Source organism: Enterobacter sichuanensis (assembly GCF_009036245.1).
Classification (GTDB): Bacteria; Pseudomonadota; Gammaproteobacteria; order Enterobacterales; family Enterobacteriaceae; genus Enterobacter; species Enterobacter sichuanensis.
Window position 1 is genome coordinate 57672 of sequence record NZ_CP027986.1, and the last position, 56968, is coordinate 114639.

A 56968-nucleotide genomic window follows, 5' to 3' on the forward strand; every position below is an offset into this window, starting at 1 on the left:
ACGACAGTGACGCCGCGCTGCTGCGCAGCCAGGGGTTTAGCAACCTGACGGTGATGACCGATGCGACCCGTTTCGGCGATATTCAGATTGCGAAAACCCACGGCGGCCAGCACGGTACCGACCGCGCTTACGCCGTACCGGAGCTGGCGGCGCGGCTGGGCGAGGCCTGCGGCGTGGTGCTGCGTCATCCTGCTGAGAAGACGCTCTGTCTGGCAGGGGATACCGTCTGGCGTGAAGAGGTGGCAGCCGATCTGCAAAAGCACCAGCCGGATGTGGTGGTCCTTAACGCTGGCTATGCTCACGTTATTGGTTTTGGGCCGATTATTATGGGCCAGCAAGACGTGCTCAACGTCCATTTCCTGCTGCCGCAGGCCCACATTGTGGCGAGCCACATGGAGGCCATCAACCACTGCCTGTTGACCCGCAGCGCGCTGCGTGAGTACGTTGAAGCCAACCAGGTGAGTGACGCAGTGAGCATTCCCCAGGACGGTGAAACCGTTATATTCTGAGTGTTTTAAAGGGAAGGGAGAAACTGATGTCGCTCATCAACGTCGCCATTGTCGCGGTAGACGGGTTCAGCCCGTTCCACTACTCCGTTCCCTGCATTCTGTTTGGTGACTCGGTCTCCGGCGAAAAGCGCTTTAACGTGACGATTTGCGCCGAAACGCCCGGTTTCCTCACATCAAAAGACGGATTTGCCCTCAATGCTACGCAGGACTACTCCGCCATCGGACAGGCCGATATTGTCGTCGTTCCCTACTGGCAGCATGTCCTTGAACGCCCGCCTCAGACGCTGCTCGACAGCCTGATACGAGCAAGAGATCACGGCGCGGAGATCGTCGGGCTGTGTCTGGGGTCGTTTGTGCTGGCTTATGCGGGGATCCTCGACGGCAAACGTGCGGCCACCCACTGGGAGTTCGAACGCCAGTTTCAGTCGCTCTTCCCGAACGTCCGGCTGGATATCAATGCCCTCTACGTGGATGACGGCAATATCATCACTTCCGCAGGCACTGCCGCCGCGCTGGACTGCTGCCTGTATATCATTCGTCAGCGCTTTGGCAGCGTGGTTGCTAACCAGATCGCCCGCCGGATGATTGTTCCGCCCCACCGCGATGGCGGACAGGCGCAATTCATTGCCCAGCCGGTGCCGAAAGATACCCGGGACGGGCGGATTAACGGCCTGATCGACTATCTTCAGCAGCACATCACCGAACCGCATAGCCTGGATTCGCTGGCGGAAGTGGTCTCCATGAGCCGCCGCACGCTGACCCGTCATTTTGTTAAGGCCACGGGGATGAGCGTCGCCGACTGGCTTACCGCCGAGCGCCTGCGGCGCAGCCAGATCTTGCTTGAAGCGGGAAATATGCCGATTGAAAGCGTGGCCGAGCTGGTGGGGTTTAATTCCGCTGTCACCTGGCGACAACAGTTTAAAGCGCGTTTTGGGGTCAGTCCGGCGGAGTGGCGAAAGACCTTTCGTGTTCACTCGTCTTTATAATTCTGTCTCGATGGAATAAAAAGGCGTGGGCGGCATCTTCTGGCTGACGGTTACGAGCGATCCTAACGAGAGTGCTTTAAACACCGTAATCTATTGTTTTCTACTTTGGCGCCAGTGTCTTTTTAGCGTGATCCTGTTATTTGCTGTTTAATGCTGATGTATCCGACGGGCTTCAAGATTTATCATTGTTTCAGCCCATGCACGGGTGTTCTGGCCAGGGAAAAGTGCAATATCCATTTTAATTTTCTCATCTGATAACCAACGTTTACAGATTATCCTGCCAGCAGAAACTGGCGACAATAAATTGGATAATGTATCTCGAGCTCAGAATTCGCCAAAGGCATACCCGGCGGAAATCATCTTCGTCGTTGATGGCGACCTTGAAAGTGGTGACTGGAGAAAAGGAATGCAAGGAACAAAGCATTACCCCAGCCTCTCCACTCTCGTCTCTCCCTCCACCATCGACAGCTGATACAGCGAAAACGATCGATGTTTCTCAATCAAATGCGCCAGCTCCGGCGAGTGGCTGGTGAGCCAGATCTGCGAGTAGCGGCTGGCCTCGGCGATTAAGCTCGCCAGCGCGGGCAGCATCTGAGGATGCAGGCTGTTTTCCGGCTCGTTCAACGCGATAAATGCCGGTGGGCGCGGGCTTAACAGCGCCACCGCCAGGCACAGGAAGCGGAGCGTACCGTCAGAGAACTCTGCGGGCTCCAGCGGTCTGCTCAGCCCTTCGCGCTGCATCATCATCCGGAAGCGTCCGCCGGTGTTGTCGCTGTAAAACACGCAGCCGGGGAAGGCCTGGTCGAGAATGCGCATCAGCAGCAGTTCGTCGCCAATCTCGACAATGGTCTGAAACGCCGCTGCCAGGTTGGCGCCGTCGCTGGCCAGCACCGGGGAGCGGAAACCAACCTGCGGGGCACGCATCGCCGAGCCGGAGGAGACGGAAAACTCATGGTAAAAGCGCCAGTTACGCAGGGACTCGCGCATCTGCGACACTTCCGGGTAAAGATGCGGTTCACCGAGCTGGCCGAACACCGATTCATTCTCATAGAGCGTGCCGCTGTGAGTCACTTTCTCATGATGCACGTTATTCAGAAACACCGCCTGATTCCTGCGCTTCATCAGCTGCGACGAGGGGCGTCGGTGCTGGCCACTCAGCCAGAGAGATTCTGCTTTGATCACCGGATCGAGCTGAAACTGCGAGGGATAGGGCAGCTTCTCCACAAACCCGACCTGCAGCTCGTATTCATAGGTCTCTGTTTCTACCGCCAGATTCATCCGCCGCAGCTGATCGCTGCGGGTTTTGCCTGCCCAGAACACCTTCAGGATGCCGCCCTCGTTTGCCAGCGCCTGGGAAAACTGCCCCTGCGCGGCGCTGTGCATCAGATGTATCGCCTTGTAGATATTCGATTTCCCGGTGCCGTTCGGCCCAAAGACGATGTTGAGCTGCTCTAGCTCCAGCGACATATCGCGGATGGAGCGGTAGTTTTGGATGTGCAGGGTGTTAATCACAGGCAGGCCCCTTTTGCAGAATAAGCCTGTATATAATCACAGTCTTTGAGATGAAATGCAAAAAAGAGACGACAGTGAGGATGTCGTCTAAACGGGCTACTGCTGCGGGCCTCTACGGGTCAATGGGGCCTTCGCGTCTTTATTTACTTAACGGCCAGACGCAGACCCAAATCATCAGGATAGGGATCAAAGTAGTTTTGCGTCATCAGATACCGGTCAGGATATTCGGCAAGGTAGTGCTTCAGCAGCGTGATCGGCGCGAGGATAGGCAACTGTCCGTTGCGATAGTGCAGGATCACATCGCGCAGTTCGCCGCGCTGGCGGCTGTTCAGCTGGTTACGGAAATAGCCCTGAATATGCATCAGTACGTTAGTGTGATTCTTCCGCGAGGCGGGCTTTTTCAGGATGGTCATCAGTTTTTCCCGGTACGCCACAAAAAAGGCGTCCAGGTCTTCCCACTCGTGCAGCGAGGCGACGAACGGGCCGATTTCACGGTAACCCGCCTGATGGTGCGCCAGCAGCTGAAGCTTGTAGCGGCTGTGAAAATCCAGCAGCGCGCGGCGCGTCAGGCCATTTTTTCGCAGTGTGTTCAGCTCGTGCAGCGCAAAAACACGCTCGACGAAGTTTTCCCGCAGCACCGGGTCGTGCAGGCGTCCATCCTCCTCCACAGGCAGCCACGGCCAGGTTTCAAGGAGGGCAGCGGTGAACAGCCCGACCCCCTCCTTGCGGCCCCGGTTGCCGTTTTCATCATACAGCCGCACGCGTTCCATGCCGCAGCTGGGGGATTTCGCACAGACGATAAAGCCGGAGAGATCGCCAATTTTCGGCAAAAAGTCTGCTGTAAAGTCCGCCATTTTCTGCGTAACGTCTTCATGAGGCGCATGGCTGAAGCGCATCTGCGTTTCACCGTTCGTCGTTACGATCAGGCGCAGCGCCGGGCGAGGCGTCGGCAGGCCGATGGCCATTTCCGGGCAGACGGGTCTGAAATTCACCCACTGGGCCAGCTCATCCATGACGAAACCCATACGCTTATGTCCGCCGTCAAAGCGAACGGCGGATCCGGTCAAACATCCGCTAATACCGAGCACAGGTTTCGTTGTCATGGTGTGGTCCTCCCGTTCATATAACTAAAACTTACACAACATGACTAATTTGTCCAAGTATTCGCGGGACTATTTTTTTTATTCTTTTAAAATCAAGAGGGATTTGCTGCCCTTGCAGGACTGGCTCAGCAGCAGCGGGAAAATCGTCAGAGGATAATCACTTCAAGGGAAACCTGCTGCTGCCACTGTTCCACCTGTTTTTTCCGTGCCGCGGTGAGCTTACCGCTGGTGACCAGCAGCCATTTGCGCTCCGGGAAAATTTCCGGTGCCAGTGCGTCAGGAGGCGAGGGCAGAATGTCGATCCGGTGGCCCTGCCCGGTGCGCGTCAGGGCTTCGAGCCAGATCTCGCAGGCGTCGTTCAGGTGCCAGCCGCTGAGCAGAATATTATCCCCTGGCGCTTTCTTATCGCCCTCGAGGCAAAACGAGGTGTAGGCGATGATGATGCCGTCAAGGATCGCGCGCAGGGTCATGGCGGCGGCGACGTTAGCTGAGACCTGGCTGCGCAGCGGGCGCAGCACGTTCGTGACCAGCTCGGGTCTTGGGTACTCGCGTCCGGCGTCGTAGATCATCTGGCGCAGGGACTCGATTTTGCCGTCCTGCAGACGTTGCAGCATGTTCTGTTGCAGGGTTTGCCAGTTGTTGGTCCGCCCCGGCGTCGGGCGTTCCAGCAGCGGTTTGACCTGGCCAATCGGGACACCTTTTTTAACCCAGTCGAGGATTTTAAGCGCCTGCTGGACGTCCTCATCGCTGTACTGGCGGTGGCCGCCTTCCGTGCGCTGTGGCTTGAGTAAACCGTAGCGACGCTGCCACGCCCGCAGGGTAGTGGCGGTGATGCCGCTGAGTCTGGCGAATTCGCCGATGGAGTAAGCCATGTCCGTGTCCAGAGTGGAGGAATACTCTCAATATACTACGAATTTTCCCGAACGGGATGAAGCGCCGAAACGGTGCACTACACTTAACATCCAACCGTGCAAATGAAAGGAATTCTCATGAAGCTATGGCCTGTTGTGACCGGTGTTGCCATTGCCCTGACGCTGGTCGCCTGTAAATCCCCTACGCCACCGAAAGGCGTGCAGCCGATTTCCGGTTTTGACGCCAGCCGCTATCTCGGTAAATGGTACGAAGTCGCCCGCCTGGAAAACCGCTTTGAACGCGGGCTGGAGCAGGTGACCGCCACCTATGGCAAGCGCAGCGACGGCGGCATTAGCGTGCTTAACCGCGGTTACGACCCGGTGAAGAACAAGTGGAATGAGAGCGAAGGGAAGGCGTACTTTACCGGCGAACCGACCACGGCTGCGCTGAAGGTGTCGTTCTTCGGCCCGTTCTACGGCGGCTATAACGTGATCAAGCTGGACGACAAGTACCAGTACGCCCTGGTGAGCGGTCCGAATCGCGATTACCTGTGGATTTTGTCGCGCACGCCCACGATACCGGATGCGGTAAAACAAGATTATCTGAACACTGCCCGCAGCCTGGGCTTCCGGGTTGACCAGTTGGTGTGGGTGAAGCAGTAAAGATCGTGCTTTCTTCGTAGGGTATTACTGGCTCGCCTGGATAGACTTCCGTTAAAAGCCCTACGGAGGGAAGAGGACATGAACTGGCAGCCTTTTCGCGGCAATGCACCGGAAAACATGACCATTTTCAGTGCGTCATTTCCCGACGTCAGCGATCGGTGGCCGATGAAAGACGATGCTGTCCGTGAGATTGCCACCCTTGACCGGGCGCTGAAAGCTGAGCCTGCGCTACGTCCCCCTCGGGTTGAATACGAAGAGGGGGGAGAGGCGGTGCTTGTCCCGCAGAACCGCTATTCCGAACAGGCCTTTCGCAACCGCCCGGCGCTGACTGCGTGGCGCACCCGGCTGGTGCCCTCCGCGCTGGCGCTGTTTGTGGTGCAAAACCCGCTGGAAGACCGCCTGCCAGACGGAACCAAAATGGACAGCGACAGCCGCCAGTGGTTTATCCACGCTAACGATGCGGTAGGCGTGCGTTCCCGCGCCCGGGTGCTGGCCGCGCTGGTGGATAAATACATTCATAACGAGAGTGAGAACAACTGGGTCAGCCTGGCGAGCGGGGCTGCAATCCCGGTTCTGGAGGCGCTGCGCGAAGCAAAGCTCGACGGCCAGCAGGTGTATCTCACGCTGGTGGACAAAGACCCCGTGGCGCTCAGCTGGGCCGAAACCATGGCGGCCCAGGAGGGCATTGTGGTGGGCGAACAGCTGACCCTGCTTCGGCGTAACCTGCTTCATACGCTGGTGCGTAATGAGGACTTACTGCTGGAGCTGGGTGAGCATCAGGCTGAACTGGTCGATGCGCTGGGGATTTTCGAATACTTCAACGATACCGATGCGGTAATTTTCCTCCAGCGCGCGCTGCGGCTGGTCAAGCCCGGCGGGGCGGTGATTGTATCGAACATGCTGACCAGCAGCCCGCAGATTGACTTTGTGCTGCGCGGTATCGGCTGGGAGGATATTCACCCGCGGTCGTTACAGCAGCTGCAGGATATCCACATCGCGGCGGGCGTCCCGGTTGAAAACGTCACCGTGGTGGTGCCGAAGGATGGGGTATATGCGGTGATGGAGGTGAGGGTTTAGCGCGATCGGTACATCCGCTGAGTTGGCCAGAAACCGCACGGACAATCCCCTCTCCCTTGAGGGAGAGGGTTAGGGTGAGGGGGAACAGGCCGCACAGAGTGACTTGAATGAGTTTGGTTTTCCAGAAATGATCTCCCCATGAAAATAGAAACCGTACACCCCTCACACTTCGAACGACTGGTCGCCATCTGGGAATCCTCCGTTCGCGCCACTCACCACTTTTTGCAGGAAAGCGATATTGCGGCGCTGCGCCCGCTACTGCTCAACGCCTATCTGCCAAACCTCACCGTCGTGATCGCCCGCGATGATGCAGGCGCTATTCATGGCTTTATAGGCGTGGATGAAAATCGTATTGAAATGCTGTTTGTTGATGATGCGAGCCGGGGAAAAGGCGTCGGGAAATTACTGCTGAAATATGCCATCGCAGAGTTTGGCGTGAATGAAGTGGATGTCAATGAGCAAAACCCGCAGGGCGTTGAATTTTATCGCCATATGGGGTTTAAGCTGGTCGGACGCTCGGAAGTGGACGGGCAGGGGAATCCGTTTCCGCTGTTGCATATGCGGTTGGGTGAATAGTTTTTTACTCCCTCTTCCTGCGAAGAGGGAGCCTGCGAGCTAGTTACTGGTAATTTGCCCGATGATGACGCCACGTACTTTTTCGCCGTCAAAGTAATAAGAGACGGTATTACTCCTGATGAATCCATTCTTTACTGGTGTCTCCTGATAAAAAAGCATCGCGTTGTTTTTGGCGATCTCTTTCTTGCCGAGCAATTCGACTAAGTTCCCATGCGTCGCATTTAACAATGGAACATTAGCGACTGAGACGCTGACATGCTCCGTTGTTTTCGCACACTCTTTATGGATGCCATCCTGGGCTATAGCTAGCGCAGTTAGCAATCCTGCTCCCATTTCGTTATCCGAAATGAACCAGTAATTCGTTCCATCATCGTCATGAAGGCAGACCCAGCGTGCGGAACCGTCTTTGTTAACTGGAGTGCTGGAGATGTCTGCCAAATGAGTAACCTCCATCAGCACGGTTTTCTTGCCGATGGTAATGGTGGGGGAGAGGGGCAATGCTGTTGAAATTTCTGCCAGCGAGTCGTCTTCATTGTAATACTGGGTTGCAAAGCCGGTCATTTCAGTTGCGAAGACATGCGTACTGACTGCAACGAGTAATGGCAATAAATAAAATAAACGCTTCATTTGACAATCAGTACCGTATCGTTGCTTTTCCAGATACTCCTTCTGGCACTTAAAGGAGCAATGATGCAGCCTACAAATGCGTTTTGCTGTGGTTTCCTCAGTGAGTTTATCTATTGGTTGTTCTATAGAGTGCATAAATTCAATAGCCTCTATTGAACCTTCGCGATCTTGTATATCGACAGAGCCTTTAATTTTACGGTCTGAATCATCCTCGAGCCATAAGTAAACAGGTATAGCCATATCAGTCTCCTTTTATAGACTGAGGAAAACTACTCTTCATTGATATGTTAAATTGTGATTTAGATTTCAAAATAGGAATGCTGGAAAATTTTATCTGCTAAAAAAGAAAGTTATCGTTGCGAAATATGTGTGGCGTGAATTGATGTGAAAAAAACATAGAGTTTATTTATGATCACTATTCTATAGTAAGAGCTATAATAGCTTATAGAAAGTATCTAGTATTAAAATGGGGAATGTCATTAAGTAACGAACTTGTACCGGAATTATCGCTTAGCCTGCTTATCCCATTTTAATAAGCCGACAATATCTTTCTCACCTTCGGCTTCTTTCAGCAGGCGCTGCTTTTTTTCAAACTCAATATATTCCGAGCACGCTTTTTCATCAGCCGCTTTCTTGCTGATTTTGCCTGCGCCTTCTAAAACGTCCCGGTCGTTAAATTGCAGGAATTGATCGAGTTTGGTTTGCCAGTCTCGTAAAAATATCTGCTTGCGACGTTTGGCCTGATCTTCAGCAAAGTCGAGCCACATATTAGCGACACGATTAAGCTCACTGACCTCATCCTGAGACAGATAATTTTTTGCAGTGGTGACATCGATTTTACGGACTTCTTCGCCTTTATAGCTGGTCTGCCCCATATGCGGTTGAGTGGCGTCCGCACGTTGGTGAATCAACTCAGCAGCGGTAAGGCCCGTGCAGGCAAAATGCAGTTTGTTCTGGATGGTCTGAAAGAATTACGTGGTTTCTTTGAGTGATGGCTGATAATCAGCGGCCAATGCAAAAATCTCCCTCACGCGGAGATATACCCGACGTTCGCTGGCCCGTATATCGCGAATGCGCTCCAGCATTTCATCGAAATAGTCAGGGACAGCGGATGATCCGACAGGTGGATTTTTCAGGCGCTCGTCATCCATAACGAAGCCTTTTACCAGATATTCCTGTAGCGTTTGGGTGGCCCACTGGCGGAATTGAGTGCCTCGCGTGGAGCGGACGCGATAGCCGACAGCAAGTATTGCTTCAAGATTGTAGTGCTCTATCTCTCTGGAAACCTGACGTTTTCCTTCCTGACGAACTATCCGGAATTTCCGGATAGTTGAATGTTGATCAATTTCGCCATCAGAAAATATATTCATCAGATGCTCGTTGATAGTTCGAACATCTTTACCGTACAGATTGGCGATTGCTGCCTGGGATAACCAGATCGTGTCTGATTCGAAGCGACATTCGACACGCACTCTTCCGTCACCGCTGGCAAACATAATAAATTCGCCTGTTGGAGATTGGATTACGTCTTTATCTGCCATGTCGCCTCCACATCCTTAATGATTAACGCACCAGGCACGTAGTATGCCAGAAATAGCCGCTAAGCCAGATGGTTTGTATTTGCTTTTGCGAGGGGCTTTCCAGGAATCTGAGTCTGAATCGCGGCAAGGCCTTTCTCTATCTGCACAAGTTTGTCCTTCGTCCGTTTGTACTCGTCCTGCAATCTCTGCTCCTGCTCGTTATACGCCACCAGAACAATGCACCCTTTCATCACCTTTACGGTCACATGATGCCCGGTTTCGAACCCCGCTGCGCGCAGCCATTTTCCGGATAAAATGATATTGGGCGTGGATTTGTCGAAAACATTCGGGCGGTATCCCACAATTAACGAACGCTCGGTTCCGGATTGGTCGGTGTCTGGGGTAGAATGCGAATCAGCCATAATCAACTCCTTGATAGTTGGTGAGGTTAGACGCCCTTTAGTGCTCCAACACTGCTGGGCGTTGTTAGAATCCCTGACCCATGTGGTAGGTACCACATGCAGATAAACTAACCGAAATGGTACCTACCATGCAAGAGAAAAAGAAACCAAACTTTGACCGCACCAAGAGTACGATGAAGAACATTCGTTTTGAGGATGAGCTTTTAGAACAGATCGAGAAGGCTGCGGGGAAAGGGAATTTTAGTAAGTGGGTGAAGGAGGCATGTAAAGCACGATTGGAAAGATCTAAGCAGCTGAATTCTTGATAATTATTTTTGACTAAAACGATAGCTGTTTTTTTATACAGTATTTTATTGAAGTATAACTTCTGATCCGATATTGTCTTACATTGAAGGGGTTAGTGCTCTTGTAGGACTGATATCACATTAATTGATAAAAACCTGAGAAAAGTCAATTTTGCTATCAATCAACGAGGTACGTCATGGAAGCAAATGTTTTTATAAAAATAGACTATAAAAAGGATAGACCAAACCCCAGTCAACTCTTTGAAGCTATGAGTTTGTATATTGCTGCGTATGAGCAATTTGGACAAATTTTGGCTAAATCAATCGACGTAAAACAGGAATTTAAATTTCATCTCGAAGATATACAAATATCTTCCATCAAAGCCAAGTTGATTCAGTCTCCTGGCATAATAAATAATTTTTTTATTAATAGAGTGGCTTCTGCAGGTTCAAAATTATTTGAGCAGTTACTTGAAACTGATGAGACAAAGACTGAAGAACAAATTGATCAATTAGCAGCTAATATTGAAGAAACGTTAATTAATGATGGGCTAGGTAATGAAATTGATTCACATATTGATAGGAAAGCACTTTCCCATATGTTAGGAACAGTCTCAAAAGCTAATAATCTAATACTTAAAGATGAGATAGTCGAATTTGGCAGTCCTTCTTATTCGCAAAACATTAATACAAAGTGGCGATTCGCGGGTGATCTTTCAACGATGTTTTTAGGTTTGAAGGAAACGATTATCGCAAAAGATTATTTATATGTAAAAATCGCAATAAACGAAGGTAAACAATTATGGACTTTTAAAAGCTCCAGAATGAATAAAACTTTTACTGCACGAATTCTTGTCAAGGATTGGATAAAGAATTATCAATCCGGTTTAATACCTCCTATTGGACCAAAAGACACTTTATTAGCAGAGTTTAGTTATGATCTTTATAAACCTTATGATAAGCGAAAAACCGCGGAAGTAAGAAATGTAAAGATTATAAGCATCGAGGATATCGTTAGGGGGGGAAGTGATGAGCAATTCGAAATACCAGCTTAGTGCGTTACAGAAAAAGAGTTACGTATCAGATCTTAAAGCTGAGTATTTATATATTTGTGTGCCTTTTTTAATTCTTATTTTAGTTAAGGTATATTTTGGCCCTTTGCGTGATATAATATACTCTTCTGATTGGAGTCTTGCTGCTTCAATAATTCTTGGACAAAACGCAGCGAAAATTTCAAGATCTATTTCACAGATTAAACAAAAAATTAATGATAGTAACTTTAGCTGGTATAGCGCTAAAAGATTTATTTTTGTGATTGTAGCGTTGTTTTTTTATTTTGGAATGATCTTCAAACCAAACGTTTATATTGCTTGCTCTCAGATTTTGATGTTCTTACTTGCCAGTTGGTTACATTTTTCAGATGGATATACAATAAAGATGTTAGAGAGAAAAGTAAAAAATGAAGGGACAAAATAGAGTGATTTTGGCGGAAGATCACAGGAGTCGAACCTGCCCGGGAACGCTGGCGTCCCCAACTGGATTTGAAGTCCAGCCACCTCACCGGAGATGACGATCTTCCGCGCCTGCATTGCTACATGGAGGCGGGGCGCATTATAGCTACTTTCAGGCATTTACCACATACCCCGACACACTTTTTTCACCTCTCTTTTGACCTGAATACCCCCATTTCAGTTAATTCTTAAGAAAATCCTCATGTTAGCCCTGGGTGTCCCCAACATTTACCCCGATCACAAAAAACAAGAAACGTAATTTGCTAACCAGAAAACGCAATACTCCCCCCTGAAACAATGGTTTAAAACCTCTGTAACCGGTCTCAGTGCCCGTGTCGCCACACGGCTGGCGCCTGACGGCCAGCAAAGGATTACAGAACCAGGAGGACGAAAGTATGAAAATCAGTGATGGAAACTGGCTTATTCAACCGGGGCTGAACGTGACATATCCGGTGCAGGTGTTCGACGTGGAGCGGCAGGGCAATGACCTGGTGGTCTACGTGGCGCCGCGCGACGTGCGGGAACGCGCCTGGCAGCTTGATACGTTGATGTTCACCGTCCGGCTTTTCGCACCGCAGGAAGGGATTGTCGGGGTGCGCATAGAGCACTTCCAGGGGAGGCAGGATAAAGGCCCGCACTACCCGCTCAACGTGCTGAACGAAGTGAAGGTTGAGATTGAAAACAATGCCGAGTTTGCTGAGCTGAAGAGCGGCAACATCAGCGTGCGCGTCACCAAAGGCGAGTTCTGGGCGCTGGATTTCCTGCGCAACGGTCAGCGTATTACCGGCAGTCAGCTGAAAAACAACGGCTACGTGCAGGACACCCATACCGACCGCAATTACGTGTTTGAACGGCTGGATCTGGGCGTGGGGGAAACGGTCTACGGTCTCGGTGAGCGCTTTACCGCCCTGGTGCGCAACGGTCAGCGGGTCGATACCTGGAACTGCGACGGCGGCACCAGCACCGAGCAGTCCTACAAAAATATCCCGTTCTACCTGACCAATCGCGGCTACGGTGTGCTGGTCAACCATCCGGAAAACGTCTCTTTCGAAATTGGCTCGGAGAAAGTCTCCAAAGTGCAGTTCAGCGTTGAAGGGGAATACCTGGAGTATTTCGTGATCGACGGCCCGACGCCGAAAGAGGTGCTGAACCGCTATACCCGCTTCACCGGGCGTCCGGCGCTGCCGCCGGCGTGGTCGTTCGGCCTGTGGCTGACCACTTCGTTTACCACCAACTACGACGAAGCCACGGTAAATAGCTTTATCGACGGGATGGCCGAGCGCGACCTGCCGCTGCACGTCTTCCACTTCGACTGCTTCTGGATGAAGGCCTTCCAGTGGTGCGACTTCGAGTGGGACCCGGTAACCTTCCCGGATCCGCAAGGGATGATCCGCCGCCTGAAGGAGAAAGGACTGAAGGTCTGCCTGTGGATCAACCCGTATATCGGCCAGAAGTCACCGGTCTTTCAGGAGCTGAGAGAGAAAGGCTACCTGCTCAAGCGCCCGGACGGTAGCGTGTGGCAATGGGACAAATGGCAGCCAGGACTGGCGATTTATGACTTTACCAACCCGGACGCGTGTCGGTGGTATGCCGACAAGCTGAAAGGCCTGGTGGATATCGGCGTCGATTGCTTCAAGACCGACTTTGGCGAGCGTATCCCGACGGACGTGCAGTGGTTTGACGGATCCGATCCACAGAAAATGCACAACCACTACGCCTTCATCTATAACGAGCTGGTGTGGAACGTGCTGAAAGAGACGGTGGGCGAGGAAGAGGCGGTGCTTTTTGCCCGCTCCGCATCCGTCGGCGCGCAGCAGTTCCCGGTGCACTGGGGCGGAGACTGCTATGCCAACTACGAATCGATGGCGGAAAGCCTGCGCGGGGGGCTGTCGATCGGTCTCTCCGGTTTCGGGTTCTGGAGCCACGATATCGGCGGGTTCGAAAACACCGCTCCGGCGCACGTCTACAAGCGCTGGTGCGCGTTTGGTCTCTTCTCCAGCCACAGCCGCCTGCACGGCAGCAAATCCTACCGCGTGCCGTGGGCGTACGATGACGAGTCTTGCGACGTGGTACGCCACTTCACCGAGGTGAAATGCCAGCTTATGCCGTATCTGTATCGTCAGGCGGCGCTAGCCCGCGAGTTCGGCACGCCGATGCTGCGGGCGATGATGCTGGAATTCCCGGACGATCCGGCGTGTGATTACCTCGACCGTCAGTACATGCTGGGGGATGCGATGATGGTCGCGCCCGTCTTCTCTGAGGCGGGTGACGTGCAGTTCTACCTGCCGCAAGGACGGTGGACGCACCTGTGGCATAACGATGAAATCGAGGGCAGCCGCTGGCATAAACAGCAGCATGGCTTCATGAGCCTGCCGGTTTACGTGCGCGACAATACCCTGCTGGCGCTGGGCAACAATAAGCAGAAGCCGGACTATGCGTGGAATGAGGGGACAGCTTTCCAGCTGTTTAACCTGGGCGATGGCATCACGGCAGTGAGCGAGGTACCTGCGGTGGACGGTTCTGTGGCGTTTACGCTGAAGGCGTCACGTCAGGGCGACACCGTGACCTTTACCGGCACGGGTGACGCGCGAAACTGGTCGGTCTGCTTGCGCAACGTGCCGGAGGTGAGCGGCGTGAAAGGCGGTTCACCGGCGGGAAGCGAGTGGGGCGTGGTGGTGAAAGCCCAGGGGGATGAGGTGGTGGTTTACTTCTGAGCCGTAAAAATGCCCGGTGGTACTTCGCTTACCGGGCCTACGGGATCGAGTAGGCCGGGTAAGGCATAGCCGCCACCCGGCTTGTTTATTGCACCGGTGTTGAAACTACACCACCCGTCATGGTCTGCTGCACCTGCTGTTTATCCATATTCACCGCATTCAGCTTGCCGTTGACCGTCGGCTTTAAGGGCGCACTGGCCTGCACGCTGCCGCTGGCGGTGAGCTGAACATTGCCGTCGCCCGCAATCGGCAGCGCCGGCCAGCCCCACTGCTGCAGGATGTTGAGCGGCACGCCGCGTCCGTTCAGGCTCACGGTTGTCTGTCGCTGGGGAAGTTGTGAAACCGTCGCGGTCGCCTCAAGTATCCCTTTCTCGGTAAACGCGCTCAGGTCGGTAATATTCACCGTGGCGGCGTTAGCGTTTAGCGCCAGCGACGGACGACGCACGTCCACACGGTTAAAGGTGGCCGCCGCGCCGTTGAGAGTTGCGCTGCCGCCCCAGACGCCCCACTGGCGATCTTTTACCAGCTGCAGGTTTGCGCCATAGCCATCCAGAGAGGTGATCTGCCACGGGAAGGCAGGATCGATGTCGATTACCAGGTTGCGGCTCAGGCCGAATTTTTGCAGCGTGACGCTGTTCAGCCATTCCGGCAGTGGCGCCATCCACAGCGCTTTCCAGTTCTGCGGCAGGGTGTATTCCAGCCCGGCGATGGCGACGTCGTCCAGCACCAGCGCTTTGCCGTCGCGCAGCCAGTTACCGGAGGTACGCACCATGCCGCCTTCCCAGCGGGAGGTGAACTGGCGTAGCGCCACGCCCTGTGGGGAGAATTCCGCATTCAGGATCGGGTCGAAGAGATGCAGAGAGCCGTAAATGAACTCGCTGGCGTTCATGGACAGGCGGCCTTCCTGGCTCTGCCAGTCGCCTTTGCTCAGCGTCAGGTTGCGCAGGCTTAAATCCAGGTCCGTTACCGCCCAATCCGGGCCCTGCAGCCGGGCGTCAGTAACGTCCAGACGACCAATCTGCAGAGAAGGGATGGTCGTCAGCGGGGCGAAGAACGCCATCAGCGTTTTATCGCTCTGCAGGCGGATCTCGTTCAGACGCAGGGTGTCGATAATCCAGCTGCCGTCGGCGTTGCGCAGGGCGGAGCCGGTGAGTGAGCCGCGTGCCATATCGGCACCAATGGTGCTCAGCACCACCTCTTTGCCGTTAAGCTGGCCCTCGATCAACACGTTGGTGGCCGGCACTCCGTTCAGGGTCAGCGAGCCGGCGCTCATCTGGATCTGCGCGCTTTTACCCAGCACGTTGCCTGCTTCCGGCTGCCACGGGCTGACGCCCCCTGTCACCTTCTGCGCGCTCAGATCCCATTCGGTATTGGGGCTGTTAAACGCCATATTGTTCAGCTGCAGACGGTCCGCCTGCAAGGGCAACGGCGCGGTTTGCGGGGAGAGATTCAGCGTACCGTCGAACAGGGTGATGGTGTCCATATGCAACGGATCGGTGAGCTGGCGGCTGCTCAGGCCAATATCGACTTTTTTGGCAACCAGGGTGGCGGGTTTACCGTCCCGACCGAAGGTGACGTTTTCCAGAATGATGTGGGAAGGCGACGAAAAGCGGTGGTTCATTTTGTCGAAACTGAGTTCGTAGTCGGTATTCACCGTCACCCAGCTGCTGACCTGAGTCGCGCCCCAGCGGGTCTGGAGGAGAATATAGAGCGCCAGCAGCACAATGAGCAGGGCTACCAGAAGATAGACGAGCAGCTTTCCAATAAATTTCATGGTCTTCCATCCCGCAAAACGCACATAGAGGAGTTATGCACGATTTATGCGCAATCCTCAAGGCGGGAATGGTGTAAAGAGATGTCACGGCAGGCATTGACAGCCTGCCGTGAGGACGATCAGTTTTTCTCTGGCGGGAAAACGAGGTTCAGCACGATAGCGGTGATACCGCCCGCAGCAATGCCGGAAGAGAGCAGGTTTTTCACCCAGTCCGGGGCAAACTGCAGGATCAGCGGCTGCTGAGAAACGCCCAGACCGACGGCCAGCGACAGGGCGATAATCATGATCGCGCGACGGTTCAGTGGCTCACGGGAGACGATGCGCACGCCGGAAGCCGCGATGGTGCCGAACATCACCAGCGTCGCGCCGCCCAGCACCGGCTCAGGGATGTGCTGCACAAAGCCACTGACTGCCGGGAACAGGCCGAGAACGATCAGCATCAGCGCCACCACGAAGCCGACGTAGCGGCTGGCCACGCCGGTGAGCTGGATCACGCCATTGTTCTGGCCGAAGCAGGAGTTCGGGAAGGTGTTGAACACCGCGGAGACAAACGAGTTCAGGCCGTTCGCCAGCACGCCGCCCTTCAGACGCTTCATATACAGCGGGCCGGAAACCGGCTGTTCGGAGACGTCGGAGGTGGCGGTGATATCGCCGATGGTCTCCAGAGAGGTGATCATAAAGACCAGCATCAGTGGCAGGAGCAGACCCCAGTCGATGCCCAGGCCGTAGTAGAGCGGTGTCGGGACGGTGATCAGCGCGCTGTTGGCTGGCGCGGTGTTCTCCGGCAGCATGCCCAGCGCCCACGCCAGCAGATAGCCCGCCGCCATGGCGATCACCAGCGAGGCGACGCGCAGGTAAGGGTTACGCTGACGGTTAAGCAGAATAATGATGGCCAGTACGACGCCCGCCAGCAGCAGGTTTTTCGGTGCGCCAAAGGTGTGGTCGCTCATTGCGGCATAACCGCCGCCGATGGAGGTGAGGCCCACCTGAATCAGTGACAGGCCGATAATCATTACCACCACGCCGGAAACCAGCGGCGTGATGACGCGACGCGCCAGATGCAGCACGCGGGAGATCACCATCTCCGTGCAGCTTGCCAGCATCAGGGTGCCAAACAGCGCCGCCATCATGGTCGGGACATCCGCACCGCCGGTTTTCAGGGCTGTACCGCCCATGATCAGCGGCGCCACAAAGTTAAAGCTGGTGCCCTGAATCGACAGTAAACCCGACCCCACCGGCCCCCACGCTTTAATCTGAATAATCGAGGCCACGCCGGAGGCGAAGAGAGACATGCTGATGATGTGCTGCGTATCCTGCGCCGGTAAGCCGAGCGCCTGACAAATCAGCAGTGCCGGGGTGATCACCGCAACAAACATCGCCAGAAGATGCTGGCAGGCAGCGAAAAGCGTCTGCGGCAGCGGCGGGCGGTCTTCAAGGCGGTAAATCAGTTCGCTATTTTGCTTCTGCGCAATCGGTTGCGCATCAGGCGACTCTATGGTGTTAACGGACATCGGCGGCAATCCCACGGTGGAAAAGCGGGCATTTTATCTGACCACCTGGTAAAAGCAAACGATTGCCAGCAAAAAAAGACAAGAAAATCTGCCGCTGTTAGCAGGATTTCTACATCCGAGAAGGAAAAAAAATTACACTTTTTGCGCCGGGAGCTCATGAAGAGCGCAAACCGGCCCAGGATAACGCCGCGTGTGTATGGAACACGCGCAAAACAGGAGCCTTCTATGATTCATCTCGATACGTTGTCGACCCTTGTTGCCGCAACGCTGGTCTTGCTGCTTGGTCGTAAGCTGGTACATAGCGTTTCCCTTCTGAAGAAATACACCATCCCTGAACCTGTCGCCGGCGGCCTGCTGGTGGCGCTGGCCCTGCTGGTGCTGAAAAAAAGCATGGGCTGGGAAATCGATTTTGATATGTCCCTGAAAGATCCGCTGATGCTGGCCTTTTTTGCCACTATCGGCCTCAATGCCAACCTGGCGAGCCTGCGGGCGGGCGGCAAAGTGCTCGGCGTATTTTTGATTGTGGTGGTCGGGCTGCTGCTGATGCAAAACGCCATCGGTATCGGGATGGCGACGCTGCTGGGGCTGGATCCGCTGATGGGGCTGCTGGCAGGGTCAATTACGCTGTCTGGCGGCCACGGCACCGGGGCGGCGTGGAGTAAATTGTTTATCGAGCGCTATGGCTTTGAAAATGCGACGGAAGTGGCGATGGCCTGTGCCACCTTTGGCCTGGTGCTGGGGGGGCTGATTGGCGGCCCGGTGGCGCGTTATCTGGTGAAGCACTCCACCACGCCGGACGGCAGACCGGACGATGAGCTGGTCCCGACCGCCTTTGAGAAGCCGGACGTCGGGCGCAGCATTACCTCACTGGTGTTGATTGAAACCATCGCGATGATTGCCATCTGCCTGACCGTGGGCAAAGTGGTTGCGCAAGGGCTGGCGGGCTCCGCGTTTGAGCTGCCGACGTTTGTCTGCGTGCTGTTTATCGGGGTGATCCTCAGCAACGGTCTGGCGCTGATGGGCTTCTACCGCGTGTTTGAACGGGCGGTCTCGGTGCTCGGCAACGTCTGTCTGTCGCTGTTCCTGGCGATGGCGCTGATGAGCCTCAAGCTGTGGGAACTGGCCTCGCTGGCGCTGCCGATGGTGGCCATTCTGGCGGTGCAGGCCCTGTTTATGGCGCTCTATGCCATGTTCGTCACCTGGCGCATGATGGGTAAAAACTACGATGCGGCGGTGCTGGCGGCGGGGCATTGCGGATTTGGGCTCGGGGCAACGCCAACGGCAATCGCCAATATGCAGGCGATCACCGAGCGATTCGGGCCATCGCACATGGCGTTTCTGGTGGTCCCGATGGTCGGGGCATTCTTTATTGATATCGTCAACGCGCTGGTGATTAAGCTGTACCTGATGTTGCCGATGTTCGCCTGAAGTCAGGCGTTGGAATAGCGTTCGGTTTCCGGCATCCAGCGTTCAATTAATGCTGCCGCCTGTTCGGGGTAGCGTTCATGAATATGGCGGGCGAGGCGCTGAACTTCCGGGATCATGGCCTGATCGCGTAGCAGGTCCGCGACTTTGAACTCCGCGTTCCCCGTCTGGCGGGTGCCCAGCAGTTCACCCGGGCCACGGATCTCCAGGTCTTTTTGCGCAATCACAAAACCGTCGTTGCTGTCGCGCAACACCTGCAACCGCATCTGGGCTGTTTTCGAGAGCGGGGCTTTGTAGAGCAGGACGCAGTGGGACGCCACCGCGCCGCGGCCAACGCGCCCGCGGAGCTGGTGAAGCTGGGCAAGGCCCAGACGCTCCGGGTTCTCGATGATCATCAGGCTGGAGTTTGGCACGTCCACGCCCACTTCAATGACCGTTGTTGCAACCAGTAAATGCAGTTCCCCCTGCTTAAACGACTGCATCACCGCCTGTTTTTCAGCAGGCTTCATTCGCCCGTGAACCAGACCCACGTTCAGTTCCGGCAGCGCCAGCTTTAACTCTTCCCACGTGGCTTCTGCAGCCTGCGCTTCCAGCAGTTCAGACTCTTCAATCAGCGTACACACCCAGTAGGCCTGACGTCCTTCATGCGTACAGGCATTGCGCACGCGGTCGATGATATCGCTGCGACGCGTATCAGGAATGGCGACCGTCGTCACTGGCGTACGACCCGGCGGCAGTTCGTCGATGGTGGAGGTATCCAGATCGGCGTAAGCCGTCATCGCCAGGGTGCGCGGAATCGGCGTGGCGGTCATGATCAGCTGATGCGGGTGGAAACCCTGCTGCAGCCCTTTTTCCCACAGGGCCAGACGCTGATGCACGCCAAAGCGGTGCTGTTCATCGATAATCACCAGCGCAAGGCCGTTAAACTGCACCTGCTCCTGGAAGATCGCGTGGGTGCCAACAATCATGTGTACCTGACCGCTGGCAATCGCCTCCTGTTGCGCAAGGCGCGCTTTGCCTTTTTGCTTCCCGGCAAGCCAGCCCACTTCAATGCCCAGCGGCGCAAACCAGGCGCGGAAATTGTTCGCGTGCTGTTCGGCCAGCATTTCGGTCGGGGCCATGAGCGCCACCTGTTTGCCATGGGCAATCGCGCGCAGGGCGGCCAGAGCGGCTACCAGCGTTTTACCGGATCCCACATCGCCCTGCACCAGGCGCATCATCGGTACGTCGAGCGCCATATCGCGTTCAATCTCGGCGGTGACGCGCGCCTGTGCGCCGGTGGGTTTAAACGGCAGCGAGGCCAGCAGCTTATCCTTGAGCTCATCACGCGGGCTTAACGGCTGGGCATGGAAACGCTGGGCACCGGCGCGAAGCGCCAGCATGCTCAGGTTATGGGCCAGTAATTCCTCAAGGATAAGACGCTGTTGGGCAGGGTGTTTGCCGCTTTCTAAATCGCTGAGCTGCAGCGTTGGCGGCGGACGGTGCAGGGTACGCAGCGCCTCGGGCAGACTCATCATCCCCTGCGCCAGTTCGGGTGGCAGCAGCTCGGTAATGGCGCAGGTATCCAGCAGCTCCAGCGCCTGATCGGTCAGCTTACGCAGCGTCGCCTGCTTGATGCCTTCGGTCGTCGGGTAAACCGGGGTGAGCGTCTCCTGCATCTCCGGCGTGCTGAGATCGCCCTGAACGCGGTACTCCGGGTGGATCATCTCTGCGCCGTATTTCCCGCGTTTGGCTTCGCCATAGGCCAGCACCCTGCGGCCCGTTGCCAGGCTGTTCTTCATTGCCGCGCTGAAGTTGAAAAATCGCATGGTGAGAATGCCGGTGCCGTCGCTTATCTGGCAGGTCATCATCCGGCGTCCGCCGAACGTGATGTTGCAGTTGAGGATTTCGCCTTCAACGGTGGCATTAATGGCGGGCAGCAGATCGCCAATTTTGTACAGCTGGGTGCGGTCTTCATAACGCAGGGGAAGGTGGAGCAGGAGATCCTGCACCGTGTGCAGGCCGATTTTAGCCAGCTTATTGCTTTGCGCCGCGCCCACGCCCGTCAGGCTGTTGAGCGGGATGGCATCCAGCAGGCGGCCTTTCATCGGTTACCCTGCGTACTGCATGGTGGCCCACCACCCGGCATCGGCTTCGATCTCGCCCTGCGCGTTGACGTGGGGGTAAGGCAATTTTTTCTGCTTCGCAACGCGAGCCAGCACCGGATAACCACCTTCAAACAGCAGGCGCTGCTGTTCATCTTCCGGCAGCATGCTGTTGCTGCGCTCGTACATCCCGGCGTTCTGACGCTGGCGCTGCGCCTCATACAGAATGAGCGCGGAGGCCACGGAGACGTTCAGGGACTGCACCATGCCGATCATCGGAATGATGATGTCCCGATCTGCCAGATCCAGCGCTTCCTGGGTGATCCCGGTTTTCTCCTGGCCCATCAGAATACAGGTCGGGCGGGTGTAGTCGATCTCACGGAAATCCACGGCTTTAGCGGACAGGTTGGTGGCAAGGATCTGCATACCGCGCCCTTTCAGGTGCGAGACGGCATCGCCAATCGTCTGGTGAGATTTGACGGACACCCAACTGTTGCTGCCTGCCGCCGCAGAAACCATGGTTCGCATCCGGTGACCTGGCCAGACGGCATGCACTTCATGCACGCCGACGGCATCTGCGGTACGGACGATAGCAGAGACGTTATGCGGTTTATGGACCTGCTCCATGCAGACCGTCAGGTCAGGCTGACGCCTGGCGAGCATTTCGCATATCCGCGCGTAACGTTGTGAATTCATGCCACTAGTTTCGGTTACGGGTGACTTTAATCACGTCCGGCATGACGCGGATCTTGCGCATAATATTCGCCAGATGCACGCGGTCGCGGGCGGTCAGACGAATAAAGGCGCTGTACACGCGGCCATCTTTTTCTTCCGTGTTCAGGCTTTGAATATTGGAAGAGGCCGTGTTGATCGCTGCCGTCAGGTTCGCCAGGGCACCCTGGTGGTTGAACATATCCACCTTAATTTCGGTGATAAATTCCTGCGCGGTCTCTTTATCCCACTCGACCGCCATAAATTTCTCCGCCTCTTTTTGATAGCCGCGGATGTTACGACAGGATTCATGGTGGATAACCAGCCCTTTACCGGGGCTGACGTGCGCAATAATCGGGTCGCCAGGGATGGGACGGCAACATTTTGCGAAGGTGATAAGCACGCCGTCCGCGCCTTTAATCGGCAGGTGTCCGTGGCTTTGAGTTGTTGCAGGCACGGCTGTCGTGTCGCCTTGCTGCAGGTTCTTCGCCACCACTACGCTCATGGCGTTGCCGAGGCCGATTTCTGCCAGCAGATCGTCAAGGGAGGCGAGCTTCATGCGCTCCAGCTCACGCTGGATGTTCTCCTGCGGGATTTCGGCCAGCTTGCGGCTGCCGCCCAACGCGTGGTTGAGAAGACGACGCCCGAGGCTCACGGAATCATCACGCTTGAGGTTTTTCAGCAGCTGGCGAATTTTGGCGCGCGCTTTGGAGCTCACGACAAAGTTCAGCCAGGCCGCGTTCGGACGTGCACCCGGCGCGGTAATGATTTCCACCGTCTGGCCGCTGGCGAGCGGCTGAGACAGCGGATACGGTTGTCTGTCGACGCGCGCGCCCACGCAGGCGTGACCGATATCGGTGTGCACGGCATACGCGAAGTCGACCGGCGTCGCGCCCGCAGGCAGTTCGACAATGCGACCTTCTGGGGTGAAAACGTAAATCTCATCCGGGAAGAGATCGGATTTCACGCTCTCGATAAATTCAAACGAGCTGCCCGCACTCTGCTGCAGCTCCAGCAGACTCTGCATCCAGCGCTGGGCGCGGATTTGTGCGGTGGTGCTGCTCTCGCCACCGTGCTCTTTATAGGCCCAGTGTGCGGCAACACCCATCTCCGCCATCTGGTCCATGTCTTCGGTGCGAATTTGCACTTCAACCGGCACGCCGTGTGGCCCGATCATCGAGGTGTGCAAAGATTGATAGCCGTTCGCTTTTGGAATGGCGATGTAATCTTTCATACGACCCGGACGCGGTTTATACAGGCTGTGCATCTGCCCCAGCACGCGATAGCAGGTGTCGGCGTCGTGGACGATCACGCGGAACGCGTAGATATCCATGATCGAGTGAAAACGCTGCTCTTTGAGCACCATTTTGCAGTAGATGGAGTAAAGATGTTTTTCGCGACCGCTGACCCGGCACGGGATCCCCGCTTCCTGTAAACGCCCGTCAATTTCAGAGAGGATCTTCTGAATCATCTCTTTACGGTTACCGCGAGCGGCTTTCACCACCTCTTTAATCACGCGATAGCGGTTCGGGTACAACGCTTCAAAACCCAGCTCTTCCAGCTCGGTTTTAATGTGATGAATACCTAAACGGTGCGCCAGCGGGCTGTAGATTTCGAGGGTTTCACGGGCAATGCGGCGACGTTTGTCCGGGCGAAGTGAGCCCAGCGTGCGCATGTTGTGGGTACGGTCAGCGAGTTTGATGAGAATGACGCGGATATCCTGCACCATCGCCATAATCATCTTGCGGAAGTTTTCGGCTTGCGCCTCTTTCTTGTCGCGGAAATTCAGCTTATCAAGCTTAGAGACCCCTTCCACCAGTTCGGCAACGCTTTTGCCAAACAGCTGCTCCATGTCCTGGTAAGTGGCTGGGGTATCTTCTATCACGTCGTGCAGCAGCGCGGCCATCAGCGTTTCGTAGTCGAGTTTCATCTCGGCCAGAATACAGGCCACCGCTACCGGGTGCGTGATGTAGGGTTCACCGCTTGAACGTGTCTGGCCCTCGTGAGCGTCACGTGCAACGAGATACGCCTGCTGAAGACGCTTAATCTGGTCTTCAGGCAGGTAGGTTTGAATCAGTTGATTCAGGCTTTCAAACAGATACAAGGGCGACCCGCAGGTTTAATTAACGACGACCTTCAGCAATAGCGGTTACGGCCTGCAGTTCTGCGGCTTCCTGCTCTTGCTGCTCCTGGCGCTCACGCACGTCGAGGATCTGGTTGTTAATCAGACCTTCTTCGATTTCGCGAAGTGCAATAACGGTGGTTTTATCGTTTTCTTCCGGTACCAGCGGATCTTTACCGCCTACCTGCATCTGACGAGCGCGACGCGCGGCGACCAGCACCAGGTCAAAACGGTTACCAATTTTCTCTACAGCGTCCTGAACAGTTACGCGTGCCATACTTAAAATGCTCCACAGGTGAAGAAATGACTGGGCATGATACTGAAAGTGGGTTCAGTCTGCCAACAGTTTGGTGATTAATGCGTCATGTCGCTGCTTCTGGCGGCTCATACGCAGACGTTCTGCGCGAAGGATGGTTTTGAGATCGCTCAGTGCGGCATCAAAATCATCATTCACAATAAGGTAATCATATTCCGCGTAATGGCTCATTTCTGCAACAGCCTGTTCCATACGCTTTGCGATCACCTCTTCGCTGTCCTGACCGCGGCCACGCAGGCGGCGATCCAGCTCATCTTTCGATGGCGGTAAAATAAAGATACTGCGCGAGTCAGGCATTTTCTTGCGAATCTGCTGCGCGCCCTGCCAGTCGATATCCAGGAACACATTCACGCCCGTGGCCAGAACCTGCTCAATGGTCTCACGTGAGGTGCCGTAGTAATTACCGAACACTTCAGCATGTTCAAGAAACGCGTCTCTGCCGATCATCGCTCTGAATTCGTCGTGATCCACAAAGAAATAGTGTTCACCGTGCACTTCACCCGGACGCGGTTTACGCGTGGTGTGAGAAACAGAAACCTGTGTGTCGTACAACGGTTGGGTTTTTAACAGTGCCTGAATAAGGCTGGATTTACCCGCGCCACTAGGGGCAGAAACAATATAAAGCGTGCCTTGAGCCATGAGAGTCTTTTGTATGTGTTAGCGAAGAAGTCCTACATACGGGCTTATTATACACGTCACCGCCGTGTGACGTAGCCTTTGTCACACTTTTTCCCCTGGATTATTGAATTTTGCGTGCCGTTTTCAGGTTTTATCTGTGGTTTTCAGCAACAAAAAGAAAGACCGGATAGCGCCTCGCACAGTGAAACATGGTGGTTAGCGTTGTTTTAGCCATCGCGGTATACCTCCTGCAACGTAAAGGAGGGATAGCGATGTGGCGATGGATAAGCGGGTTAATGCTGTTGTGGTGTGGCTATGGCGCGGCGGTGTGCCCGGTGTGGTCGCAGGCAAAAGCGGAAAAAGAGATCGCGTCGTTAAGCGCGCAAATCAAACGCTGGGATGACGCTTACTGGAAGCAGGGCGTGAGCGAGGTTAATGACGACGTTTATGACCAGCTGAACGCCCGCTTAACCCAGTGGCAGCGCTGTTTTGGCAACGATATTTCTGCAAACACCCTTCCTGCGCTGACGGGAAGCGTGACACATCCTGTTGCGCATACGGGGGTTCGTAAAGTTGCCAGCAAAGACGCGCTGGCTCAGTGGATGCACGGCCGAACCTCTCTCTGGATGCAGCCAAAAGTCGACGGCGTGGCGGTGACGCTGGTGTATCGCAACGGAATCCTCGCTCAGGCCATCAGCCGTGGCAATGGACTTAAAGGTGAGGACTGGACGGCACAAGTGCGTTTGATCCCGTCCGTGCCTAAGCACGTATCCGGCGAGCTGGCAAACAGCGTCTTACAGGGGGAGCTTTTCTGGTTGCGTGAGGGCCATGTTCAGCGGCAGATGGGCGGAATGAATGCCCGTGCAAAGGTAGCGGGCGCGATGATGCGACAAAAGGACAAAGCGCCTCTGAACCAGATTGGCATTTTTATCTGGGCCTGGCCGGACGGGCCGCAGATGATGCAGAACGCGCTGACAGCGCTGTCGCAGGCAGGATTTACCCTGACGGCGAGCTACACGGTGCCCGTACAGACGGTTGAAGCTGTTGAAAAACAGCGTCTGGCCTGGCAAAAAGCGGCATTACCCTTTGCCACGGACGGCATTGTGGTTCGGTCTTCGGATGTTCCCCCTGGCGATAGCTGGCTACCCGGTGAAGGTAACTGGGTTGTGGCATGGAAGTATTCTCCTGCCGCCCAGGTCGCGGAAGTGAGAGATATTCGTTTTACCGTTGGGCGAACGGGCAAAATCTCCGTAGTGGCAACGCTGGAAGCGGTGCAACTGGATGATAAGCAGGTGCAGCGGGTGAGTCTGGGATCGGTCGCGCGTTGGCAAAGGCTGGATATTGCTCCCGGCGATCAGATACAGGTGAGCCTTGCCGGGCAGGGGATCCCCCGGTTTGATAAGGTTGTCTGGCGTGGGACGGACCGACAAAAGCCGGAACCGCCCGCCACGCGCTTTCATTCCCTGAGCTGCTTTTATGCTTCGTCTGAATGTATGGAGCAGTTCTTTGCCAGGCTGACATGGCTTAGTTCAAAGCAGGTGTTAAACATTGAAGGGTTAGGCGAGTCAGGCTGGCGCACGCTCTGGCAGGCGCATCAGTTTAAGCATCTCTTTTCATGGCTGTTATTAACTCAGGCGCAACTGCAGGCTACACCAGGGTTTTCCTCAGCGCGCGGGCTGGCGCTCTGGCATCAGTTTAATCTGGTGCGTGAGCAGCCGTTTATCCGCTGGCTCATGGCGCTGGGTGTTCCGTTGACGCAGGCTTCGCTGAAGGCAATGGGGGACGTAACGTGGCAAAAGTTGAGCGGACGTAACGCAAAGGACTGGCAAACCTTGCCGGGAACGGGCGAGGAGAAGGCGAGAAAAATTGTCGCATTCATTCACGACCCTGGCGTTGCTGGTCTGGCTTCGTGGCTCGGCCAGCAGGGCGTACCAGGATTTTAGAGCGAGCTTGCTTTAGCTTTGCGCCAGGGGGTATGTCTGTCTGGCGAACTGAAGGTATCGCGAAGCTGATCGTAGTCATAGATGTGGCGGCCGCCATCTATCACCGGAATCAGTGTGGGAGCCTGATAGCACGCTTCAAGCACTGAGCTGCACTGATCAACACCCGTTGTGATGCCAAGCCACGTTAACATCAACTCATAATTGCTTGCTGTTGGCCACAGTTCATGGACCCATCCCACTGCTCTTTTTTGGGCATTCAGGGCTTGCTGGCTGTACCAGATAAACTGGGGGACCTGGTAAGCCTCTTTGCTTGGGTTGCGTGAGCCATGCATATAGAGGGAATTGAGCTGCGGGTTTTTTTCCAGCCCATGGTCTGAAAAATAGAGCAGAGAGGACGCGCTTCCCTGCAGACGTTTAACCACTTCGCCAATGAAAGCGTCGGTGAACAGAATCGCGTTATTGTAGCAATCTTCATATTTGTTGCCGGTATGCAGAATATTTGCGGATGCGGGATACCGATCGCAGGCCATTTCATGGCTACCGTTAATATGCAGGAAAATTAATTTTTTGCCGGGGGTTTTAAGCGCCTCATCCAGAGCAGGTAAAAGCTCGGTGTCATAACGCGTGTCAATCCACTGGGCTTTCTGGCTGACAGAGGCAATCGCCACAATGTAATTGTTGCTTTTGCCAGTATTACCCTGGGCGCTAATCCATTCGGTGTGATAGCCCGTTTTTTTAGCAACGCTAACGATATTGTCAGCAAGCTTATCGGCGGTGAAGTGGTCCGGATCCGCTTTACTTAATATCATCGGCACGGAAAGAACGGTGGCTGACGCAGGGGCAATAGCATTGCTAAAAATGAGGGCGTCCTTCGCCAGACCGGCTTCCACAGGCGTGGTATCCTGGTTAAATCCGTAGAGCTGCATATTGCTGCGACGCGCGGATTCACCCACGATAACAACGTAGTTTTCGATGCCCGTGTCCTGATACTGCAAGGCAGGATAATTGACGCTGTGCTGACTAATTTTCTGCGCCAGCGCGTTATCACGATGGGCAATAATAAACTCTGCACCCGTGTAAAACGGCGTATTGGTTAAAATTCGGGAGCTTAGCGGATAATAAACTTCAAGGTCGTGGCGTTTTTTTAGCCAGTTTGCCGTTGAGTACCAGCCTAAATAAACGGCAAGCAGAACGAAGCCGATAACTTTCACCCGGGAAGAAGCATGCTCGCTAGCGGATTTGATTGCATACCAGGTGACAATAAAGTAAGCCACCACGGCGGGTAAACAGTTCAGGTATAAACCCGACATGCTTTTCACTTCGGCGACGTGAGTACCGAGAATGCTCATCGCAAAGACGGTATTAAATTCGCTCTGGTAGACGCTCCATGTACTGTAGGCAATCGCAAAATTCAACGTGAGCAGGGTAGTTAAAACGAATGCGACGATCTTACCGGGAAGCGAGCGATAGACAGCAGCGGCGCAAACCAGTAACAACGCATTACAAATTGCGATGCGCACTGCGAACCGGGCAGGTTGCGTTAAAAATACTGGCCATAATTGAATCAGCACGGAAACGAGCAGCAAAATCAAAAAATGGCTGCTGAGTTTTTTATTAATAATCAGTGCTGACGTTTTGGCAAAAGACATTGTTTAACGCAAATCATTGGGGCAAAGGTGCGATAGTTTATCGCGTTTACCCCGGTAATATGAGAGGACAAAAAGTGCTTTTTACTACTTTGTTGTGGTTTTGTTGAGAATTCAATGGGTGTCTTGCGTGTAATGAAAAACAGGCAATCCCAGCTTTAAGCGCAGCGCCAGCAAGCGGGCCGTAAAGCCAAATAATAACGTGGCAATGACCACAACATCATGGCTCGAAACATAATGTTGTAAAGCGATATACAGAACGGCAGAGGCAAAGGATATTCCGGCGTAAAGCTCCTTCTGAAAAACCAGCGGAATACGCTTGCAGAACATATCGCGCAGTACGCCGCCAAATACACCCGTTACGACCGCGGCTATAGTGGCAATGACCGGGCTTTCACCCATATCCAGCGCGATTTGCGCCCCGATAATGGAGAAAACCACCAGACCCAAAGCATCAAGGACTAAAAACAGACGGCGAAGATGGGGCATAACCGGCGCAACGATGGTGGTCAGCACGGCGGCAATCGCGACAATAACAATGTATTCAGGGTTTTTTACCCAGCCAAGCGGATAATGTCCCAGCAGGATATCGCGTACCGAACCGCCTCCCAGGGCTGTGGCGGTAGCGATAATGATCACCCCAAACGTATCCATACGACGGCGACCAGCGGCAAGTGCCCCAGTCATGGCTTCAGCCGTGATCCCAACGAGATAAAGAATATGTAGCAGCATGTCTTCCCCCAGCATGTAGGGCGGCAGAGTAGCGTTTTGTGCAGCAGGTCACTATTTAGTTTTTTTTGTGTGAGCAAGCAAGGCCTATTTTTTCTAATCCTAAAGCAGGCTTTTCGCCGTTTTCTTGGCGTTATTTTGTGTTTTTACAGATTACTTTTTCTCATGAGTCAGGGGCGTTGAGTGAAAATCTGACGAAACATTGGCACAAGCGCTTTATTGCCCGTCTCGCTGAGATGGTTATCGTCGAAATAGTGCGGTTCAAGGTTTTTACTTCCCATACACCGCCCAGCGCTGCACAGATAAGGCGTAGGGTCCAGTACCCTCACGCCGCAGGTTTTTGCTGCCTGAGATTGCGCATGCAGTATTGCGCTGTTTCGACTTTGATACTCCGCCAGAGGAATGGAGATATCCTGCGCTTTTTTAGACGTCATTAAGCGATGGGAGAGCGTACGAGGCACGTTTACATCCATTTCCGGAACAGGATTGACCAGCACCACCGGATGTTCGCGATTAAGCGTACAGGCCATCTTTACGATGGACGCCGCATACTGCTGTAAATAGTCTTTATCGTCCAGGGAGCCTGTGTTGAATTTCACCTGCTTTTTCTCAGCATAGTGAGTCAGGCGGTTAACAATGACGACCGGGACGTTGGCCGGGTAGGCTTTTAATTTTTCACTCAGCGAGCGGTTAAATTTGCCGCAGCGTTTACTTTCAAGCAGCGTGGCATCTGCCAGCGTAGGGCAACCGGAATAGGTTATGCCGACCACAGAACCACGATCCGCGGCGGCTGCAGCGAGGGCAGTGGCCGCGGCTTCGGCGTGGCTGTCGCCGATAATGATGGCTGCCGGTGTTCCGGTACCGTAAAAACTCATGTGCGTTTTTGGGTCGGCGGCATAGTTTTTATTGTTCGCTTCGGCGGCTATTCGATCGACCTGCGCATCAGGACGGCTGGCAATCATGTCGTTTTTAACCAGATAACTATATCCCCAGGCCGCCCCGACACTGCTAAACAGAATTATCCAGAGTGCGGCAATGCTCCGCTGGTTTAAAAAGCGTTTGGCGGGTTGCTCAATCAATACCCATGAGATCCATCCGAGTAAAAAAGAGAGGGCAATGGCACCGACCACCCAGAGTCCGTTGTGCTGCTGCCCGGCATAAATGAGATACACCGCAACAGGCCAGTGCCACAAATAGACTGAATAAGAACTTAAACCCACCCAGCGAAGATTGCGGTCTGCAAGGCTAATCAGTGAGCTGTCGTTGCTGTAGATGACCAGCATGGTACCGAGGATGGGCAGCAGGGTTAGTCCGCCAGGCCAGGCGTTTTCAGCGCTAATACAAAAAACAGAAGCCGCGATGAGCGTATATCCCAGCAGCGTCGTTATTGTGCGCAATGCACTGGGGAGGATTAAACGGTTTGCCCCATACCAGACGAGGCCGCCGCAGAGCATTTCCCAGGCGCGATAGGGCATCAGATAAAACCGGGTAGCGTCATTCACTGTGGCACTCATGCTGAACCAAAATGCGCCCAGCGTGAGTACCAGCAGGCATAAGCCGGTATTAACCCATTTTCTGAACGGATATAACGCCATAATGATAAAGGGTAATACCAGATAAAACTGCCATTCAACCGAGAGTGACCATGTATGCAGGAACCAGTTTTCATGCGAGTCGGTGGCAAAATAATCCCCGGACTCTTTTTTTAACTTTATATTGGATATAAAAATAACAATATAGCCAATATAATTTCCGAGTTTTCGGTATTCATTTGTCGGAAGCCAGAATAAGGTCGCCAGCGCCATGATAATACACAGCATAAGCAATGCAGGGATGATGCGTTTAGAACGCGCAGCGTAAAATTCTATAAGATTAAACGAACGCTTTTCGAGGCCGGTGGATATAATTTTTGTCATCAGAAAACCAGAGATCACAAAGAAGATATCCACGCCAACAAACCCGCCTGGGAGCAGAGCAGGCGCGAAGTGGTAAAGCACCACGGAAAGAATGGCAACGCCACGCAGCAGGTTGATATCCTGGCGGAATTCGCGGTCAACGGTGAGGCTTTTGCTTTCCTCTAATGTTAAGTTGATGTTTGCCATTCACTTTTCCGATCGCTATTTTATCTTTTAATTAAAACGCCGGAGAGTGTATCAAAACTGATCAGTAATTTCTTATGTTCTGATGCCAAACGAAAAAGGCCACTGCATCCAGCGGCCTTTTAAACAGAGATGAGGAAGGTTACTCGATTGGATCTGAATGTTGAGTAGTGCTGTATATGCTTTGATTTACAAGTGTTTTCTCTAATCGTCTTTTCGATTAGCTACACCCTTAAGTACACCGTAAGCAGATGCTATGTTGTATATGCTGCTTAATTGCTCAACGCAGCGTGGCCACAGATTCCAGATCTCACGTTCATCGAAAAGCACTGTTTTATGTCTAGCAAGTAAGGCAGTCAAGCGTGAACGCCCTAACTGTTGTCTGAGACTGGCTTTCAGCGCTATTACGCTGGGTTCTTTTGGGTCAGCTAAGCAGGTATCGAAACCCGCCTGTGTGAGTAGGAACGGAGATTCGTTAAGCTACTTAACTTCAATAGATTTATACAATACGTAAGGATACGCAAAGCTTTTATTTCTCTCTGAAGAAAAGTGATAGCGTTAGAGCAAAACACAGGAGAGACAGATGAGTTTACCAATGCCGTGGAGTTTGGCTGGACGCCTCTTCAAATGGGGTTGGGAAAAGATCACACGATTATGGTTACTGAAAACCTATCAGAAATCGCATGAGTATAAATTCCGGCGCTATCATTTAGGCGCACACTGGAAACCACTTGGTGAGCATTTAGAGTACTCGGTGCGGCTTGCCCATTCAGCCGATCATGAGTCGGTTAAATCCCGCGTGGCGTTTCGGACAAAAGGGGCACTTGTGGAGAACCTCTCGCTTTATTTTGAGGCGTCAGGGCATGGTATCCGTTACCAGCAGAAAATTGAGCTGGCCAATCTGGACCAGTCCGTGCTGATTGTTAACCTAAACCAGATACCGCGTCAGGAACTCATGGAGGTTTCTGAACGCGGAATTTATTTTTCAATTACTGAAACAAAGTTTATTCAGTGCGTCATTACGCTACCAGGTGGCAAAAAACAACCATCTTTTAACTCACAACGGTTTTCTCTGATGCATGGCTGGCTCTTAAGAGACACATGGGAAAGACGCTGGGGTGTGGTCTGGAATTGTAATGCAATTGAGGATGCAAAAACTGAAATGAAGTCGTTCTGGCGCTGGCGACTGGGGGAATACCGCTATTTCTCGCTTAACTATCCGAGTTTTAGGCCCCTTACTTTGAATGGTATGTTTCGCAAAGGCCTGTGCAGACTGCTTATTAACCCCCATCTAATAACGCTGCAGTTCTGGCTGGCAATACACTCCGGGCGATATACTCTGGGCGATGGCAGGCTTATGTTTAGCCGTAAGAGAATTAAAAAAATGAAGTCACGCAAAATGGCAAGGCTCTGATTTCTGCTGTTGTGTTATAGTCTGGATGAACCTGAGTCGATCCTTGTTGACGAAGACAAACGCTAAGCAACTTCCGCTCTTGGCACCAAGAGGACTGACACGCTGGCTTATATCTGCTATGAGCGAGGAATAGACAGTTACACTCATCACCAACGCCAATAGCTTCATTACGAGTATAGAGCTGTATTAATCAATGAGGGGAGGTCTATGCGGGATTTTCGAAGTATGGATTTGATGCAGGTGTCAAAATTAAAATGAGCAGTGTAGAGAGAGACAAGTACCTTGGGTGTAGTTTTGCGGTTGTGGCGATAGGTGTCATAATTATAACTACTTTCATAACCCCTAATCCTACATCTTACCAATATACAGTTTACCGAATAGTTCTGGCTCTAGCTGCTGGAGGTATTGGTGCAGTTCTGTCTGGTCGCTTGGAAGTAAAATTTAAAGAGTGGTTAAGAGCATCTGGCGCAGCGGCATTCTTCGCTATAGTGTATTTCATAAGCCCAGCTTTGCTTCAACAAAATCCCGAATCTGCAAGTAAACCTGTACCGCCCACCGTGATTGATGCATATGTTGTTAATAGTTCCAATCGCGATAGATACCTCGAATTATTTCGAACAGGACAGTTCGGTCAGCGGGACAAGCTGCGCATCGGTTGTGTTGAGTGGAGTGAATCATCGTGCGTAGCTGCTGGTAATTTTTTGCGCTTGTTAAGCGAAGCTGGCTGGGAAATCGATTCTGACGCTGTATTCAGAATGCAACCATCCGTGCCAGTTGAGGGCATATCGATTGTAAGCCGCGGCGATGATCTAGTCGGTTTGCCGAAAGTACCACCCCACATGGGCCGCTGGAGTCGATCAGATATTAGCTATGAAATTTTGACAGCGGCATTTAAATTGATGGGAGTTCCGGTTTATTTTTCCAGTGACCCAACATTACAACCAAGTACTACCGGAGTGTACTTTGGACCGAAACCGAAACTGGATGTACCAATCAAGCAAAAAGATGAGAATGTACGACGTGAGCTTCTCCGCTACGTCGGTTTGGGAATGGCTATTCAGCGAGCTTGCTCTCAGCAGTCCGTCGAAGTTTGCGCGGATGAGCTTTTTTCCTGGGAAACGTCTATATCTTCGTTTCTAAGGCTGCAGCGATTCAACTCCGATGCCGTAAACAGATGGCTTGCCTTGCCGCATGCTAATGCGGCTGCGGCAACTGCAGAAATGAAAATAAAGCTAGGTATGTTAATGCCATTTGTACTGGGCATCGAATAACTTTACCTCATGTGAGGATGAATGAGCGTCTAGTTGGCCGCCTGGCAGTTAGCGCTTTCTGTTTGTGTAAGCCTGCGGAATCGAACTGGTGTTCTACGATGCGTGGTTTGACGAAGAGTCAGTGTTGAAGCACTGATATTGGACAATTAAAACCACGATTTGCTCATGCGTCGAAATTTAGATGCCTATTGGCTGCTGCAATGGCCTCGGGGACTCGGTTCGTCAGGAAGTTCCATCCAGAGGCAGCTTCGGCTATGTCTCTGATTTAGCAGGGACTACCTTTTAAGGCAGTATCAGAGAAAATAGGCATATCAAGACCAACATATTTCCGACTGAAACGACGGTTTACAGCTGAAAATAAAGAGGTATTATCGGTGATGTAATATTCAGGGAGAACAAAAATGGATGCTGCATTACTTGATATGATGCACTCAGGCAGGAATAAGTACTGGGCGGAAACAATGGTTAATCTAGAGGCCAGAAAGCTTATCAATACAGCTAATACGCTGTCTGCTTTCCACCTGAGTGATAGCCTGACCCGAATGAAGTTTGTCCAGGAACTAAAAGAGTTTATTGAGCAGCAGTTCGCCACGGCCCGGAGCGCAAAATCTGATGAAGAGTGCATGGCCTGTATAAAAAATCTCAGGACAGAGACCGAAAACCTTGAAGAACAGGGGCGAATGCTACGTACGAAAGCTGCGAAGCTTTACGCCAAAGTGGAGTTCGTCCGGGAAAATAACAAAATTGTGGGTTACGTCATTTCTGCTGTGAACGTAGTGCTTTCGGGAGCAGAGATAGCTTTAGGAACAACGCTACTTGCCAGCGCTAATCCATTGGGTCTGTTGGCTGGAGCAATACTCGTTGTGGATGGATTTAATGGCCTAAGCAAAGAATTTAGCCATCAAGTGCTTCATGATTCTACATCTGAAGGGTTTGCTGCTAATGCAGCTATGGCTACGGCTGAATTTATGGGGTTTAGTTCTAAAAGTGGATTAGGCGTATATAAATCAATCTCACTTGTTGCTAATGCTTACAGCATTTTTGGTTTAATAAGGAAGCCTGGATCATGGAGACTGTTTCGCTACATACCAGTCGATTATTACAGAAAAGTCAGTACATTAAGTAGGCCAAAACTAACCATGAAAATAGTTGGATACGGCGTGAAGGCTAAAGTTATTTTTGATCTGATGACAATTACTGATCGCCCTTAATCCTGGACGCATATTGTTTATACCGCCAGGCTTTAAATGCGAGTTTGGCGGGCGCCAAATACCAGATAAAAGGTAATCCTACAATCAACGAAAAAGCCAGAGATAGTGTGTTATTTTTCGTCGATAAAACAGATGTAAAAATCAGGATTATGAAAGCAACAATAGTTATCCACTTAGCTACATTAAACCGTTTTGCTAAATCTTGAATCACTTCATCAAGAGTTCCCCCGAAATCTTCCACATTGCTTTTAATTTTCTGAAGATCTGTATGGCTGAAGCCGGACTCTAGCAATGTCTTTTCGCTAACTTTCATGGTTCTTTATCCTTAAAACTCACCAGAACATCAAAGGTAAGTTTACCTGAAATCGGGCGATAAATCGCCACATACAACCTCAGTTTTTATATTGGCCTTTTTGTATTTAAAACAATGACTTATGTAGTTGTAGTGGTTTTTACACAATTGGACGTTAAACCCCGTTACGTACTTGTGCATTTTATGCAACCCCATATCTTAAAGGTATCGCGATACAATATGAGACTATATAAAACAAAAAAGGCCATGATTTACAATGGCCTTTTTGTCCAGGTAAGACTTAATGAGACAACACGAGATCGCGTGAAACGTTACTCGATATTCTGAATCTGCTCGCGCATTTGCTCAATCAGTACCTTGAGCTCAATTGCTGAATTCGTCACCTCAGCATTGATCGACTTAGATGCCAGAGTGTTCGACTCGCGGTTGAACTCCTGCATCATAAAGTCGAGGCGGCGACCTACGGCTTCTTTCTTCTTCAGAATGTTGTAGGTCTCTTTAACGTGCGCTTCCAGACGATCCAGCTCTTCAGCGACGTCAACGCGCTGCGCCATCAGCACCAGCTCTTGTTCCAGGCGGTTGTTTTCCAGCTGAACTTCCGCTTCTTCCAGTTTGGCAACCAGGCGCTCGCGCTGCCACTGCAGCACTTCTGGCATATGTGTGCGCACTTTTGCCACTTCGGCGCTGACCCCTTCAAGGCGCTGCTCAATCATCGCTTTCAGCGCCTGGCCTTCGGTTTCACGGGCAACGATAAAATCATCCAGCGTGCTGTCGAGGGCGGCAAGAATTTCAGCGGCAATCGCGTCCAGATCCTGCTCACCGGCGGCCATCACGCCAGGCCAGCGCAGAATATCAACCGGGTTGATTTCGCCTTCATCGCTCTGCATTTTGACCCAGTTCGCCGCATTGACGAGCTGTTTCGCCAGTTTTTCGTTAAGGATCAGTTCGCCCTGCGCGCTGGCATCAGGCTCAAAGCGCAGATTACATTCCACTTTGCCGCGCGTCAGACGGGTACGGATACGCTCACGTACCACCGGCTCAAGGCTGCGGAACTGCTCCGGCATACGGAAATATGTTTCCAGGTAACGCTGGTTTACCGAGCGCATTTCCCATGTGGCGCTACCCCAGCTACCCTTGATTTCACGCCGGGCGTAGGCGGTCATACTGCGGATCATAGACATTCCCGTTTTTAAAGGAGAGATGGGGGGATTATAGCTTTCGGGGGCTTCTCAGGATAGGAATAAGCGTCCTTTATCCGTATAATGCGCAGCCACATTCGTTTCAAGCCGGAGAATTCATCATGCGTCCAGCAGGTCGTAGCGCCAATCAGGTGCGTCCCGTCACTCTGACCCGTAACTATACAAAACACGCTGAAGGCTCCGTTCTGGTTGAGTTTGGTGACACTAAAGTGCTGTGCACCGCCTCCATCGAAGAAGGCGTTCCGCGCTTCCTGAAAGGCCAGGGCCAGGGCTGGATCACGGCTGAATACGGCATGCTGCCGCGTGCGACCCATACCCGTAATGCCCGCGAAGCGGCAAAAGGTAAGCAGGGCGGTCGTACCATGGAAATTCAGCGTCTGATTGCGCGGGCGCTGCGCGCCGCTGTTGACCTGAAAACGCTGGGCGAATTCACCATCACGCTGGATTGCGACGTCATTCAGGCTGACGGTGGTACGCGTACCGCCTCCATTACCGGGGCCTGTGTAGCGCTGGCGGATGCCCTGAATAAACTGGTTGCGGCCGGCAAGCTGAAAACGAATCCAATGAAAGGCATGGTTGCGGCGGTCTCCGTGGGTATCGTTAACGGTGAAGCGCTGTGCGATCTGGAATATGTCGAAGACTCTGCCGCCGAGACCGATATGAACGTGGTCATGACCGAAGACGGTCGTATCATTGAGGTGCAGGGCACCGCAGAAGGCGAACCTTTCACCCACGAAGAACTTCTCACCTTGCTGGCTCTGGCCCGAGGGGGAATTGAATCTATTGTAACGACGCAGAAGGCGGCGTTAGAAAATTGATTTTAAAGGCGACTGATGAGTCGCCTTTTTTTTGCCTGTAAGACAGAAAAGACAAAGGAGCGAATCCATGAAACCGTATCAGCGCCAGTTTATTGAGTTTGCGCTTAACAAGCAGGTTCTTAAGTTTGGCGAGTTTACGCTGAAATCCGGGCGCAAGAGCCCCTATTTCTTCAATGCCGGGCTGTTTAATACCGGGCGCGATCTGGCATTGTTAGGCCGTTTCTATGCCGAAGCGCTGGTGGACTCCGGGATTGATTTTGACCTGCTGTTTGGCCCGGCCTATAAAGGCATTCCGATTGCGACCACCACCGCGGTAGCGCTGGCGGAACACCACGATCGCGACGTGCCGTACTGCTTTAACCGCAAAGAGGCCAAAACTCACGGTGAAGGCGGGAATCTGGTCGGCAGCGCGCTGCAGGGCCGCGTGATGCTGGTGGATGATGTGATCACCGCGGGCACGGCGATCCGTGAATCGATGGAGATTATTCAGGCTAACGGGGCGACGCTGGCTGGCGTGCTGATTTGTCTGGATCGTCAGGAGCGGGGTCGCGGCGAGATCTCCGCCATTCAGGAAGTGGAGCGTGATTATCATTGCTCAGTGACGTCAATCATCACCCTGAAAGACCTGATTGCGTACCTGGAAGAGAAGCCTGAGATGGCTGACCATCTGGCGGCAGTACGCGCATACCGGGAAGAGTTCGGAGTATAATTGTCTTGCCCGGTGGCGCCAGCTTTACCGGGCAATACAACCCCAGGCCGGATAAGGCGAAGCCGCCATCCGGCAACGATGTTACTGTAACTGAGCAGCCACTAGCGGCCAGCGGGCGTCAAAATCGTCCGTTGGGCTGTATTTGAACTCGCTGCGCACAAAGCGGGAGAGCATCCCTTCGCAAAACGCCAGGATCTGGCTCGCCAGTAGCGTTTCATCCGTGCTGTAACCTTCACCTTCACGCATTTTCTTCTCGCGCAGTACCTGGCGCAGTTGCGCTTCTATACGTTCGAAAAGCTGATTAATGCGGCCCTGCAGTCTGTCCTGCTCGAACATCAGCGCGTGGCCGGTCAGGATACGGGTTAAACCTGGATTGCGTTCACCAAAGCCCAGGATTAACAGCACAATCAGACGCAGACGCGCGGTGGTGTCTTTTTCGTCTTTCAGGATCAGGTTGATGCGTGTGATCAGGCTGTCTTCAATAAATTCGATCAGGCTGTCGAACATCCGGGTTTTGCTCGGAAAATGACGATACAGCGCCGCTTCAGACACGCCTACGGAGGCGGCCAGTTTGGCGGTGGTGATGCGTTGGCTACCATCGCTGGATTCAAGCATCAGCGCCAGAGATTGAAGTATTTCTTCGCGACGATTCCTTTTCGCGGTTTGTTTTTCTGCCATGTTACAAAATACCCCTGAAAATAAGCACTTGTCAGGCTGGCATCCACACAGCGACCGCAAACTGACGTTTGCGGTTTGTTATGACGTTATGGCGCTGTGAGATGCGTGTCTGTCGGGCGGTTATTTGCGCCCGGAATGGCCGAAGCCGCCTTCGCCACGGTCGGTGGCATCAAAGTCTGCCACCAGGTTAAATTCTGCCTGTACCACCGGTACAAAGACCATTTGCGCAATACGCTCACCTGGTTCAATGGTGAAACTGTCCTGACCACGGTTCCAGACGGAGACCATCAGTTGACCCTGGTAGTCGGAGTCAATCAGGCCCACCAGGTTACCCAGCACGACGCCATGCTTATGGCCGAGGCCAGAACGCGGCAGGATCACCGCCGCCAGAGACGGGTCAGCAATGTGAATGGCCAGGCCAGTCGGCACCAGGGTGGTGGCACCCGGCGCCAGTTCTACGGCGTCATCGAGACAGGCGCGCAGGTCAAGTCCGGCAGAGCCGGAGGTGGCATAGGTTGGCAGCGGGAATTGCTCGCCAACACGCGGGTCCAGAATCTTAACGTCGATTTTTTTCATCATAACGGGTAACGATCTCGTCGAGTAATTGTTGGCCCAGGAGTTCCTTGCGCTCAAGCGGTAAGACTTTATCTCCATCCTGCCAGAAAAGGTGCAGTGCGTTGCTGTCGCTGTTAAATCCTTGTGTGGCCAGCGATACGTCGTTCGCGCAAATCAAATCGAGGTTTTTGCGGGTACGTTTTTGCCGGGCATATTCTTCCACATTATTTGTTTCTGCGGCAAACCCAACAATGTAAGGACGGTGGCTTTTTAGTGCGGCGACACCGGCAACGATGTCCGGGTTTTTCACCATTTTTAGTGTTAATTCATCACCTTGCTTTTTAATTTTCGCCTCGGCGATGGTCTCGGCGCGGTAATCTGCGACGGCCGCACAGCCGATAAATATTTGCTGGCTTTGCGCATGCGCCTGCACGGCGGCTTCCATCTCCAGCGCGGTGGTGACGTCAATTCGCGTGACAAACGCAGGCGTAGGCAGCGACACCGGGCCGCTCACCAGCGTCACGTTCGCGCCGCGTTTTGCTGCCGCGGCCGCAATCGCAAAGCCCATTTTGCCGGAGCTGTGGTTGGTGATATAGCGCACGGGATCCAGCGGCTCACGCGTCGGGCCTGCGGTAATCATGATGTTGAGATGTTGCAGATCGTTGACAGGCGAAAAATGCGCGGCGGCCATATCGACGATGGTTAGCGGGTCAAGCATACGCCCTGGGCCAACGTCACCACAGGCCTGGCTGCCGCTGTCCGGTCCCCAGATCAGCAGGCCGCGCGAAGCCAGCGTCTCCAGATTATGCTGAGTCGCCGCGTTGCGGTACATCTGCTGGTTCATGGCAGGCACAACGGCAACAGGCGCAGGTGTGGCCAGACAAATGGTGGAGACCAGGTCGTTTGCCATACCGGCGGCTACCCGGGCGATTAAATCCGCGGTGGCGGGGGCAAGGATAACCAGGTCAGCCCATTTCCCCAGCTCAATATGGCCCATCGCGGCTTCAGCGGCCGGATCAAGCAGACTGTCCGATACCGGGTACCCTGAAACCGCCTGCAGGCTCAATGGAGTGATAAAGGCTTTACCGCCTTCGGTTATCGCGACCCGCACATCGGCCCCGCGCTCGCGCAGACGACGCACCAGCTCTGGCGCTTTATAGGCAGCAATACCGCCGCTCACGCCAAGAACGATTTTTTTACCGGCCAGGCTCATCATGATTCTTTCCTGTTGGGTTTCACCAGAGAGTGGGCATTTTATCACAATCCCTAAAACCGGGTGATGTTGTCCTTCGGGCTCTTTGCGAGGCGCTACGCAAGAACGCAACGTGGCCGTCGAGCGGCTGGCTGGCCTGTGGCAGCATGAGGTTAAAAAAGGAGAAAGAGCATGGAAGACGAGGATGAGCAGCTACTGCCGCGCGAAAAGCTGCTGCGCAATGGCGTCACTCTGTTAAAAGACGATGAACTGCTGGCGCTCTTTTTACGTACCGGCACGCCCGGAAAAAACGTCTTTACGCTGGCAAAAGAGCTGATCGCGCATTTTGGTTCACTGTATGGGTTGTTGACCGCCGATCTGGCGCAGTTTAAGCACGTCGAGGGGATCGGCGTGGCGAAATATGCCCAGTTACGGGGCATTGCCGAACTTGCTCGCCGTTTTCATAATGTTCGCATTGAGAAGGAAGAGCCGATCCTGACCCCCGTGATGACGCGCGAATTTCTGCAAAGCCAGTTAACGGATGCCGAACGTGAGATCTTTATGGTGATCTTTCTCGACAACAGAAATCGGGTGCTGAAACATAGCTGTCTCTTTGCGGGCACGCTAAGCCACGTTGAGGTGCATCCGCGTGAAATTGTGCGGGAAGCGATAAAAGTGAATGCAGCGGGCGTGATCCTCGCGCATAATCACCCCTCTGGCTGTGCACAACCAAGCAGAGCTGACAAAGAGATCACCGAACGCATTATCAAATGCTGTCAATTCATGGACATTCGTGTGCTGGACCATCTGATAATTGGCCGCGGAGAGTACATTTCTTTTGCAGAACATGGCTGGATTTAGGCTATTTCTCGCGATCCATCGGGATCTTTGTCTGTTCGGGACTTGAGCACACCGCCGAGTCAGCGTATACTACGCCACCTTTGAGAATCTCGGGTTTGGCATTTGGGCCTGGCAATCGAGAGTTCACTTAGAACTATGCGATGACCGGGCTGTAAAGCCTGACGAGGCGCCGATACCCCATACGAAGCTCGAGCTAATTTGATTTTTGGAGAATAGACATGTCCCGAGTCTGCCAAGTTACTGGCAAGCGTCCGGTGACCGGTAACAACCGTTCCCACGCACTGAACGCGACTAAACGCCGTTTCCTGCCGAACCTGCACTCTCACCGTTTCTGGGTTGAGAGCGAGAAGCGTTTTGTCACCCTGCGCGTATCTGCTAAAGGTATGCGTGTAATCGATAAGAAAGGCATCGATACAGTTCTGTCTGAACTGCGTGCCCGTGGCGAAAAGTACTAAGTACTTAAAGAGGAAATAAATCATGGCTAAAGGTATTCGCGAGAAAATCAAGCTGGTTTCTTCTGCTGGTACAGGTCACTTCTACACCACCACGAAGAACAAACGTACTAAGCCGGAAAAACTGGAACTGAAAAAATTCGATCCAGTTGTACGCCAGCACGTACTGTACAAAGAAGCTAAAATCAAATAATTTTAGCCTCCTTGTATCGAAAAACCCCGCAACTGCGGGGTTTTTTGCATTCTGCATCTCAACGGAGGAACCATGCCTGAATTACCTGAGGTAGAGACCAGCCGCCGCGGCATTGAGCCCCATCTGGTCGGAGCGACGATTCTTCACGCCGTTGTCCGTAATGGACGTTTGCGCTGGCCGGTGTCCGATGAGATCCATGCCCTGAGCGATAAACCCGTCCTGAGCGTGCAGCGCCGGGCGAAATATCTGCTGCTGGAACTGCCCGACGGCTGGATTATTATCCATCTGGGAATGTCCGGCAGCCTGCGCATTCTTACCGAAGAACTGCCTGCGGAAAAGCACGACCACGTCGACCTGGTGATGAGCAACGGTAAAGTGCTCCGTTATACCGACCCACGACGCTTTGGCGCGTGGCTGTGGACCAAAGAGCTGGAAGGGCATAACGTGCTCGCGCATCTGGGGCCTGAGCCGCTCTCAGACGCGTTTAACGCCGAATACCTGAAAGCGAAGTGCGCGAAGAAGAAAAGCCCGATTAAGCCCTGGCTGATGGATAACAAACTGGTGGTCGGCGTGGGGAATATCTATGCCAGCGAATCACTGTTTGCCGCCGGGATCCATCCCGATCGGCTGGCCTCTTCCCTCTCCGCTCAGGAGTGTGAACTGCTGGTCAGAGTGATTAAAGCGGTACTGCTGCGCTCGATTGAGCAGGGCGGAACAACCCTGAAGGACTTCCTGCAAAGTGATGGCAAGCCGGGCTATTTTGCCCAGGAGCTGCAGGTGTATGGCCGTAAAGGCGAACCGTGCAGAGTCTGCGGCACGCCGGTGATTGCAACGAAGCACGCCCAGCGCGCGACGTTCTACTGCCGTCAGTGCCAGAAATAGCGCTACTTTAGCTTTGCCATCAATGCCTGGTGGACGTTATCCGGCAGGAAATGGGTGACATCGCCGTGATGACGCGCCACCTCTTTTACCAGCGTGGAAGAGATAAACGACCACTCTTTGGAGGGCATCAGGAATACGCTCTCCAGCTCCGGCATCAGATGGCGGTTCATGTGCGCCAGCTGCATCTCATACTCGAAGTCTGCCACCGCGCGCAGACCGCGGATAAGAATGTTTGCCTGCTGAGCGCGGGCGAAATTCGCCATCAGATCGCTAAACCCGACCACTTCAACATTCGGCAGGTGCGAAATGGCGTCGGTAGCCAGCTGCACGCGCTCGTTCAAATCGAACATCGGTTTTTTGCTGGGGCTGGCGGCAATCGCCAGGATCACCTTGTCGAACATGCACGCCGCACGGGTGATGATATCAAGATGACCGTTAGTGATCGGATCGAAGGTACCCGGATAAATCGCTTTTGTGCTCATGGCTCACGTTTTCTCAGAGTAGCCGCGGCAGAGCGCCCACAGCTCGGTGTATTTGTTGAAAGTATACTGGGCATTCACCACAGCCAGTAACCACCCCTGTTTACCGTCCAGTATGCCGCCACGCAGCAATAGCGTCTTCAGAAACGCCCCCAGCGTGTGTGTGAAGATTCCGGTCAGCGTGGTCTTCTTACCGCGCTGGTGACGCTCCTGCGCCCATGCAGTGGCGTAGTTAAGCTGTTTACGCTGGAAGCTGGCGAAATCCCGACAGGTCAGGTGCAGCAGATCGCCCGTCAGGGAGATCACCTGCGCGCTACCGCAGTCCAGAGATTCATGGACCAGGTTGTCGTTGTACTGGTAACGTTCGCGCTCGTAGAGGCGCATCACACGGTCTGGATACCAGCCGCTGTGGCGCATAAACCGGCCGAGGAAGTAGTTGCGGCGGGCAATGCTGTATACCGCGCCAGGCTGAGGCGAAGCAAGCACCGCCTGAATGGCCTGCTGAAGTTCTGGCGTGACGCGCTCGTCAGTATCGAGCATCAGGACATAATCGCCCGTGGCGTATCCCTGCGCGCGCTGGCGCTGGATGCCATAGCCTTGCCAGTCCGTGTCGATAAAGACCCTGGCGCCCGCTGTCCGGGCAACGTCCACCGTATTGTCCGTGCTGCCGGAATCGAGCACGACAATTTCGTCAGCCCAGGCAACGGAGGCCAGGCAGTCCGGAAGCAGGTCGGCGGCGTTTTTGGCGATCATCACGACCGACAGACGCGTTGACATTAGTGGCTCCGCTGAGGCAGATAAGGTTGCAGAAGTTGCAGCAGACGGGTGAGCGCGCCCTGGTTCTGATGCAGCACTTCGACGGCATGGCGACCGTACCACAGGCGGTAATCTTCGTCAGTCAGAAGGGTCGAGACCTCTTTGACCACGGAGTCCGCATCGGTCACGGTGATTAAACCCTCGGCCTGCTGCAATTTCGCGCAGATATCTTTGAAGTTAAACGTGTGCGGCCCCATCAGCACCGGAATGGCATGCGCTGCCGGCTCCAGCGGGTTATGGCCGCCGCGCGCCACCAGACTGCCGCCGACAAAGGCCAGATCGGCAATGCCGTAGAGCAGCATCAGCTCGCCCATCGTATCGCCAATCACCACCTGAGTGCTGCCGGAAGGGATCTCGCCGCTGCTGCGCAGGGTATAGCTGAAACCGCCTTTCTGCACCATTTCGCGGGCATCTTTAAAACGTTCGGGATGGCGTGGAACGAGGATCAGCAGTAAATCGGGGAATTTTTCCAGCAACTGACGATGAGCCTGCAGGATAATGGCCTCTTCGCCATCATGGGTGCTGGTTGCAATCCAGACCTGACGACGCGGCGCCCACTGGCGACGCAGGGTGATTGCACGAGCAGCAAGTTCAGGGGTAACAGAAATATCAAATTTCAGGCTGCCCGTTACCGCGAGCTGGTTGCGTTTGAGCCCCAGAGAGACAAAGCGGGCGGCGTCTTCTTCATTTTGCGCGGCAATCAGCGTAATTTTGCCGAGCAGACGACGCATAAATTTACCCAGCTTGCCGTAGCCTTTCGCCGAGCGCTCTGACAGGCGCGCGTTGGCAATCACCAGCGGAATTTTACGGGCATGCAGGGCGGAAATCATGTTCGGCCACAGTTCGGTTTCCATCACGATCACCAGTTTCGGGCGAACGGTATTCAGGAAACGATTCATGGCGCAGGGCAGATCGTAAGGGAGATAGACGTGATGAACGTCTTTGCCAAAAGCGGATAACGCGCGCTCCGAGCCGGTCGGCGTCATCGTCGTGACGGTGATCGGCAACGACGGATAGCGGTGACGCAGGGCGCGAACCAGCGGGATCGCCGCCAGCGTTTCACCGACAGAAACGGAATGCAGCAAAATACCGTCCGGTGCGACTTTATTGCGGCAGAAGCCATAGCGCTCAGCCCAGCGTTTACGATACGCAGGCGCTTTACGGCTACGAAGCAACAGTCTCAGCCACACCAGCGGCTGAATGATGTAGAGCAGAGCGGTATACAACAATTCCAAGCGATTATCCGTTTTTTTAGTTTCGGCGGGCAAATTCTAAGCATTTGGGCCGTCTAAAGCTATCTCTTTGGTGTTTTTAGGTATCCATTTGCCTGCGTTACGTTCATTCGCAGATAAAAAAACGGGCAATCGCTTGCCCGTTTATGATGCTTCAGATTAACGCTCCGCTTCGGGAAGCGCATTCAGATGGTAGGTTACGCGCTCCGACAGGCCGCGGATATCACCGCCGGTGATGAAGAAGCTGTCATCTTTTTGGTTAGGGTTGCTGACGTCATAACCCAGCATCTTGTTGATAAGCGTCGCCACCTGGTAATGGTTCAGCGGCATTTGCGGGCTGATGTTCTTCATGGCGTACTCCGGATCGTTACTGAAGTACAGGAACGGTACCTGAGCAATTGGCATTTCTACAACCGAGTGGCCAAACAGACCGTTATCGCCCACGCGTTCCCCGTGATCGGAGGTGATAAACACCAGCACCGGCAGTTTGGATTTTGCCAGCGCGGTGCGAATCGCGGACGCGAGTTCTTTGTCATACAGGCGGACCGCATCGTCATACTCATTTTTCTTCTGCGCCACATCATCACTCAGACGCGGCGTAGAGAACTTCGCGAAGCCCTGCGGGATATTACGCTCGTACGGGATATGTGGAGCACGGCTGTTGAGCACCATCAGGAACGGCTTGTTCCAGTCCAGCGTGGCCTTTTCCACGGATGGCGTCAGGACAACGTCAGCACCGACATCTGGCGCCGGACGGATCTGCGTATCTTCCCATAAATCGATGTCATGGATGCCAATCCAGTTACTGAGACCTTCCAGCCCCTGAGCAGAGATAAAGGCGGTCTGATAACCCTGTTTCTTCGCGTTGGCAAAGATATTGGTGGATTTAGATTTATAGGCCCCGTAGTTATCCGGTTCACGCAGGTTGTTCACCAGCATTGGAATGGCCACTCGCGTGGACACCGCGTTGGAGACAATCAGTCGGCCTGTACCCTGATATTGCTGCAGCAGCGCTTTCAGCTCTGGTGTGGTATCTCGCTCGTAGCCCAGGGCGCTGACGTGGTGCGGGTTAAGGCTCTCACCAATCGCCAGAATAATGGAGTATTTACCGGCGTGCGTTCCCGCAACAGGGGTGACCTGGTAAGGGTCGTAATGGGTCAGATTCTGGTTTTCACCCGACATCGCTTCCGGGATCAGGCGAATAGCGCTGAAGCTCATCGCAGACAGGCCGTTACGCAGCAGGGAGTGGCGCAGGTCTGGGTTGAATTTGTACATCTGCCCGTCGACCGCTTTGTAGAACTGGCCGACAAACATCACGACGATGGCAAGCAGGCAAGGAAGCGCAATCCATTTGTGCCAAAGCGGCGCCAGACGACGCGCAAAGACCAGCGCAAAGACGATGGCCACAATCATGATGGCGAAGTAGATGCCCAGTGAACCCAGACTGTCTGTGATCCCGCTGGCAATGTCTTTTGTTTCCACGAACGCCAGCCAGACTTCACTTGGGCCATAGAACTGACCGTAGAACTGGTAGTACACCGCTTCCGAAATCTGCACGATAAACGTGACGGCCAGCAGCAGGCGAGTCAGGAAGAAACGCGCACTGGCAGCAGCCAGCAGAGAGATGATCAGATACAGTGAGATATCACCGGATTTCGGCTGATAGACATGATCTTTCAGCAGAATGATGATTTCTGAGAGCGAGAACAGCAGCAGGAATGCCAGCGTCAACCCCAGGGTACGCAACAGATTACTGCGTGGGGTAAACGAAGAGGATGAAGTTGTTTTAAACATGGAAGGACTCTATTCCGATCAGAACTTTTTAGTCAGCGGGCGAATGGCTTTACCAAAGCCAAAGCGCAGTGCGCGAACCACCGTAGGGCGATTGTGCAATCCTTTACGCCAGATATCCTCAAACAGGGCGTACCAGCGTGCAGCGACCGCTTCGCGGGAATAGACCTGGAGACGTTTTTCACCCTGCTCGCGCATCTGACGATACAGTTCAGGGGAGTTTTTCAGCCGCATAATTGCATCGAAGGCTTCATCAGGGGTTTTGGCGATCAGGTAGTCCAGCTCACTCTCGCGGATTGCACGGTAAGAGGGCTCGTCGTCGCAAACCATCACTGTTTTGCCCAGCCAGTTGTTAATGAGCTTACTGGCAGGCTTACGCGCCAGTTTGTGGTCGTGCGATTTGCGGAAGCTGATGCACACGTCCACGTCCTGGTAGTTTGTCCAGTTATCGAACGAGATGCGGAGCTCAATACCTTGTTCGGCAAGACGTTGCTTAAAATTCCCTTCGCGGTATTCGTCCGGGAAACTGTCCACACGGCCAAAGAACGCGACGGTTTTGATGGTCTCGTCGGTGCGCTCACGGGGTTTCACGCCCGGCTGTGGCCAGTAGGGAACGAAGATACGGTTGTTATGGTTATCCACTTCCGGGTTCTGGTCGACGACAACATCGGCGCCAATAACGGGAGGACGGTCCGCACGTGCGACCACGGTGAAGCCACGCCACGGCTTCACGCGAGAGCCAAAGTCGTCGTTATGCATCAGGTTAATGGCATCGGGCCTGCATTCAGAGCCAAACGAACACTCGATTGCGTCACCATAATAGTGCTTCAGCGCCAGTGTGGTCTGGAACGTCCAGCCACCGCGGCCGCCACAATAAAATCGCTCCGGAATATCGTCAGGATTGACATGGTTATCCAGAAGGGTCTGGAAATCTGCGTAGTTTTTAGCGATGAAATCCGCGCGGGAGACCGCGTGTAATTTAAGTTTGCTCATAATTTCCGTTAGCCAAGAATTTTTTTAAGACGGAAGTAGCGACGTCCCAGACGCCACCGTTGGCGGAGGCCGCGCGCATTTTGCCAGATCAGGGTCCAGATACCGCGGTCGAAAAGCTCACGGGTGATCTCGCGTTTTTTGGCCATATCGTCAATGTTGTTAATGCTGTGCAGGATCCCCAGACCCTCTTTGGCGATTTGCCAGTGGCAGGCCGGCACGCGTTTCACCTGTTCCGGATAGCGCTTATTGATAGCGTCCAGCATCTCCAGAATCTTCATATAGTGGCGCGAGGAACGCATACGCGTATCGTCCGTGCCTGGGGTATGGGAAACGGAAGCGGAGTGGATCAGGTAATCGTAATAGACCTCATCAATATACTGCACGCGTCTGGCGGTGAGCAGCACTTCCGTCGTCCAGGGGATATCCTGATGACGCAGGCCGTGTTCAAAGCGAAAACCCTGCTCTTTAATAAAGGCGTGTCGATAGATATTCAGCCATGTCACGTGCAGGAACTTGCGGGATTCGAGCGCCATCTGCAGCCAGGTTGGGCCGTCCAGTACGCCTGTTGACGCGAGTTTATCTGAAGGGAAGATCTTCTTCGACGGGCGTCCGTCATCATAAATATAGGTGCCGTTGCAGGTCGCGACGTCCAGTTGCCCGGCAAGCGCAATTTCCAGCAAACGCGGATACATCCCCGGGTAGATGACATCATCAATATCCGGAAACGCGACGTAATCGCCCGTTGCCATGGCGAGACCGGTATTACGGGCCGCGGAGACACCGCCATTAGGCTGGTCAATAACCTTAAAAAGACTGAATTCACTGGCGTAGCGGGCGATGATATCTGCAGAACCGTCAGTTGAACCGTCATTAACAATAATAAGTTCCAGACCTGGCAGATTCTGTTTCTTAATGCTTTCAAAAAAAGCGCTCAGGAAATTTTCGCCATTATAGACGGCGACAACGAGGCTTAATTGAGGCGTTCCAGACATGCTTACTCCGTAATGTCATGCGGTGAGATGCGGCCGACGAGCTTTACAGTAACGTACAATGGCTTTTCGACAGCCGGCAGGCAAAAGAGTTCTGATGGATACCTGTGCGCCGGCATTTATGACCCCCGGCGCAAGGTACACGCGATCAGGTGGTTGTTTCTGTCTGTTTAGCGGGGCGTAATGCGCACATCCCAACCAGCAACCCGGTTAACAGCATATATTGCTCCAGGTAGTGATCTTTCAGATTGTGGTCGACCATGGTTCGCGAGAAGAAGCCAACCGTAAACAGCAGCAGGAACATCCCCACCATCGCGTTACCATGGCGGAACTCACGCCAGCCGATATACCAGCAGCCTGCCAGTAAAATCAGCCAGCCCGCGATGCCCGCAACGCCGTTCTGAATACCAAACTCAATCAGGCCATAGTGGCTGTGCGGGATATTAATGCGATTGTCCTGTGTGTCGCGACGCAATACGTAGCGGAAGGCTTCCTTGCGGGGCCCCATTCCCGAAGGATGCTCACCCACCAGTTTCCAGCCCTGATGGAAGAAGCTGGCGCGGCACCCGTTGGAGTGGTTCATTGGTCGGCCCAGGTCGTTCCTCGGTACCGTTCCGTTAGTTTTGTTGTAGCAAAAGCTGGTGAAGGGCGCGTTCCAGCCTGTTACCGCATCATCTTCCAGGCTTTGCCAGCGCGGATCGGTTTTAAAGGAGGCATAGCCCAGAAGCGCGGAAGCGATAATGATGCTCACAAGAATAGCGCCTGTGAGCACCACGCGACTGCGACGCATACTGTGCAGGCTGAGCAGAATGAAGGTGGAGAACAGGCTGCCGACCAGGCCGATCGTTCCCCAGCGGGTATCAACTAACGCAGTGCAGACAAGGTTACACAGCAGCATAAAGGCGAGGAACGATGTCTTCAGGCGTAAGAAACGCTGATGCAGCAGACCGCGCGCAAGCAGTTCGGCAAGCAGGAAACCGGTGATCATATTGACCTGGAAGCTCATGCGCGTGCGGTTATAAACAATCCGCGTTTCGCCCCAGTGGATCACGCCGTCTCGCCAGTAAAGCCAGGCGGTATCAAGCAGGTGAATACAGACGACGCCCCAGAAAAAAAGGACGACGAGAGTAAAGAAACGGGCAGCCGATAAAGAGGGGAAGCGCTCCTGAATCACCGGTAATAACACCAGCCCCGCACAGAAAAGCAATACCGGACGTAACCACTGACCATCCCAGGTCGATACCATTTCTTTAATATCTGGCGCGACAAAAAAGCCGTTAATCAGGATAAAGAAAGTTAAGGCCCACAGCACAATAAGCACGAACTTAATTTTGTTTAAGTCCAGCGCTTTTCTCGCCACGGAAGAGCTAAAGAAAAGACCGAGCGCCACCACAATATTAGGATAAATCAGACCGTTACGATGAAAAGGGAGCTGATCGTTTGGGATTGGCCAGATAAAACATAAAGCCAGTACAGACAGGACTAAAAGACCTGTCAGGATGTTACGAGTATTTGTCATAATTTTGGTACTGGTAAAGGATCTCGGCGTTAATACCGGTTAGTTAACAATGCCATGCGCAAATTCCACTGATTTCGAATGGAATAAAAGCCTGAGAAAATTACCACAGAAGCCATAACTACAGAAGGACAATGTTTGTAAGCAAGATTAATCCGCCTGTGCATTACCGTAATACCCACGTATATAATCGGCAGTCTGAACAGCGCTTTCAGCTTAACGACAGGAAATGTATGCATATTGTTCACACTGAAGCAGACGGCGGCAAAGGCGGACAGCCTTTGCGCATTATTAACGAATCGCTAGGGATGATTCAGCGTGGCCATCAGGTGACTCTCCTGTGTCCGGAAACCGCGCCGCTGCACGCCCTGGCGCGCAATGCCGGGTTAACGGTGGTCACTATGCCGTTGAAGCGTAAGAACCTTAAAAACCTGCAGTTGCTGCGTCGCTGGCTGAAGGATAACCGACAGTCAATTGACGTCATTAACAGCCATAACTCTGCCGATACCTGGCTGGTGGCGCTGGCGAATTTGACGCTCTCCAGTCCCGTACCGCTGGTGAGAACCCGTCATGCGTCCGGCGTACCGCGTAACAACTGGACGACCCGCTGGCTGTTTCGCACGGCCTGCACGCATATCGTGACCACCGGGGAGGCGCTGCGCCATCAGGTGGCAAATATTGGCGTGCCGATGTCCCAGAGCACGTCGGTGCCAAGCGGCGTTGATACGCAGCGTTTCCATCCGGGAGATAAGCACCAGGCCCGGGCTCATTGTGGTTTGTCTCAGGATGATTTCTGGCTGGGCGTGGTATCGCATTTGCGCCCGAACAAAGGCCATAGCGTACTGCTGCGCGCCCTAGCGAAAATCAACAATCCGCAGATCAGGCTGGCGATTGTTGGCGAAGGCCCGCACAAAGCGACGCTGGAGCAGGAAATCACCGCCCTGGGGTTACAGCAGCGCGTAGTCATGGCGGGGCATCAATCCGATCCGGAACGCTGGTTCCCGGCATTTGATATTGCGCTCAGCCCTTCGCACGATATGGAAGGTGTCCCGCAAGGCGTGCTGCAATCGTTAGCCAGCCGCGTTGCGACCATTGCGACGGATGCGGGTGGAACGGGGGATGCGGTGATTAACGGGCAAACGGGATTGCTCATCGCGCAGCGCGACGAAAACGCACTGCACGATGCCATTCTGCAACTCTATGACGACTCAGCCCTTCGCGAGACGCTCGCGCAACAGGGATATGACTACCTGAGCACGCACTTTACCAGGGAATGTATGCTGGACGCGATGGAGAAAGTCTTCTCTGATGCGGTTCAGCGCAGCAAATCACGATAAAGCGCCTGTAGCTCTTTCGCCATTCTGTCCAGGGTGAAGGGCTCGGCAGTTGCACGCGCAGCGGCGGAGTAATCAACACCCTGTTCCCGGCCTTTTAGCCACAGCGAGATGGCCTGCTGGTAGCCTTCACTGTCCAGCGCATCACGCACCCAGCCGTTTTTACCCTCGATAATCCACTCTGCCGCTCCGCAGCCGTGGCTGGTAAGCAGCGGTAAACCGCAGGCCAGCGCTTCCACGCAGACGTTCGGGAAGGGATCGTAGAGCGTCGGCAGGATAAGCGCATCCGCCGTGCCATACACTTCACGCACGTTGGCCACCGGCCCCAGGAATGTCACGCGTGAGGAAACACCCAATGTCTGCGCCAGTTTTTCAAACTTCCGGGCATGTTTATCGCGTCCGGCAACCAGCAGCCAGACGTCAGGATGCGCCACAATAGCACGCAGCGCGGTAGCGACGCCTTTACGGCTGAAGCCCGACCCAACATACGCCAGCACCGGTGCATTACGGGGAATACCCAGCGCATCGCGCTGCGAAAGGGCACGGACCTCAGGACTAAACTGAACGGTGTCGACGCCGTTATAGATCACCGTCAGCTTGTCGTCCGGCAGTCCGAAGCGACGGGCGATATCATCACGCACCATCTTCGAATTACAGATCACCTTGCGCAGCTGCGGATGGGTAAACATCTGCGCCTCAGCCTGCAGGATGTAGCGGTGGTACCGGCTGAGCGACTGAGCCCAGCGCGCCAGCGGCGACAGAATGCGGCCATATTGCTCAAGCCAGGTGGCGTGAACCCCGTCGCCCGCCCGAAAGATGGTCGCTCCCGGTATGCGTTCGTGGCTTTGCACAATATCAAACTGCGCAAAATGCGCGGCAGCTTCGGTGGCAAAACCGGACTCACGGGCGATGCGATTACGAAACGGCGGATTGACCGTCAGCGTTTTCCAGCCTGCAGCATCCTCCCACTGGCGGGCAATCAGCGTGACATCAAGCGACGTATCCTGCGCCAGCACGTTCAGCGCGCGCGAGACGAAACGTTCTGCGCCACCGTTGGGGTTGTAGGTCTGTCGGACAATCGCCAGCTTCATGCAGGGGTTTCCGTTTCCAGGAGCATCGTATCGATGGCGCTCAGCACCTGCTGCGGGGTGATTGCGGTGATGCAGTCTGAGACACCGCTGTCTCCGCAGCCCGCTTTGCCGCACGGCTGGCAGGTGAACCCGGCGACAATCACACGGTAGTTCACCCCCCACGGCGCCCACTTGATGGCACCGGTAGGGCCAAAGATGGCGACGGTTGGCGTACCGACGGCGCTTGCAAGGTGCATCGGCATAGAATCGACACCGAAGTACACCCGCGCGTGCTTCATGAGCGCGCCCAGCTCTTTCAGGTTCAACTGACCGCTTAAATCAAAGACCGGCTGGGTGAGCGCAGCGCGCAGCGCGTCCATATAGGCCTTCTCTTCTTTTGACGGCGCGGCGGAGAGGATAATCGGCAGGCCGCGCGCCGCCAGGTTATCAATGGTCGCTGCCAGCTTGTTGATATCCCAGGCCTTAAACATCCAGCGCGAGGTCGGGTGAACCAGAATGTAGGATTTACTCGTGAGTCCAAAACCGGCCAGCTTTTCAGCAACGGAGGCTTCCGCCGCGTCGCCGGGGACAAACAGCGTGTGTTTGTCTTCGTCGGACTGCGGATGAATGCCGATCCGGCGCAGGGCGTCCAGATTGACCTCCACCATATGGCGGCTGTTGTCCTGGATCGCCGGGTAGAGCGTGGTAAATGATTTCACCCAGCGACGACGTGCAAGACCGCTGCGTTTATCCGGTTTGAAGCCGACGGAGACGCGCGGTTTCAGGCGACGCGCCAGACGCGCGCCGTGCCAGTGTTCGGTCAGGTTAATCAGTACGTCATACTGACGGCCTTTCAGGGTAGCGAGCAGCGTGCGGTAGAGGCGGAATTGTTCAAACCAGCCCTTCTTGCGCCAGTTGCGCCCAATGGTATGGACCTGGTCGATATGCGGATGGCTGGTCAGCATCGCCTGCGTGTCGTCATAGACCAGCGCATCGACTTCCACGTTCGGCCAGTTCTTTTTCAATACGGTGAACACCGGCGAAGTCAGTAGCACGTCACCGTGGTGACGTAATTTAACGATCAGTACGCGCCTGGGTGGACGCTCCGCTGAGAAAAAATCAGACATAAGCTCTCTCTGCTGCCAGCAAAGGCTCTAATTGCGCAAATACCGCAGCGGCGCTGAGGTCGCTCAGCTGCGATGAGTGTTCCGGGCGGCAGATATATTGATTTTTTCCATAGCCGCCGATAAGGCCCGGGTCCGTTGGGCCGTAAAGCGTAATATTAGGTCGATCCAGCGCCGCCGTCAGGTGGCTGAGGCCCGTATCCACGGAGACCACTGCCGTAGCGCCGGCCAGCGCCCGGGCGACGCCATCCAGTTTCATGCGCGGCAGAACGTCCACATAATCAAACCCTGCCGCCAGGCGTTTGGCGCGCGCTTCTTCATGGGGAGCGCCCCACGGGAGTTTGATACGTAACCCCGCACTCCCCAGCAGGCCGATCAGTTCGCGCCAGTGCGCCTCCGGCCAGTGTTTGTCGTCGCGGGTCGTCGCATGCAGAAAAATCAAATACGGTGCGCCTTCTTGCTGCGAACTATGAAGGAAGTGCTGCGAAATGGCGTAATCACCCTGGGTTTCCGGTTTGGCATAACCGAGGCTTTTTGCAAACAGCTCGCGGGTTCGTTCGACGGCATGTTGTTGTTTTGCAATGTGGTGACGGCGGTTATAGAACAGGCTCGCCAGCGGTTCGCGGGCGGTCTGCCAGTCCATGCCGTGCTTTATGCCGTGTGCCAGTCGCGTCACCAGCGCGGCGCTTTTGACCAGCCCCTGGGCGTCGATGATGGCATCATAACGCTGCGCCTGTACCGCCTCGCGGAAGGCCTTGCGTTCGGCTTTAATCGGCGCGGAGAACCACGCTTTGCGCCAGCGACGAATCGCCACCGGGATCGCGCGGTCGACCGCTTCGTGCCAGGTGGGGATCTGCGCGAAGCCCTCTTCCACCACCCAGTCAAAACGAATGCCCGGTATGGCCTGCATGGCGTCCGTCAGTGACGGCAGCGTGTGCAGCACATCGCCCATCGACGACGTTTTAACGATCAGTACCCGCATCCGTTATCCTTCTTCGCTCAACAGCAGTTCGTTAAGCTCTTCAAGAACGCGCTGCGGGGTAATGTCGATCAGGCTCTGGTGATAGCCTTCTGCTGCATCGCCTTTGCGCACTTTGTGATAGCCCGTTATCAACCGAATAACACGCGCTTTATGCGAAAGCGGTGGCGTGAAGTCCGGGCTGCTTGGGCCATACAGCGCAACCAGCGGGCGGTTGAGCGCAGCAGCGACGTGCATCAACCCGGAGTCGTTGGTGACCACGGCTTTACAGGCGGCAATCAGGATCACCGCCTGCTCAAGCTGGGTTTCTCCCGCCAGGTTACGGCACCACGCCTGTTGCTCGGTACTGAGCGTCGCGAGGATTTCGTTGCCCGCCTCGTGGTCTTTTGCCGAACCGAACAGGACAATCTGGTAGCCTTCGTCAATCAGCTGTTTCGCCAGCTCCGCATAGTGATAGTGCGGCCAGCGTTTTGCCGGGCCAAACTCGGCGCCTGGGCAGAAGCCAATCATCGGACGTTCCGACGAAAGACCAAACGCGTTGCAGGTGTGGGATTTTTCACCCTCGTTAACCTGAAGCTGTGGCCAGAGCAGCGGCTGCGGCAGATCTTTCGCGCTGCGCATGACCCCTTTGTCATAGGCCAGCGCCACATAGCGCTCCACCATCAGCGGCCAGGCCTCTTTATCCAGCACGCGTGCGTCGTTCAGCAGGCCGTAGCGCATTTCACCGCGCCAGCCGGTGCGGTGCGGGATGCCTGCAAAGAAAGGCACCAGGGCGGATTTAAAGGAGTTTGGCAGGACATACGCGCGGTCATAGCGCTTCTCGCGCAGGCTGTGGCCGAGTTTACGGCGTTCGCCAATTTCCAGCGCCCCGTGGCCGAGCGGCATCGGAATGGCGTCATTCACTTCCGGCATGCGCGATAACAGCGGACGGCACCACGCGGGTGCCATCACGTCGATTATCGCCTGGGGATAGCGCGCCTTGAGCGTGCGATAGAGACTTTGCGACATCATCATGTCGCCCACCCATGACGGGCCGATCACCAGAATTCTCATACTTACGCGTCGCGGTTCAGCCAGGCCATATACTCCGTTACGCCTTCGGCAACGGTTTTGAACGGTTTGTCATAGCCCGCTTTACGCAGGTTAGTGAGATCCGCCTGGGTGAACGCCTGGTAGCGGCCTTTGAGCTTGTCCGGGAACGGAATGTACTCAATGCTGCCTTTTTTGTGGTACGCCAGCGTGGCGTCAGCCACCGCCTGGAAGGACTCCGCACGGCCAGTTCCCAGGTTGAAGATGCCGGACACGCCGTTCTCCCAGAACCACAGGTTTACGGCGGCCACGTCGCCCACGTAGACGAAGTCACGCTTAAAGCCGTCGCTGCCTTCGAACAGTTTCGGACTTTCGCCGTTATTCAGCTGGGTGTTCAGGTGGAAGGCCACGCTTGCCATGCTGCCTTTGTGACCTTCGCGCGGCCCGTAGACGTTGAAGTAGCGGAAGCCGACAATCTGGGAGTTCGCTTCTGGCAGGACCTGACGCACGTATTCGTCGAACAGGAATTTAGAGT

Annotated in this window: 54 protein-coding genes, 1 tRNA gene and 1 pseudogene (2 of these 56 only partly in view); 22 read left to right on the forward strand and 34 right to left on the reverse strand. The window is 54.1% G+C overall.

Going from position 1 to position 56968, the window contains the following annotated elements; genetic code table 11:
• Both C1N69_RS00290 and C1N69_RS00295 read left to right on the forward strand, forming a co-directional pair.
• Positions 1-509: the 3' portion of an MBL fold metallo-hydrolase gene (locus tag C1N69_RS00290; RefSeq protein WP_095441455.1), read on the forward strand. It extends 271 nt beyond the left edge of the window; the window shows 509 of its 780 coding nt (coding positions 272-780); its start codon lies off the left edge, out of view; it ends in the stop codon at positions 507-509.
• A gap of 26 nt (positions 510-535) precedes the next feature.
• Positions 536-1495 (forward strand): GlxA family transcriptional regulator, encoded by a 960-nt coding sequence (locus tag C1N69_RS00295; RefSeq protein ID WP_095452049.1) that lies wholly within the window; start codon positions 536-538, stop codon positions 1493-1495.
• A 423-nt stretch (positions 1496-1918) separates the two neighbouring features.
• On the opposite strand, the gene C1N69_RS00300 is transcribed toward C1N69_RS00295, so the two are convergent.
• The 3 genes from C1N69_RS00300 to C1N69_RS00310 form a co-directional block, all read right to left on the reverse strand.
• A complete protein-coding gene (locus C1N69_RS00300) occupies positions 1919-3007 on the reverse strand; it encodes an AAA family ATPase (RefSeq protein ID WP_104556750.1) in 1089 nt (362 codons plus the stop codon).
• Between the two features lie 143 nt (positions 3008-3150).
• On the reverse strand, positions 3151-4110 hold the full coding sequence (locus tag C1N69_RS00305; RefSeq protein ID WP_059386624.1) for a YbgA family protein: 960 nt from the start codon (positions 4108-4110) through the stop codon (positions 3151-3153).
• 146 nt (positions 4111-4256) lie between these two features.
• Positions 4257-4982 (reverse strand): MerR family transcriptional regulator, encoded by a 726-nt coding sequence (locus C1N69_RS00310; protein WP_047957430.1) that lies wholly within the window; start codon positions 4980-4982, stop codon positions 4257-4259.
• A gap of 117 nt (positions 4983-5099) precedes the next feature.
• Between C1N69_RS00310 and C1N69_RS00315 the strand changes: the two genes are divergently transcribed.
• The 3 genes from C1N69_RS00315 to C1N69_RS00325 all read left to right on the forward strand — a co-directional run bounded on the left by C1N69_RS00315 (position 5100) and on the right by C1N69_RS00325 (position 7277).
• Entirely contained in the window at positions 5100-5624 is a 525-nt protein-coding gene (locus C1N69_RS00315) for a lipocalin family protein (protein WP_155030497.1), read from the forward strand.
• 78 nt (positions 5625-5702) lie between these two features.
• A complete protein-coding gene (locus C1N69_RS00320) occupies positions 5703-6701 on the forward strand; it encodes a class I SAM-dependent methyltransferase (protein WP_094918664.1) in 999 nt (332 codons plus the stop codon).
• A 138-nt stretch (positions 6702-6839) separates the two neighbouring features.
• Positions 6840-7277 carry an acetyltransferase gene (locus tag C1N69_RS00325; protein ID WP_155030498.1) on the forward strand — a complete coding sequence of 146 codons (438 nt, stop codon included), beginning with the start codon at positions 6840-6842 and terminating at the stop codon, positions 7275-7277.
• Between the two features lie 39 nt (positions 7278-7316).
• On the opposite strand, the gene C1N69_RS23110 is transcribed toward C1N69_RS00325, so the two are convergent.
• The 3 genes and pseudogenes from C1N69_RS23110 to C1N69_RS00350 all read right to left on the reverse strand — a co-directional run bounded on the left by C1N69_RS23110 (position 7317) and on the right by C1N69_RS00350 (position 9846).
• A complete protein-coding gene (locus tag C1N69_RS23110; RefSeq protein WP_420841800.1) occupies positions 7317-8144 on the reverse strand; it encodes an Hcp family type VI secretion system effector in 828 nt (275 codons plus the stop codon).
• Between the two features lie 263 nt (positions 8145-8407).
• Positions 8408-9445: pseudogene (locus C1N69_RS00345) on the reverse strand (virulence RhuM family protein).
• Between the two features lie 59 nt (positions 9446-9504).
• Entirely contained in the window at positions 9505-9846 is a 342-nt protein-coding gene (locus C1N69_RS00350) for a SymE family type I addiction module toxin (RefSeq protein ID WP_155030499.1), read from the reverse strand.
• Positions 9847-9974: 128 nt separating this feature from the next.
• Here C1N69_RS00350 and C1N69_RS00355 point away from each other — a divergent pair, with 128 nt between their 5' ends.
• The 3 genes from C1N69_RS00355 to C1N69_RS00365 all read left to right on the forward strand — a co-directional run bounded on the left by C1N69_RS00355 (position 9975) and on the right by C1N69_RS00365 (position 11606).
• The gene (locus C1N69_RS00355; protein ID WP_095449939.1) at positions 9975-10151 is read left to right on the forward strand and encodes a YlcI/YnfO family protein; all 177 of its coding nucleotides are present in this window, start codon (positions 9975-9977) and stop codon (positions 10149-10151) included.
• A 176-nt stretch (positions 10152-10327) separates the two neighbouring features.
• The gene (locus tag C1N69_RS00360; RefSeq protein ID WP_155030500.1) at positions 10328-11185 is read left to right on the forward strand and encodes a hypothetical protein; all 858 of its coding nucleotides are present in this window, start codon (positions 10328-10330) and stop codon (positions 11183-11185) included.
• On the forward strand, positions 11160-11606 hold the full coding sequence (locus C1N69_RS00365) for a hypothetical protein (RefSeq protein ID WP_095449937.1): 447 nt from the start codon (positions 11160-11162) through the stop codon (positions 11604-11606). Before C1N69_RS00360 ends, C1N69_RS00365 begins: the two co-directional genes overlap by 26 nt.
• Positions 11607-11614: 8 nt before the next feature.
• On the opposite strand, the gene C1N69_RS00370 is transcribed toward C1N69_RS00365, so the two are convergent.
• Positions 11615-11709 (reverse strand) — tRNA-Sec (locus tag C1N69_RS00370).
• Positions 11710-12036: 327 nt separating this feature from the next.
• On the opposite strand from C1N69_RS00370, the gene yicI reads away from it, so the two are divergent.
• Complete coding sequence (gene yicI / locus C1N69_RS00375) at positions 12037-14355, forward strand: alpha-xylosidase (RefSeq protein ID WP_155030501.1); 2319 nt, start codon at positions 12037-12039, stop codon at positions 14353-14355.
• An 85-nt stretch (positions 14356-14440) separates the two neighbouring features.
• Here the strand turns inward: yicI and C1N69_RS00380 are convergent, their stop codons facing one another.
• A complete protein-coding gene (locus C1N69_RS00380; protein ID WP_155030502.1) occupies positions 14441-16129 on the reverse strand; it encodes an AsmA family protein in 1689 nt (562 codons plus the stop codon).
• A 119-nt stretch (positions 16130-16248) separates the two neighbouring features.
• The gene (gene xanP, locus C1N69_RS00385; protein WP_008502668.1) at positions 16249-17640 is read right to left on the reverse strand and encodes a xanthine/proton symporter XanP; all 1392 of its coding nucleotides are present in this window, start codon (positions 17638-17640) and stop codon (positions 16249-16251) included.
• Positions 17641-17865: 225 nt separating this feature from the next.
• Here xanP and gltS point away from each other — a divergent pair, with 225 nt between their 5' ends.
• Complete coding sequence (gene gltS / locus C1N69_RS00390) at positions 17866-19068, forward strand: sodium/glutamate symporter (RefSeq protein ID WP_025757025.1); 1203 nt, start codon at positions 17866-17868, stop codon at positions 19066-19068.
• Between the two features lie 2 nt (positions 19069-19070).
• Here gltS and recG read toward each other — a convergent pair whose 3' ends face one another.
• From recG to gmk, 5 genes are read right to left on the reverse strand one after another with little or no spacing between them, the layout of a single operon-like run.
• Complete coding sequence (gene recG / locus C1N69_RS00395; RefSeq protein ID WP_179958048.1) at positions 19071-21152, reverse strand: ATP-dependent DNA helicase RecG; 2082 nt, start codon at positions 21150-21152, stop codon at positions 19071-19073.
• Between the two features lie 3 nt (positions 21153-21155).
• The gene (gene trmH, locus C1N69_RS22820) at positions 21156-21845 is read right to left on the reverse strand and encodes a tRNA (guanosine(18)-2'-O)-methyltransferase TrmH (protein ID WP_047957437.1); all 690 of its coding nucleotides are present in this window, start codon (positions 21843-21845) and stop codon (positions 21156-21158) included.
• Between the two features lie 4 nt (positions 21846-21849).
• Positions 21850-23964, reverse strand: a complete 2115-nt coding sequence (gene spoT / locus C1N69_RS00400; protein ID WP_025757028.1) for a bifunctional GTP diphosphokinase/guanosine-3',5'-bis pyrophosphate 3'-pyrophosphohydrolase — start codon at positions 23962-23964, stop codon at positions 21850-21852.
• A 19-nt stretch (positions 23965-23983) separates the two neighbouring features.
• On the reverse strand, positions 23984-24259 hold the full coding sequence (gene rpoZ, locus C1N69_RS00405) for a DNA-directed RNA polymerase subunit omega (RefSeq protein ID WP_000135058.1): 276 nt from the start codon (positions 24257-24259) through the stop codon (positions 23984-23986).
• A 54-nt stretch (positions 24260-24313) separates the two neighbouring features.
• On the reverse strand, positions 24314-24937 hold the full coding sequence (gmk, locus tag C1N69_RS00410; protein ID WP_025757029.1) for a guanylate kinase: 624 nt from the start codon (positions 24935-24937) through the stop codon (positions 24314-24316).
• Between the two features lie 251 nt (positions 24938-25188).
• On the opposite strand from gmk, the gene ligB reads away from it, so the two are divergent.
• Positions 25189-26859 carry an NAD-dependent DNA ligase LigB gene (gene ligB / locus C1N69_RS00415; RefSeq protein ID WP_155030503.1) on the forward strand — a complete coding sequence of 557 codons (1671 nt, stop codon included), beginning with the start codon at positions 25189-25191 and terminating at the stop codon, positions 26857-26859.
• Here ligB and C1N69_RS00420 read toward each other — a convergent pair.
• From C1N69_RS00420 to C1N69_RS00430, 3 genes are all read right to left on the reverse strand, one after another.
• Complete coding sequence (locus C1N69_RS00420) at positions 26856-28508, reverse strand: phosphoethanolamine transferase (RefSeq protein WP_155030504.1); 1653 nt, start codon at positions 28506-28508, stop codon at positions 26856-26858. The two genes, ligB and C1N69_RS00420, sit on opposite strands and share 4 nt — an antisense overlap.
• Positions 28509-28619: 111 nt before the next feature.
• Positions 28620-29237, reverse strand: a complete 618-nt coding sequence (locus C1N69_RS00425) for a trimeric intracellular cation channel family protein (protein ID WP_025757032.1) — start codon at positions 29235-29237, stop codon at positions 28620-28622.
• Between the two features lie 167 nt (positions 29238-29404).
• Positions 29405-31336: an acyltransferase family protein gene (locus tag C1N69_RS00430; protein WP_155030505.1), complete on the reverse strand. Its 1932-nt coding sequence runs from the start codon at positions 31334-31336 to the stop codon at positions 29405-29407.
• Between the two features lie 580 nt (positions 31337-31916).
• On the opposite strand from C1N69_RS00430, the gene C1N69_RS00440 reads away from it, so the two are divergent.
• From C1N69_RS00440 to C1N69_RS00455, 4 genes are all read left to right on the forward strand, one after another.
• Positions 31917-32747, forward strand: a complete 831-nt coding sequence (locus tag C1N69_RS00440) for a hypothetical protein (protein ID WP_155030506.1) — start codon at positions 31917-31919, stop codon at positions 32745-32747.
• A gap of 254 nt (positions 32748-33001) precedes the next feature.
• Positions 33002-34018 carry a hypothetical protein gene (locus C1N69_RS00445; RefSeq protein ID WP_155030507.1) on the forward strand — a complete coding sequence of 339 codons (1017 nt, stop codon included), beginning with the start codon at positions 33002-33004 and terminating at the stop codon, positions 34016-34018.
• A gap of 308 nt (positions 34019-34326) precedes the next feature.
• The gene (locus C1N69_RS23115) at positions 34327-34401 is read left to right on the forward strand and encodes a hypothetical protein (protein WP_395306670.1); all 75 of its coding nucleotides are present in this window, start codon (positions 34327-34329) and stop codon (positions 34399-34401) included.
• Positions 34402-34419: 18 nt separating this feature from the next.
• Positions 34420-35229 carry a DUF4225 domain-containing protein gene (locus C1N69_RS00455; RefSeq protein WP_155030508.1) on the forward strand — a complete coding sequence of 270 codons (810 nt, stop codon included), beginning with the start codon at positions 34420-34422 and terminating at the stop codon, positions 35227-35229.
• Here the strand turns inward: C1N69_RS00455 and C1N69_RS00460 are convergent.
• Together C1N69_RS00460 and C1N69_RS00465 are read right to left on the reverse strand one after the other, a co-directional pair.
• The gene (locus C1N69_RS00460; protein ID WP_155030509.1) at positions 35213-35542 is read right to left on the reverse strand and encodes a hypothetical protein; all 330 of its coding nucleotides are present in this window, start codon (positions 35540-35542) and stop codon (positions 35213-35215) included. The two genes, C1N69_RS00455 and C1N69_RS00460, sit on opposite strands and share 17 nt — an antisense overlap.
• 311 nt (positions 35543-35853) lie before the next feature.
• Positions 35854-36717, reverse strand: coding sequence for a YicC/YloC family endoribonuclease (locus C1N69_RS00465; protein WP_014830145.1), 864 nt, complete (start codon positions 36715-36717; stop codon positions 35854-35856).
• A gap of 125 nt (positions 36718-36842) precedes the next feature.
• Here C1N69_RS00465 and rph point away from each other — a divergent pair, with 125 nt between their 5' ends.
• Positions 36843-37559 carry a ribonuclease PH gene (rph, locus tag C1N69_RS00470; protein WP_013094888.1) on the forward strand — a complete coding sequence of 239 codons (717 nt, stop codon included), beginning with the start codon at positions 36843-36845 and terminating at the stop codon, positions 37557-37559.
• Positions 37560-37626: 67 nt separating this feature from the next.
• Complete coding sequence (pyrE, locus tag C1N69_RS00475; RefSeq protein WP_025758463.1) at positions 37627-38268, forward strand: orotate phosphoribosyltransferase; 642 nt, start codon at positions 37627-37629, stop codon at positions 38266-38268.
• A gap of 81 nt (positions 38269-38349) precedes the next feature.
• Here pyrE and slmA read toward each other — a convergent pair whose 3' ends face one another.
• From slmA to coaBC, 3 genes are all read right to left on the reverse strand, one after another.
• Positions 38350-38946 carry a nucleoid occlusion factor SlmA gene (slmA, locus tag C1N69_RS00480; RefSeq protein WP_047957446.1) on the reverse strand — a complete coding sequence of 199 codons (597 nt, stop codon included), beginning with the start codon at positions 38944-38946 and terminating at the stop codon, positions 38350-38352.
• A gap of 120 nt (positions 38947-39066) precedes the next feature.
• Positions 39067-39525, reverse strand: a complete 459-nt coding sequence (dut, locus tag C1N69_RS00485) for a dUTP diphosphatase (protein ID WP_008502691.1) — start codon at positions 39523-39525, stop codon at positions 39067-39069.
• Positions 39503-40714, reverse strand: a complete 1212-nt coding sequence (gene coaBC, locus C1N69_RS00490; protein WP_155031896.1) for a bifunctional phosphopantothenoylcysteine decarboxylase/phosphopantothenate--cysteine ligase CoaBC — start codon at positions 40712-40714, stop codon at positions 39503-39505. Before coaBC ends, dut begins: the two co-directional genes overlap by 23 nt.
• A 171-nt stretch (positions 40715-40885) precedes the next feature.
• Between coaBC and radC the strand changes: the two genes are divergently transcribed.
• From radC to mutM, 4 genes are all read left to right on the forward strand, one after another.
• Positions 40886-41554, forward strand: coding sequence for a RadC family protein (gene radC, locus C1N69_RS00495; RefSeq protein WP_045286232.1), 669 nt, complete (start codon positions 40886-40888; stop codon positions 41552-41554).
• Positions 41555-41772: 218 nt separating this feature from the next.
• Positions 41773-42009 (forward strand): 50S ribosomal protein L28, encoded by a 237-nt coding sequence (rpmB, locus tag C1N69_RS00500; protein ID WP_002436699.1) that lies wholly within the window; start codon positions 41773-41775, stop codon positions 42007-42009.
• Positions 42010-42031: 22 nt separating this feature from the next.
• Positions 42032-42199, forward strand: coding sequence for a 50S ribosomal protein L33 (gene rpmG, locus C1N69_RS00505; protein WP_003024094.1), 168 nt, complete (start codon positions 42032-42034; stop codon positions 42197-42199).
• Positions 42200-42271: 72 nt separating this feature from the next.
• The gene (gene mutM / locus C1N69_RS00510) at positions 42272-43081 is read left to right on the forward strand and encodes a bifunctional DNA-formamidopyrimidine glycosylase/DNA-(apurinic or apyrimidinic site) lyase (RefSeq protein WP_023309890.1); all 810 of its coding nucleotides are present in this window, start codon (positions 42272-42274) and stop codon (positions 43079-43081) included.
• Between the two features lie 2 nt (positions 43082-43083).
• Here the strand turns inward: mutM and coaD are convergent, their stop codons facing one another.
• The 7 genes from coaD to C1N69_RS00545 all read right to left on the reverse strand — a co-directional run bounded on the left by coaD (position 43084) and on the right by C1N69_RS00545 (position 50900).
• Positions 43084-43563, reverse strand: a complete 480-nt coding sequence (coaD, locus tag C1N69_RS00515; RefSeq protein WP_045286233.1) for a pantetheine-phosphate adenylyltransferase — start codon at positions 43561-43563, stop codon at positions 43084-43086.
• A 3-nt stretch (positions 43564-43566) separates the two neighbouring features.
• Entirely contained in the window at positions 43567-44337 is a 771-nt protein-coding gene (locus C1N69_RS00520) for a glycosyltransferase family 2 protein (protein WP_095452063.1), read from the reverse strand.
• Entirely contained in the window at positions 44337-45611 is a 1275-nt protein-coding gene (gene waaA / locus C1N69_RS00525) for a lipid IV(A) 3-deoxy-D-manno-octulosonic acid transferase (RefSeq protein ID WP_025758451.1), read from the reverse strand. The genes C1N69_RS00520 and waaA overlap by 1 nt, the downstream gene beginning before the upstream one ends.
• A 156-nt stretch (positions 45612-45767) precedes the next feature.
• Positions 45768-47402, reverse strand: a complete 1635-nt coding sequence (locus C1N69_RS00530) for a sulfatase-like hydrolase/transferase (protein WP_094918677.1) — start codon at positions 47400-47402, stop codon at positions 45768-45770.
• An 18-nt stretch (positions 47403-47420) separates the two neighbouring features.
• Positions 47421-48392, reverse strand: coding sequence for a glycosyltransferase (locus C1N69_RS00535; RefSeq protein WP_094918678.1), 972 nt, complete (start codon positions 48390-48392; stop codon positions 47421-47423).
• A gap of 8 nt (positions 48393-48400) precedes the next feature.
• On the reverse strand, positions 48401-49384 hold the full coding sequence (locus C1N69_RS00540) for a glycosyltransferase (protein ID WP_155030510.1): 984 nt from the start codon (positions 49382-49384) through the stop codon (positions 48401-48403).
• 145 nt (positions 49385-49529) lie between these two features.
• Entirely contained in the window at positions 49530-50900 is a 1371-nt protein-coding gene (locus tag C1N69_RS00545; RefSeq protein ID WP_155030511.1) for an O-antigen ligase family protein, read from the reverse strand.
• 230 nt (positions 50901-51130) lie between these two features.
• On the opposite strand from C1N69_RS00545, the gene C1N69_RS00550 reads away from it, so the two are divergent.
• Positions 51131-52234, forward strand: a complete 1104-nt coding sequence (locus C1N69_RS00550) for a glycosyltransferase family 4 protein (RefSeq protein ID WP_155030512.1) — start codon at positions 51131-51133, stop codon at positions 52232-52234.
• Here C1N69_RS00550 and C1N69_RS00555 read toward each other — a convergent pair.
• The 5 genes in view from C1N69_RS00555 to rfaD are tightly spaced (at most 3 nt apart) and all read right to left on the reverse strand, a layout consistent with a single transcriptional unit that may run on beyond the window.
• Positions 52213-53322: a glycosyltransferase family 4 protein gene (locus tag C1N69_RS00555; protein WP_095441436.1), complete on the reverse strand. Its 1110-nt coding sequence runs from the start codon at positions 53320-53322 to the stop codon at positions 52213-52215. The genes C1N69_RS00550 and C1N69_RS00555 overlap by 22 nt on opposite strands.
• Positions 53319-54428, reverse strand: coding sequence for a putative lipopolysaccharide heptosyltransferase III (gene rfaQ / locus C1N69_RS00560; RefSeq protein ID WP_047957456.1), 1110 nt, complete (start codon positions 54426-54428; stop codon positions 53319-53321). The genes C1N69_RS00555 and rfaQ overlap by 4 nt, the downstream gene beginning before the upstream one ends.
• A complete protein-coding gene (gene rfaC, locus C1N69_RS00565; protein ID WP_155030513.1) occupies positions 54421-55407 on the reverse strand; it encodes a lipopolysaccharide heptosyltransferase RfaC in 987 nt (328 codons plus the stop codon). Before rfaC ends, rfaQ begins: the two co-directional genes overlap by 8 nt.
• A gap of 3 nt (positions 55408-55410) precedes the next feature.
• Complete coding sequence (rfaF, locus tag C1N69_RS00570; protein ID WP_025758441.1) at positions 55411-56457, reverse strand: ADP-heptose--LPS heptosyltransferase RfaF; 1047 nt, start codon at positions 56455-56457, stop codon at positions 55411-55413.
• Positions 56458-56459: 2 nt separating this feature from the next.
• Positions 56460-56968 carry the 3' portion of an ADP-glyceromanno-heptose 6-epimerase gene (gene rfaD / locus C1N69_RS00575; protein WP_025758440.1) on the reverse strand. Its footprint extends 424 nt past the window's final position, so 509 of the gene's 933 nt are visible here — the last part of the coding sequence; its start codon lies off the right edge, out of view — the gene reads right to left on this strand; the stop codon is at positions 56460-56462.

Coding starts and splice junctions, on each gene's coding strand:
- radC (WP_045286232.1), top strand. CDS start 40,886: ATGGAAGACGAGGATGAGCAGCTACTGCCGCGCGAAAAGCTGCTGCGC.
- C1N69_RS00295 (WP_095452049.1), top strand. CDS start 536: ATGTCGCTCATCAACGTCGCCATTGTCGCGGTAGACGGGTTCAGCCCG.
- C1N69_RS00440 (WP_155030506.1), top strand. CDS start 31,917: ATGAGTTTACCAATGCCGTGGAGTTTGGCTGGACGCCTCTTCAAATGG.
- C1N69_RS00545 (WP_155030511.1), bottom strand. CDS start 50,900: ATGACAAATACTCGTAACATCCTGACAGGTCTTTTAGTCCTGTCTGTA.
- C1N69_RS00380 (WP_155030502.1), bottom strand. CDS start 16,129: ATGAAATTTATTGGAAAGCTGCTCGTCTATCTTCTGGTAGCCCTGCTC.
- C1N69_RS00425 (WP_025757032.1), bottom strand. CDS start 29,237: ATGCTGCTACATATTCTTTATCTCGTTGGGATCACGGCTGAAGCCATG.
- rfaF (WP_025758441.1), bottom strand. CDS start 56,457: ATGAGAATTCTGGTGATCGGCCCGTCATGGGTGGGCGACATGATGATG.
- coaD (WP_045286233.1), bottom strand. CDS start 43,563: ATGAGCACAAAAGCGATTTATCCGGGTACCTTCGATCCGATCACTAAC.
- C1N69_RS00305 (WP_059386624.1), bottom strand. CDS start 4,110: ATGACAACGAAACCTGTGCTCGGTATTAGCGGATGTTTGACCGGATCC.
- rfaC (WP_155030513.1), bottom strand. CDS start 55,407: ATGCGGGTACTGATCGTTAAAACGTCGTCGATGGGCGATGTGCTGCAC.
- slmA (WP_047957446.1), bottom strand. CDS start 38,946: ATGGCAGAAAAACAAACCGCGAAAAGGAATCGTCGCGAAGAAATACTT.
- gltS (WP_025757025.1), top strand. CDS start 17,866: ATGATTCATCTCGATACGTTGTCGACCCTTGTTGCCGCAACGCTGGTC.
- rph (WP_013094888.1), top strand. CDS start 36,843: ATGCGTCCAGCAGGTCGTAGCGCCAATCAGGTGCGTCCCGTCACTCTG.
- C1N69_RS00310 (WP_047957430.1), bottom strand. CDS start 4,982: ATGGCTTACTCCATCGGCGAATTCGCCAGACTCAGCGGCATCACCGCC.
- trmH (WP_047957437.1), bottom strand. CDS start 21,845: ATGAATTCACAACGTTACGCGCGGATATGCGAAATGCTCGCCAGGCGT.
- C1N69_RS00350 (WP_155030499.1), bottom strand. CDS start 9,846: ATGGCTGATTCGCATTCTACCCCAGACACCGACCAATCCGGAACCGAG.
- C1N69_RS00325 (WP_155030498.1), top strand. CDS start 6,840: ATGAAAATAGAAACCGTACACCCCTCACACTTCGAACGACTGGTCGCC.
- rpmG (WP_003024094.1), top strand. CDS start 42,032: ATGGCTAAAGGTATTCGCGAGAAAATCAAGCTGGTTTCTTCTGCTGGT.
- C1N69_RS00540 (WP_155030510.1), bottom strand. CDS start 49,384: ATGTCTGGAACGCCTCAATTAAGCCTCGTTGTCGCCGTCTATAATGGC.
- C1N69_RS00420 (WP_155030504.1), bottom strand. CDS start 28,508: ATGTCTTTTGCCAAAACGTCAGCACTGATTATTAATAAAAAACTCAGC.
- C1N69_RS00315 (WP_155030497.1), top strand. CDS start 5,100: ATGAAGCTATGGCCTGTTGTGACCGGTGTTGCCATTGCCCTGACGCTG.
- pyrE (WP_025758463.1), top strand. CDS start 37,627: ATGAAACCGTATCAGCGCCAGTTTATTGAGTTTGCGCTTAACAAGCAG.
- ligB (WP_155030503.1), top strand. CDS start 25,189: ATGTGGCGATGGATAAGCGGGTTAATGCTGTTGTGGTGTGGCTATGGC.
- C1N69_RS00555 (WP_095441436.1), bottom strand. CDS start 53,322: ATGAAGCTGGCGATTGTCCGACAGACCTACAACCCCAACGGTGGCGCA.
- C1N69_RS00455 (WP_155030508.1), top strand. CDS start 34,420: ATGGATGCTGCATTACTTGATATGATGCACTCAGGCAGGAATAAGTAC.
- C1N69_RS00360 (WP_155030500.1), top strand. CDS start 10,328: ATGGAAGCAAATGTTTTTATAAAAATAGACTATAAAAAGGATAGACCA.
- mutM (WP_023309890.1), top strand. CDS start 42,272: ATGCCTGAATTACCTGAGGTAGAGACCAGCCGCCGCGGCATTGAGCCC.
- gmk (WP_025757029.1), bottom strand. CDS start 24,937: ATGGCTCAAGGCACGCTTTATATTGTTTCTGCCCCTAGTGGCGCGGGT.
- C1N69_RS00320 (WP_094918664.1), top strand. CDS start 5,703: ATGAACTGGCAGCCTTTTCGCGGCAATGCACCGGAAAACATGACCATT.
- yicI (WP_155030501.1), top strand. CDS start 12,037: ATGAAAATCAGTGATGGAAACTGGCTTATTCAACCGGGGCTGAACGTG.
- C1N69_RS00430 (WP_155030505.1), bottom strand. CDS start 31,336: ATGGCAAACATCAACTTAACATTAGAGGAAAGCAAAAGCCTCACCGTT.
- C1N69_RS00535 (WP_094918678.1), bottom strand. CDS start 48,392: ATGAGCAAACTTAAATTACACGCGGTCTCCCGCGCGGATTTCATCGCT.
- C1N69_RS00355 (WP_095449939.1), top strand. CDS start 9,975: ATGCAAGAGAAAAAGAAACCAAACTTTGACCGCACCAAGAGTACGATG.
- rpoZ (WP_000135058.1), bottom strand. CDS start 24,259: ATGGCACGCGTAACTGTTCAGGACGCTGTAGAGAAAATTGGTAACCGT.
- C1N69_RS00550 (WP_155030512.1), top strand. CDS start 51,131: ATGCATATTGTTCACACTGAAGCAGACGGCGGCAAAGGCGGACAGCCT.
- recG (WP_179958048.1), bottom strand. CDS start 21,152: ATGAAAGGCCGCCTGCTGGATGCCATCCCGCTCAACAGCCTGACGGGC.
- coaBC (WP_155031896.1), bottom strand. CDS start 40,714: ATGAGCCTGGCCGGTAAAAAAATCGTTCTTGGCGTGAGCGGCGGTATT.
- C1N69_RS00520 (WP_095452063.1), bottom strand. CDS start 44,337: ATGTCAACGCGTCTGTCGGTCGTGATGATCGCCAAAAACGCCGCCGAC.
- xanP (WP_008502668.1), bottom strand. CDS start 17,640: ATGTCCGTTAACACCATAGAGTCGCCTGATGCGCAACCGATTGCGCAG.
- C1N69_RS00530 (WP_094918677.1), bottom strand. CDS start 47,402: ATGTTTAAAACAACTTCATCCTCTTCGTTTACCCCACGCAGTAATCTG.
- C1N69_RS00460 (WP_155030509.1), bottom strand. CDS start 35,542: ATGAAAGTTAGCGAAAAGACATTGCTAGAGTCCGGCTTCAGCCATACA.
- C1N69_RS23110 (WP_420841800.1), bottom strand. CDS start 8,144: ATGGCTATACCTGTTTACTTATGGCTCGAGGATGATTCAGACCGTAAA.
- C1N69_RS00445 (WP_155030507.1), top strand. CDS start 33,002: ATGAGCAGTGTAGAGAGAGACAAGTACCTTGGGTGTAGTTTTGCGGTT.
- C1N69_RS00465 (WP_014830145.1), bottom strand. CDS start 36,717: ATGATCCGCAGTATGACCGCCTACGCCCGGCGTGAAATCAAGGGTAGC.
- dut (WP_008502691.1), bottom strand. CDS start 39,525: ATGATGAAAAAAATCGACGTTAAGATTCTGGACCCGCGTGTTGGCGAG.
- rpmB (WP_002436699.1), top strand. CDS start 41,773: ATGTCCCGAGTCTGCCAAGTTACTGGCAAGCGTCCGGTGACCGGTAAC.
- C1N69_RS00365 (WP_095449937.1), top strand. CDS start 11,160: ATGAGCAATTCGAAATACCAGCTTAGTGCGTTACAGAAAAAGAGTTAC.
- rfaQ (WP_047957456.1), bottom strand. CDS start 54,428: ATGTCTGATTTTTTCTCAGCGGAGCGTCCACCCAGGCGCGTACTGATC.